This is a genomic window from Candidatus Zixiibacteriota bacterium, from assembly GCA_029860345.1.
Taxonomy (GTDB): domain Bacteria; phylum Zixibacteria; class MSB-5A5; order GN15; family FEB-12; genus JAJRTA01.
Genome location: JAOUBJ010000002.1, coordinates 1 through 57,671, shown reverse-complemented (window position 1 = coordinate 57,671; position 57,671 = coordinate 1). Strand labels below are relative to the sequence as shown.

The 57,671-nt window shown below is 54.8% G+C and carries 30 protein-coding genes (1 of these 30 running past the window's edge); 10 read left to right on the top strand and 20 right to left on the bottom strand.

The window, feature by feature from the left end; all coding sequences use genetic code 11:
* The 7 genes from OEV49_02375 to OEV49_02345 form a co-directional block, all read left to right on the top strand.
* A protein-coding gene (locus tag OEV49_02375; GenBank protein ID MDH3889905.1) for a hypothetical protein crosses the window boundary here: on the top strand, positions 1-489 show its end. The gene continues 1,170 nt to the left of window position 1, outside the view; the window shows 489 of its 1,659 coding nt (coding positions 1,171-1,659); the start codon falls outside the window, past its left edge; it ends in the stop codon at positions 487-489.
* A complete protein-coding gene (locus tag OEV49_02370; protein ID MDH3889904.1) occupies positions 486-1,430 on the top strand; it encodes a type VI secretion system baseplate subunit TssG in 945 nt (314 codons plus the stop codon). The genes OEV49_02375 and OEV49_02370 overlap by 4 nt, the downstream gene beginning before the upstream one ends.
* A gap of 67 nt (positions 1,431-1,497) precedes the next feature.
* On the top strand, positions 1,498-2,946 hold the full coding sequence (locus tag OEV49_02365) for a hypothetical protein (protein MDH3889903.1): 1,449 nt from the start codon (positions 1,498-1,500) through the stop codon (positions 2,944-2,946).
* Positions 2,947-2,956: 10 nt separating this feature from the next.
* Positions 2,957-3,889 (top strand): hypothetical protein, encoded by a 933-nt coding sequence (locus OEV49_02360; protein ID MDH3889902.1) that lies wholly within the window; start codon positions 2,957-2,959, stop codon positions 3,887-3,889.
* Positions 3,890-3,903: 14 nt separating this feature from the next.
* Positions 3,904-6,114 (top strand): hypothetical protein, encoded by a 2,211-nt coding sequence (locus tag OEV49_02355; protein ID MDH3889901.1) that lies wholly within the window; start codon positions 3,904-3,906, stop codon positions 6,112-6,114.
* Positions 6,115-6,151: 37 nt separating this feature from the next.
* Complete coding sequence (locus OEV49_02350) at positions 6,152-6,670, top strand: hypothetical protein (GenBank protein ID MDH3889900.1); 519 nt, start codon at positions 6,152-6,154, stop codon at positions 6,668-6,670.
* Between the two features lie 482 nt (positions 6,671-7,152).
* A complete protein-coding gene (locus OEV49_02345; GenBank protein MDH3889899.1) occupies positions 7,153-11,730 on the top strand; it encodes a right-handed parallel beta-helix repeat-containing protein in 4,578 nt (1,525 codons plus the stop codon).
* A gap of 355 nt (positions 11,731-12,085) precedes the next feature.
* On the opposite strand, the gene OEV49_02340 is transcribed toward OEV49_02345, so the two are convergent.
* The 8 genes from OEV49_02340 to OEV49_02305 all read right to left on the bottom strand — a co-directional run bounded on the left by OEV49_02340 (position 12,086) and on the right by OEV49_02305 (position 25,516).
* The gene (locus OEV49_02340; protein ID MDH3889898.1) at positions 12,086-12,919 is read right to left on the bottom strand and encodes a hypothetical protein; all 834 of its coding nucleotides are present in this window, start codon (positions 12,917-12,919) and stop codon (positions 12,086-12,088) included.
* Positions 12,920-12,930: 11 nt separating this feature from the next.
* Positions 12,931-14,064: a hypothetical protein gene (locus OEV49_02335; GenBank protein ID MDH3889897.1), complete on the bottom strand. Its 1,134-nt coding sequence runs from the start codon at positions 14,062-14,064 to the stop codon at positions 12,931-12,933.
* Positions 14,054-15,349: a tetratricopeptide repeat protein gene (locus tag OEV49_02330; protein ID MDH3889896.1), complete on the bottom strand. Its 1,296-nt coding sequence runs from the start codon at positions 15,347-15,349 to the stop codon at positions 14,054-14,056. Before OEV49_02330 ends, OEV49_02335 begins: the two co-directional genes overlap by 11 nt.
* Before the next feature lie 38 nt (positions 15,350-15,387).
* Positions 15,388-16,440, bottom strand: coding sequence for a hypothetical protein (locus OEV49_02325; protein ID MDH3889895.1), 1,053 nt, complete (start codon positions 16,438-16,440; stop codon positions 15,388-15,390).
* 86 nt (positions 16,441-16,526) lie between these two features.
* Entirely contained in the window at positions 16,527-18,035 is a 1,509-nt protein-coding gene (locus OEV49_02320) for a serine/threonine protein kinase (GenBank protein ID MDH3889894.1), read from the bottom strand.
* A 151-nt stretch (positions 18,036-18,186) separates the two neighbouring features.
* A complete protein-coding gene (locus tag OEV49_02315) occupies positions 18,187-21,162 on the bottom strand; it encodes a T9SS type A sorting domain-containing protein (GenBank protein ID MDH3889893.1) in 2,976 nt (991 codons plus the stop codon).
* Between the two features lie 105 nt (positions 21,163-21,267).
* The gene (locus OEV49_02310) at positions 21,268-21,411 is read right to left on the bottom strand and encodes a hypothetical protein (GenBank protein MDH3889892.1); all 144 of its coding nucleotides are present in this window, start codon (positions 21,409-21,411) and stop codon (positions 21,268-21,270) included.
* A 322-nt stretch (positions 21,412-21,733) separates the two neighbouring features.
* A complete protein-coding gene (locus OEV49_02305) occupies positions 21,734-25,516 on the bottom strand; it encodes a T9SS type A sorting domain-containing protein (protein MDH3889891.1) in 3,783 nt (1,260 codons plus the stop codon).
* 358 nt (positions 25,517-25,874) lie between these two features.
* Between OEV49_02305 and OEV49_02300 the strand changes: the two genes are divergently transcribed.
* The gene (locus tag OEV49_02300) at positions 25,875-26,432 is read left to right on the top strand and encodes a sigma-70 family RNA polymerase sigma factor (protein ID MDH3889890.1); all 558 of its coding nucleotides are present in this window, start codon (positions 25,875-25,877) and stop codon (positions 26,430-26,432) included.
* An 80-nt stretch (positions 26,433-26,512) separates the two neighbouring features.
* A complete protein-coding gene (locus OEV49_02295; GenBank protein ID MDH3889889.1) occupies positions 26,513-27,370 on the top strand; it encodes a zf-HC2 domain-containing protein in 858 nt (285 codons plus the stop codon).
* 1 nt (position 27,371) lies between these two features.
* Here OEV49_02295 and OEV49_02290 read toward each other — a convergent pair whose 3' ends face one another.
* The 6 genes from OEV49_02290 to OEV49_02265 form a co-directional block, all read right to left on the bottom strand.
* Positions 27,372-30,155: a CHAT domain-containing protein gene (locus OEV49_02290; GenBank protein ID MDH3889888.1), complete on the bottom strand. Its 2,784-nt coding sequence runs from the start codon at positions 30,153-30,155 to the stop codon at positions 27,372-27,374.
* Positions 30,156-30,262: 107 nt separating this feature from the next.
* Positions 30,263-33,106 (bottom strand): CHAT domain-containing protein, encoded by a 2,844-nt coding sequence (locus OEV49_02285; protein ID MDH3889887.1) that lies wholly within the window; start codon positions 33,104-33,106, stop codon positions 30,263-30,265.
* A gap of 316 nt (positions 33,107-33,422) precedes the next feature.
* Positions 33,423-34,196 carry an acyl-ACP--UDP-N-acetylglucosamine O-acyltransferase gene (lpxA, locus tag OEV49_02280; GenBank protein ID MDH3889886.1) on the bottom strand — a complete coding sequence of 258 codons (774 nt, stop codon included), beginning with the start codon at positions 34,194-34,196 and terminating at the stop codon, positions 33,423-33,425.
* The gene (locus OEV49_02275) at positions 34,193-35,581 is read right to left on the bottom strand and encodes a bifunctional UDP-3-O-[3-hydroxymyristoyl] N-acetylglucosamine deacetylase/3-hydroxyacyl-ACP dehydratase (protein ID MDH3889885.1); all 1,389 of its coding nucleotides are present in this window, start codon (positions 35,579-35,581) and stop codon (positions 34,193-34,195) included. Before OEV49_02275 ends, lpxA begins: the two co-directional genes overlap by 4 nt.
* A gap of 107 nt (positions 35,582-35,688) precedes the next feature.
* Positions 35,689-35,946 (bottom strand): hypothetical protein, encoded by a 258-nt coding sequence (locus OEV49_02270; protein ID MDH3889884.1) that lies wholly within the window; start codon positions 35,944-35,946, stop codon positions 35,689-35,691.
* 98 nt (positions 35,947-36,044) lie between these two features.
* Positions 36,045-36,554 (bottom strand): hypothetical protein, encoded by a 510-nt coding sequence (locus tag OEV49_02265; GenBank protein MDH3889883.1) that lies wholly within the window; start codon positions 36,552-36,554, stop codon positions 36,045-36,047.
* Positions 36,555-36,766: 212 nt separating this feature from the next.
* Here OEV49_02265 and OEV49_02260 point away from each other — a divergent pair, with 212 nt between their 5' ends.
* Complete coding sequence (locus tag OEV49_02260) at positions 36,767-37,570, top strand: CPBP family intramembrane metalloprotease (GenBank protein MDH3889882.1); 804 nt, start codon at positions 36,767-36,769, stop codon at positions 37,568-37,570.
* Between the two features lie 15 nt (positions 37,571-37,585).
* Here OEV49_02260 and OEV49_02255 read toward each other — a convergent pair whose 3' ends face one another.
* From OEV49_02255 to OEV49_02230, 6 genes are all read right to left on the bottom strand, one after another.
* Positions 37,586-39,319: a hypothetical protein gene (locus tag OEV49_02255; protein ID MDH3889881.1), complete on the bottom strand. Its 1,734-nt coding sequence runs from the start codon at positions 39,317-39,319 to the stop codon at positions 37,586-37,588.
* Positions 39,320-39,392: 73 nt separating this feature from the next.
* Entirely contained in the window at positions 39,393-42,776 is a 3,384-nt protein-coding gene (locus OEV49_02250; GenBank protein ID MDH3889880.1) for a hypothetical protein, read from the bottom strand.
* An 85-nt stretch (positions 42,777-42,861) separates the two neighbouring features.
* Positions 42,862-46,248, bottom strand: a complete 3,387-nt coding sequence (locus tag OEV49_02245) for a hypothetical protein (protein MDH3889879.1) — start codon at positions 46,246-46,248, stop codon at positions 42,862-42,864.
* A 56-nt stretch (positions 46,249-46,304) separates the two neighbouring features.
* A complete protein-coding gene (locus tag OEV49_02240; protein ID MDH3889878.1) occupies positions 46,305-49,685 on the bottom strand; it encodes a hypothetical protein in 3,381 nt (1,126 codons plus the stop codon).
* Positions 49,686-49,781: 96 nt separating this feature from the next.
* Positions 49,782-53,054: a hypothetical protein gene (locus OEV49_02235; GenBank protein MDH3889877.1), complete on the bottom strand. Its 3,273-nt coding sequence runs from the start codon at positions 53,052-53,054 to the stop codon at positions 49,782-49,784.
* Positions 53,055-53,162: 108 nt separating this feature from the next.
* Positions 53,163-57,194 carry a hypothetical protein gene (locus tag OEV49_02230; GenBank protein ID MDH3889876.1) on the bottom strand — a complete coding sequence of 1,344 codons (4,032 nt, stop codon included), beginning with the start codon at positions 57,192-57,194 and terminating at the stop codon, positions 53,163-53,165.
* Positions 57,195-57,671: the final 477 nt, after the last annotated feature.

The following is a 57,671-nucleotide window of genomic DNA, read 5'->3' as shown; positions in this document are numbered from 1 at the left end:
TGGTTCGATTTCACGACACAGATCGATAACCCGCCGGACGCTATCAAAGTAGCTTACACCATCACGGCCGGCGTGGAGGCCAATGGGATTTCGGCCGGAAGTATTACCGAATTGTATGAGAACCATCCCGGCATCGATGAGGCCCTAAACATAATCTCGGTCAGTGGGGCCATTCCGGCCAAGACGGAAGAACAAGTGATCTCCGAGGCATCTTCACGTCTGCGCAGCAGGGACCGTGCCTTGACTTTCGACGAGATTGCCAAGTGGACAAAATCGTTCGATCCACGTATTCAGAATGTGACGTGCCATAATGGTGTGCAACGATTCGAGCGTGGTGTCCGAAGGTGCATCGTGGTCACCGTTGCCGCCAACAAAGATGACTTTCATTCGGATGAAGAGACCGGCCTGTTAGAACATCGCCTGGCGAGCTTTCTTAAAGCGCGTACTCCGGTCAACACCCAGTTTGCCGTCGAGATCGATCTAAGATGAACTCAGATCGTGCCAGCATGCCCCAATTGACCGACCGGCACCACCCCTTCCACTATGCCACAGCCTTGACCCTGTTGATGAAACTCGGTGTTGATATCCACAACGTATCCATCCGGGCGGTGGGTGAACACCGCAACTATCTGGGAGAGATTCTCAGTCAACAGCCGGCCGCCGGACAGCCGCTCGATACCGACACGCCGGTTGTCCTTGATGTCGGTATGGTGTCGGCCGTTGACTTTCTACCATATCAATTCTTTTACGGGTGGCATTCCGGTCAGGCGCGCGGCGATGGTTGGGAGAATGATGCTCGTCATTTGATGGCACCGTTCGACGGTTCGGTGGCACGCTACAACGCCGTCGCCACCCACGAGAAACTGGAGTATTCACTGGCTTTGGTAAACCTGGATTACCTGCTTAGGTTTCTGAAGCTGTTCGAGTTCGTGTTGCCTGAAGCGCCCGACAGTGTGCGCGAACCTCTTCTGTGGTCGGCTATCATGCCGGGGTTCCACATGTGGGCGGGCAGTCCTCAATTCGTAGCCGGAGTGCTGCGCTACTTGTTCGGTTACACATTTGATTTCGAAGAGAACGTTGCCGCCCGGTACGACATCCCGGAAGGTATTCGTTGTCGCCTGGGAGAGGACTCCAGCCGTCTTGGGGAAGATCTGATAATCGGCCGCTCGTTCAGTGAATGTGACTCCAGCTACCAACTGACAATCAGCGGCGTTCCTGCCGACGAGGCGAGCGAACTGCTGCCGGGTAAACCGCAGCGTCGGAAACTGGAGTGGATCCTGAGTATCTGCATGCCGACCAATCTGGATTGTATTGTCCGCATTAAGGTAGCCGGAGGCGACTTGGAACTCGGTTCATCAAAAGCCGGAAGCCTGCTTGGTTACTCGGCCTTTGTAACAAAAGACCGCCATCCCACCCAGTTGCGAGCATGACGGGAATATAACCTTGACACACGATGATCTCAGACATAGATTTCCCCGATAAGCCAAAGGCAAAACAATGACTGACTTGAACTTATATTCGGTAAACTGGCAGGATGGGATGCTGATAACGCAACAGCATCTCAAAGATCAGGAAAAGTACTTTGAAGAACTGGCCCGCTGGTATGCCCTTGACGTGGGTGATCGTTATGGCCTGGTGCGCAAGTCTTTCTCCGGCCAGCCGGCTTTGAGCTTGAACCTTTCCGTATCGGGAAACCGTTTGCGAGTCGAGGTTGTCAGATGCCAAGCCATCACCCCCGACGGCGGCGTTATCGAGATTAACGAAGCTACCAGGGAACAAGTTCGGGCCGAAAGTGATGTTGGATCGAACGAAGTGCCGGTTTACATCGGAATCGATACCAGCGTCCGGCAACCGGTCGGCGAGCCGGACCCGCAGGATGACCTGCCCCGTCTGCCCTACCTGGCCGGTAACTACAAACTGGCTTTGGGCTCACCGCCCGACCTGCCGACCGGACAGTACTTCCAAATCGCATCGCTCACGGTAGGCTCATCCGATGTCGCCCCGGCGGAGTATTACTATCCACCCTGCATTTCTTTGTATGCCGACGAACAACTGACGGCCAAGGCGCTGGATTATCGTAACCGTCTGGAAAACCTCTTATCGTTGTCCTCGCGCGCCTACATGGCAGTCTGCTCGGGGGGTGCGTTGTCCGGCGAGAAGACGGATTTGCAGCAGGCGTTCAAGGATACCATATATCAGTTTGCCTACCATCTCAGCTCCACTCTGGACGATTACATTGTGGGGAAAAATGCCGGCCATCCGATCCAACTGGTCATGTTTTTCAAGAAACTGTTCAGGTCGTTCACGACTCTCTTGAACCTGCAACCGGGTCTGAAAGACCTGCTCAACGAGCGGTTCTTTGTCAAGGAGATGAACTCCGATGTCGGTCGGTTCATGTCGCATGTAGATGCCTTCCTTCTGGCCGATTACAACCACAACGACCTCGGTGGCCATATTCGGGCTATCGACGATATCCTCACCCAGGTACGCGGCGTGTTCGGCTATCTGGCTCAAGTCAAGAAAGAGCAACTGGGCGAACAGGCGGTAGCCACCGATACCCTGACCTACCATGGCCAGACTTACCGCGTGGTCGACTACGGCAGTTGTCACACCGAGCAAGTGGGGGAACTCACTTACCTGACAATCGACATCGCCAACCCGGCCGCCGTGACAGATACCGTGGTGCTCTTGAACAAGGACCTTGTCGACACCGCCCGATGGACCAGCATGCAGGTGCGCCTGGGGCTTAACGAAGCTCGCGGTCTGGGTGAGACCGACCCGGTGGAGATTGATGTCGTGACCTATGGTAATAAAGTGGCACTGCATCCGCAGGATATGTTGAGGTCGCCCTCGGTCAGCCAGATCACTCTGGTTTTCCGTGGGGCGGGCGATGTTGACCGGTTTGCGGCTCTTGGAAAAATGGACTTGATCGTTTACGCCATATAGGATGGTAGTGATGGATAACCGACTCGCTGTCAAATCTTATGTCGAGGACCTCTTCAGATACCTGGAGAACTTCGAAACCAACCCGCAGCAATTTGCAACGGAAGCGTTTCTGCAAACCTACTCAGGCATCGGCGCCGTTTTTCAGGCGTTGCGTCAGCAACGTGATAAGGCGGTGGAACTGGATCAGTTCCTGCTTGAGAAAATCAAACAGGCACCCCTGACAAGTTCCGATCTCCGCCAGACTACGGTACAGGTGTTGGTTGCATTTTTCGAAGCCGAGGCCGATATCGACGGCCAGTCCAACCGCGCCTACACATACGTTCGCGGCCTGCGCGCCGTAAAACAGGATGTACCGTTCATTGAAAAACATCTGACACCGCTGTTGTTTCGCGATGGGTCGATGAACAACAACTATCCGCTATGTATGTTTTTCCTTGGTGAGATGGCGCGGTATATGAATACCTTTGGTAAGCCGCTGCAAACGTCGATCAGCCCGGAGGCCTTTAACGCCCTGGCCGATCCTTTGAAGTTCCTGGAACTGGCTCGCAGAAGACTCCAGATGGGTAAAGAACTGATGCAGGATCGGTCCAGCCTTGAGTTTCATGTTCACCGGATAGAAGGTTTTGCCAAACTGGCCGACCGCAGTCCGCTCTTTGATTATCATCTCAAGCAGTGGCGATACGTGGTCAAGTCCGGCGGTTTCTGGACTCGGGTGGGGGCCTTCCTGGGTGGACTGGGCGGGAAACTCACGGGTGTGTTCTCAAGCTCGCGCTATTTCAGGATGTCGCTGTCGCAACGTAATCCTGCCTATGGGTTCTATGGAGTTGTCATCATACTGTTTCTGTTGCTGGCTTTGTACGTGCCGCTCAAGTGGAGTCAATACCGGCAGGACAAACTTGAAAAAATGCGCACCCACCTTACCGAACTCAAGGGCGGCGGATGAGGAACGGTTGAACTGTGTTTAAGAAGATACTAAAGCTGGGCAAGAAGGGCGCCAAACACGTTCCCAAAGGAGGCGCCCCGGCAGCTTCGTCCGGTATTGAGTGGCCGCCCGGAATGCGGATCGGTGTTTTCGGTCACGCCAATTCCGGCAAGACAGTTTACTTCACGGTTCTCAACGAAGAATGCAAAGTATCCAAGGACCTCGGTCTTTCGGTTACCGACAACCCCACGGCCGGCGAGTTCCTGTCCAACTATCGCGCCATCTGGGGATTGGGCACATCGGACACGGCCGGTACTATGGTCGACCTCAGAGAAGACAAGAAGTTTCCCCCGGCCACACCCGGCGAGAAGATTCTGCAATTCAATACTATTCTGGATCGTGCGAAGAATATTCCGGTGGTGGCCTTCGACTACAATGGCAAAGCAGTCTCCATTCAGGAGCACCACGAGCTGGCCGAAAAGGTCAAAGACTTTATGCAGGGCTGTCAGGGGATTTTGTTCTTCTTCGATCCCAAGATGCTCGGCGCCGAGTTGCAGTGTCAGGCGCACGTAGCCTCGTTTGTTAATATGTGCGAAGCCTTAGCGCCGGGCGGTGGTCGGCTGCCCATACCGGTCGCCCTGGTGGTCACCAAAGCCGACGTGCTGCCCGGATTCTCCGGGGAGGGTCAGACTGTTCTGGTCTCAGCCGATCAGGAGCACTTTCTGGCCGAAGACTACGAAATTTTCCTGGAGAAAATTCTCTCTTCCAACCGAATCGCCTCCAATTCTGCCTGGGCCGGTTCGGTGCGCGATGTGCTGGTCAAGCTGAAGGATTTTCTGAAACTGATCGTTGGACGGACGCTCGATTTTCAGGTGTTCTTCTCGTCAAACACCGGCGTGGCGCCGGTCAAGATAGGCACCGATGTCGGCCGGTCACTTTACAAACCACCCGACAAGATGCAACCGGTGGGTGTGCGTGAACCGTTCTATTGGCTTCTTAAGTCGATCATACGCAACCGACGACTGAAAGCATTCCGCAAACTGTCGCGGTGGGTGGTCACTCTGAGCATCCTGTTTGCCGTCGTCTGGTCGGTACCGCATCTGTACAACTTCCACCTGAAGCTCAATCGCATCTCGGCGCTTGAGGACCGCCATTGGGAGGGGAGAATCACTGTAGCCGAGATACCAAAGAAAGCACGCAATGACCTTCGCGATCAATACAATTCGTTTGCGCGATCAAAGTTTGCCACCTGGGTATTTCCCGACCACGCCGTACAGGCCGGATACCTGCACGACTTCTACAAGAACATTTCAGAAGCAGCCGATCTTTCCCGGCTGGCCAAGTCAATCGGTGATCTGACAAATATCGTGCGCGACTCCACCCGTTGGCCCAAACCTGCCGCAACCGGTGACACTGTGGTGTCGACTGAGCAGGTGGTCTCGATTGAGACAGCCATCGCGCACTACGCGCAATCACCCGAAGGCTCATCGCTGCTCTCCCCCAGTAGCCGCGCCATCGAACTTTGGGGTCTGTTCAAAGCTGCACTGGTGCAGAACCAGTCGGCTGATGCCTGGAATGCGATTGTCCGGCAGGTCGATGTCTATCCGACAATGACGCCCAAACCATCGGCCGAGATCAAGCAGCTTGGGCAGGCCATGCTGGATATCGTCAACTCGCGTGAACTTGAGCAGAAGCGCGAGGTCGTTCATCAGAAGACGACCGGCGAGTTCGATAGTTTCTCGGCCCAACTGTCAGAACGAACCGACGCCGAGTACCTTCTGGGCACAGCGGTCAAGAAACTCCGAAGCTACCGTGGTCAATTGGCTTCCGACCCCGATCGCCAGGAGGACGTGGCAAGGATCGATCAATATCTGAAAGATGCCAAGGCGTTTGACAAAGACCGGGAGTATCGTTTTACGCTGTCCAACTGTCCCCCCGGTCATCACGTTCATATCAAAATCGAAGGCGCAGGCAAAGCGGGTGAATGGCCGCGTCCGCAACAGATCAGGATCAACCGCCCGGCCAGTATTATCTGGAAAAAGGGTGACCGCATTTTCATCGCTCTCCACGAAAAAGACCACGGCGGCAGCGATGAAAGCTGGGGCGAATCATACAAAGCGCTGGCCGAGTTGACCAGTGATTTCGCCATAGTCGAGATGACAGAGATCATTACCATGGCCGCGTCCGGTCAGCAAATCAGTTTTAGCTTCGAAGAAGACCCAAAAAAACGTCTGCCGAAATGGTAAGTTCGGGGTCTCGATGAAGTCTAATAAGGAGTGACCTATGCAAGGAATTCGCAGCATACTAAGCAGTCTCTTGATGGCCCTGGCCCTAATTGTAGCTGTCACTGGAAATGTCTCCGCCGACATCGAACTTCCCGCCGGCCATGCCGTCGAAATTGTATTCAGCCAGGACGTCTCGTCCAAGTACGTTGCTCCCGGCGATCTGGTTCCTATCCGTCTCAGCTCGCCGATTACTTTTGGCGGCTTCACGGTGGTTAAGGAAGGTACCTCCGGATCGGCGCGGGTTAAGTCGGTAACGCCGGCCGGACGAGGTGGCAAGCCGGGTAGTATTGAACTCGAACTGTTGGAGTTGGAACCGGGCTCAAGCTACGAGGCTGAAGGGGACAAAAAAATCATGCTTAAAGCCGTTGACGAGATTTCGGCGGCTGGAAAGAGCAAAAAGCTGGTCTCCTGGCTGTTGATTTTCGGCCTGTTTATCAAGGGTGGACAGGGTGAAATACCGGCCGACCAGCCGTTCAAGGCTGAAATCGCTGAGGACATTGTCATCCTGATGGACTAAAAAAGTGATTAGCTGATTGACTGGCTGAGGCCAGCCCATAAATGGGTCTTTTGCGCTTCGCGCGTTTTCATAACCAGGTCAGTTCTGCCGGGTTAGCCAGTTTCGTAGGTGGTGTTGGGCGACCCCGCCTGACACGGCCAAGCGACAAGTAGGGCGGGTCCGTCTTCGCCTGCGCGCCGCGGCGTGAACCCGCCGACAATGTCAGGTGCACAGGGCTCCTGACCTACGAAGACAACGCGCATCAGCCAAGGGTGTCGAAACCTCGCTTTGCGGCCATGAATGGCTTTCGTACCCCCGCCGCATCTCGGTTTCCGGGGCATCAGATTACTGCCAGGTAGCCTCAGTTTGTTCAAACAATGATCTTGACTGATCCGTCAAACCTGTTAGCTTATAATGAATTGATAAGGAGTCTTCCTCACCCTATAACCGGGTCTTAAATAATGGATTTACAACGCTTTATGCGATCTCACCGAATGTCTCAGATGGGCTTTCTTGCGCTCGGATTGGTTCTGACACTGGCTTCAGCCAGCCTTGTGCAAGCAGCCGGTCCGCGTCCTGAATTTGAAGGTGCGGCCATATACGCTCCAACCAGCGATCAACTGCTTGATGTCGAAATGCTCGGTCCGGATTCCGACCTGGCCATCGAAAGCAAGACTGAACTCAGGCACCTGTCGGCGGCCAAATACAGCCTCTGGATTACGGTCGGTGATAACGACGGTTACGGCTATGGGTTCAATTACCCCGACGGAGCGACCCTGCCGTTTTCTAACGACCCCGATTTTAACTGGTTGTTCGACAATCGAACGACGGCTGAGAGAAACGACACGTATGCCAGACACACCGACTACCAGTCGTTTTCTCAAAGCGATTTCACGCTACGATTTAGCTTCGATCCACAAATGTTTACCAATGTCGACACAGCCTGGATCAGTATCGATGTATCGGGACTTCAGCAAAACGCCTGGTCCAACTTCGGCCTCGGTCCTACCCGGTTGTACCTGGACGGAGTTGAAGCTACGGGCTTTGCCGCCATTCCGAATCAGGGTGCTTGGGGATCAGGCGTTTTTACTTATGGCGTCAGTCCAGCTCTGATCGCTGATGGTATTCTTGATGCTCGATTTGACATGCAATTTATCGACGTCTCACCATTCTTCGATCCCTTCTCGCTTGACTATGTCCGGGTGATTGTCCAAGGTGATCTCGTCCCGCCGGCCGTGCCGGTTCTAATATCTCCCGGCGACGGATCAAGCACCGAAGCCCACTACCCTGCCTTCAATTGGCAACCCAGTGCCGGTGCCGTGGCCTATGATTTACAGGTCGACGATGACCCGAGTTTTGCCAGCCCCAATGTCTGGCAGGGATGGTACGAAGGTACCAGCTACGATTCAGCTTACATGCCAAACGGCACCTACTATTGGCGGGTAGCGGCCTGGGGTCCGACAGAAGATTGGAGCGGCTGGTCTCAGGCCAATAAGTTCGCGGTCGATGGACCTTACCGGGTTCCCTCGGAGTTTCCAACCATCCAGTCGGCTATATCGGCCATACCTATCTTCCGCGGCGGTGAAGTACTGGTTGCCCCCGGCACCTACACCGGGACCGGTAACCGCAATCTGAGCGGGTTCGGTGACAAGTCAATACAGGTTCGGTCCGAGAGCGGGCCCGCCTCGACAGTCATCGATTGCCAGAATGCCGGCCGCGCCTTCTACTTTGACTTGTACACCGGCGCGGGAACGGTTGTGAATGGCTTCACCATCCGTAACGGCACCAACGGAACCTTCAGCAGCGGTGCAATCCTGTGCGAAAGCGCATGGCCGACGATCGAGAATTGTGTAATCGAACAGTGTACGCAAGGTGGCATCTACGCCACCAACGGCGCCCGTCCGACTGTTACCAATTGCAACATTCGCAACAATCAATGGTGGGGAGTACGTGCCGACAACGGCGGCAACGTCGTGATAGATGAATGTAATTTTTTCCAAAACCAGGCTTACGCCCTGAGCCTTAGTGGCACCAATGGCACCACTCAGGTCACTAATTCCACCTTCTCTAACAGCATCGGCTATGAAGGTGAAGGGACAGGAGTTGAAATCTACAACTCCTCGACACCCAGTTTTGCACACTGCACTTTCCAGAACAACGAGGGCCACGGTCTTTACACCTGGAACAGCTCGGTCATTCTGAACGTCTGCACTTTCTCAAGCAATGGTAGCCAGTGGGACTATGGCGGCGGGATGTACATCAGCGGCAACTCCGGCAGCAATCTCATAACGGTGGACGACTGTACTCTTGAAAGCAATCAGGGCTACTATGGCGGCGGCATCTATGCCTCGGGTGTTGATGTCGACATTCTCGGCGGCCTGTTCGACGGCAACACGGCCCAGTACAGAGGCGGCGCTGTGTACCTGAGTTGGTCTTCGACTGCATCGGCCGTTGGCTGTACATTCGTGAACAATGCCGCCGATACGGGGAGTGCTTTCTATATCGAATCTGATGCCAGCATATCAAAAGATCGCACGGGGCAGACACAAGCACTGGCTGGAGCAGGTATCTCTCGGTGTTTATTGGCCTTCGCGACCGAAGGCCAGGCAATCTACCTGGAGTCTTTTGCCTGGATCGAAATCGGCTGCACCGATATCTACGGCAATGCCGGCGGTGACTGGACCGGGAGCCTGGCGTCTCAACTCGGGCTGAACGGAAACATTTCGGCTGATCCTCTCTTCTGCAATGCCGCTAACGACGACTACCAGGTAACCGCAAACTCGCCGGTGGCCGATGTCAATAATCCATGTGCAACAATCGGCGCCTATGACATCGGTTGTGGCGCTATGGAGCTGAGCCTCTCCCCCACACCCCTTACCTTCGCTGCGGCGGCTGATGGTCCCAACCCGGCTGCACAGAACCTGCAGATCAGCAATCTCGGCGGCAGCATTCTCTACTGGACACTTACAAAAAAGAGCGGCTGGCTGAATGTCAACCTCCTTGCCGGGGTTGCTCCGTCGTCCGTACTGGTAAGCGTCGACAAGGGCGGCCTGCCCGGTGGCATCTATTACGACACCCTGGTCGTAGTCGGCGACGATGCAATCAACTCGCCGCAAATCGTTCCGGTGACTCTGACTCTGACGGCCGGTGAGATATCGGTCGCACCTTCGCTGTTGAACTTCGAGTCACAATACGGTGCAAATTCATCACCGGACCCACAAGTGTTAACGATCTCCAACTCCGGTAGCGGTATGCTCTCTTGTCAACTTAGTCATGGGCAGAGTTGGCTGCAACTCTCTGAATCTCAGTTCTCGGTGAATCCGCCGCGTGATGTTTCGGTCAGCGTCGACCCAATCGGCCTGCTGCCGGGAATCTATGAAGACACTATTGTGATCATGAGCGACGATGCGCTCAACTCACCGCAGTATGTCGGCGTGACTCTGACTATCACCGATGTCGATCCGCCTACCCTCCTGGTGGGAAGCTCATCGCATCCGATCACTGGAAGTGATCCCTTGATGATAGCGGTCAATGTTGGAGACAACCTGAGCATAACATTCACGGCGACAACACCACTGCCGGGGGTGGTCCCACTTCTGGGAATATTCGACCCGCCGTCCGGGTCGGTCTTCCTGCCGGTCAGTGACGGTGTTTCACGATTTGAGTGGTCGCCGGTGCCTGAGCTTGGCGGCACACACTATATAACGGTCACAGCCGACGATGATTATCAGACAACCGATCTTGTAGTCGGCATAACGATCAACAGCATACCGCAGTTCACCTCCGACTTCAGCGATGAGAACCTCATTGAAGCAGAACCGCTGACATTTGTGGTAACGGCAACTGACAATGACGCCATTCAGCCGACGATTGACTGGAACGGAGTACCGTCAACAGCTACATTCGACAACGGTACGCCGGGCACGGGCACATTGCGCTTTACGCCGGACCACAACGACGTCGATGCCACTTACCAAGCTGAATTCACAGCATCCGACGGCATCGCATCGGTCACCGAATCGCTGGTGATAACGGTATCCAATCGCCAACTGACCGTGCAGGCCATGCAACCCTCCCCCGGAGCGGCCGACGATATCCTGGTCTCTGATTCGATCCAGATTCAGTTTAACGAAGGCATTGATCAGACCACGCTCTCGGCAAATCTCGTCTTCAGCAGTGCCAAGGGCACGACGCTCGGTTACCGCTACATAGCCGACCAGAGACACCTGTTGATTGGCGCTGCATCAGGCTACCTGGAATCTGAAGACACTATCGGCATTACTTTGAATCCCGGCCTGCACGATCTGGCTGGTTATTCGTTGGATCAGCTTTACGTTGAAACGTTTGCCACCGGCACAGCGGTTTATCCGGGTGACGCCAACGATGACGGCATCGTCGATGAACGCGATGTCTTACCGTTGGGACTTTTCTGGGGCAACACGGGACCGGCTCGCAATGAAATCCCCGACCTGAATTGGGCCATGGCACCGGGGCACATCGCCTTCGGCGGTGAACGCTGGAGCCCGGCCGGTGGAGCTTACGCCGACGGCGACGGTTCCGGTGTTGTCGATGCCGATGACATTTGCGGCATAACAGAAAACTGGTCGTCTTCCCATACCGTGTCAGACAATGACAAAGCGCCCCCCGACAACCTGGCAGCATCGTTGGCTACTCAGGATCAGACAGTATTAACGGCTCTGTATGAGGCCGTGGTTACATGCCCGGAAGGTGCGGGCAAGACAGCCATGCGTGAGATGCTACAGGCGCTGCTGAATTCACCGGCTACTGAAGCGGCTCTGCCGACCGATGTGGAACTCTATCAAAACTACCCCAACCCGTTCAACCCCTTCACGACAATTCGCTTCTACCTGCCGTCATCCGGTCAGGTAACCCTGTCGATCTATAACATGCTGGGACAGCGAGTCGCAACTTTGATCAGTGCTACGGTGAAGGCTGGTTACTCAGAAGCCGACTGGGACGGAGCCGACCAGGGGGGTAGTCCGGTAGCCAGTGGCATCTACTTATACCGGCTGGAAACATCCAACTTCAGCGAGACCAAGCGGATGTTGTTGCTGAAGTAGGACTGACTGCAAAACAGTACATCCAAACGAGTGCAGGGCACGTCTTTCCGAGACGTGCCTTTATTTCGTAGCAGAGGGTGCACTGAAATGTAGCGGGCAGCTACTTCAGACCTCACCCTGAGCGGAGTCGCAGGGTGAATCTTACCATGCCTTCATGGTTCGACTCCGCTCACCATGAGGTAGCAAAGCCGACGTGGTTTGCTGACTCGCCTGACAGCCTTTGGGTCGCACGGCGGGTGTCGGGTGGGGTCGCACCGACACCACGGGACCCTACATTGTTGCTTACAGAAAAAGTCAGGACTTTCGCGGTCCTGACTTTTCTATGCCAGCTTATATCACCGATCCAAAACTACAACTACGGCGTTCCCACCACCACCGTACTGCCGTCGATAGAGACGTCTCCAATCGGTATCTCGCCACCGAGGGCGTCGGTCAACCCGGTCACCTCTACCGTCAACGATGCTGTATCGGCGGCTACATCCGGTGTGAAACCGGTGAAGTACACGCGAGCAATATCGGCATGACCGGTAGCATCGACAATCGGCACACCTTGGGCAGTCTGGGTGACGCTGATGGCGTAGTATCCCAGATTGGGTTCAATACGATCCACGAAAATCGGATCTACACCCAGCGGCAACAATGAAGCGGCGCTGTCGGGATAGACAATCGTGCCCTGCCAGTGAAGACGAAAGGCAATGCCGTACAAATCCGGTATATTGAAAACTCTTACATCGACACCGAATTGCGAGTTCGGCAGGACCTCCAGATAACGCGGCGATACTCGTGTCAACGATACCTGGGGGAACAGACTGATCATTAGTTCAACTTCCGAATCGGGATCGATATTGACCGTGGTGTCACCGCGATACAGAACGACGCCGACTACGTTCTCGGCTTCGACCGTAAAAGTACGGGCAGGACCCGGCGGCACCTCCACGCTACCCTCAAGGTATCGACCCGTCATAGTCAAGGGGCTCTCAATCGGCGGGTCGATGTCATCGGCGGTAACGATCACCCGAAAGGCACTAACCTCGTCGATAAGACCGGGCGATGTGATCTTGAGACTCATCCCAACCGAAGTGTTACTGTCATGGTTATTCAATCCCTTTTCAGAACAGCCTGAGGCAGAGAGCACCAGCGCCACAAGGGCGATCAACCGAACAGCTTTAAGAACAGGTGGTTTCAACATATCGCCCTCCTTTACCTCGTTATCCTGATCCCGGTGGATATCTGCAATCCACTGAGGTCGATGTCACCGCCGTCGGCTGAGCCGGTGAAGTATTTCAGACCGAGTTCCACTGAGCCTCGGTCACCCAGCTTGCGTCCGATGGTACCGCCGAATCCGATGATCGTGGAGCTTTCGAAATCCTGCTCGTTGGCTGCGATCATCCGCAGCATTGCAGACGGTCCATACGACCATCCGTTGGGTGAGAGCCACATCACATTGCCGGCCATGGCCAGTTCGTTGCCGTAGATTTTCACCTCCGTCTCAGCCGATGCGGACGACGTGTCCTTCGTGAACAGCGTGTTCCGTCCGCGCAGAATATAGTTCAACGACCCGTTTGCCCGGAAGCGCTCAAGCGAGTGATTCACGCCCGCGCCAAAGCTGAGTTGCGAACTTTCCTTGAACACTTCGTTGTCGTTCCATTTGTCCTTGCCATAGAAACTGACGACGATATTGCCGGAGACGGTCGTGGGACCGTTCTCCCAGTCGGCACCGGCGTTGAAGTTTATCAGATCGCCGGGGTTGTATCCTTCGACTCCTTCATACGGGTCATACTCGCCGATAAAGCGATAGGTCAGACCAGCGCCGCAACGAAGACCACTAATCATCCTGGCTCCACCCAGCAGAATACTGAATCCAAACCCTTCACCAAAACGGCGTTGTGAGAAATTCAAAAAATCCCGCGCCAGCATCTGTAGCACCGGTGTTTCATCTGCGCGATTCAGCTTTGTTTTACCGGTCGGAAGATTGGCGCCTACGCTGAGCAGCAGCTGGTCTTCGCTGAACGAACGACTGACCTGCAACCTTAGGTCGCCCAGCCCGGATAAGCTGTGATCGCTTCCGGCAATGTCCATGCTGTTCGATGAGGCCACCACATACACCGTGGCTTCCATGTTGTCCTGAAGCGGAATAAACCCGCGCAACGGAAACCCGGACTGTGTAATGTCGGTCTTGGCCGAGTTTTGTTCGAGGCTGAAACTCGTGTAGACAAAACCAGCGGTGCCGGATGCCGGGCGTCCATAGACAATCTGCCCCTGAACGGATTCTGCTTTGAACAATCCCGTGATTGCCAGCAGGGTTAGGATCATAACAAGCTTTTTATTCGGCATCGAGGTCCCCCCTGATGATCACCGTAGCGTTGTCGGCCTGGGCCGGCGTCTGGTCCGAGTTCGGGTTGGTAGTTGTACCGCCGTTTGCCAGTACACCGGTGAGTCGAGAATCCAGCCCCGGGTCACCCTGGGTTGATCCACCGGATTGACCGATGACGCCTTCGAGTGTTTCAAAAGACTGCTCGTAGTTACCGCCTGATGTGAAACCGGCGTCGGTGTTCAACTCGGTGTTGGCCGCATCAAACCCGGCATCCATCTCGACAGCTGAGTTAAACTCGGAACGAGCGGCCGACTCCATGCCGCGGTTGCGATAATCGAGCCCCCGGCAGTAGGCCAGGAAGGCCAGGTAGGATTCGGTGGGGACTTCGGCGATGGCATCCCGCTCGTCGGCGGTCAACGTTATGCCCAGACTGTCAATGATGTTAAACACGAATCTCTTCTGCAATTCAAAGATGTCTTTCAGTTCACCCTCGACACCCTGAGGAACGCGAGTGGAGCTGTCGGAGGTATAAACGACGGTGCCGTCAAGCTTGAGCCCTTCCTCACCGAGTGCAAGAACAGTGGCCGTGACGATGCGATTGCTTTTCATGATGCGCCCCACCCGGGGTGCGCTGGAGAGGTCTACCGCACCGGAGGCACTCAGTTTGAGTTCGTCCAGAAGCATGTTCAGTTTGGCTCGCTCGACAACCGTGAGAGCCCGCACTTTGGCCAGATCGGCCGCCGTAAACTCGGCCAGTCCGAGGGCGATCGGCGCTAATTCGGGCGGTAGATGGGTCCCGTCGAAACTGGGCACAGCGATGGTATTGTCAGGGATGGAGCCGACGTCAATCTCCGCCTCATTCTCCAGAGCGTTGGCGATCTCCACCTGCTGACTCTTATGCACAAGCCGCTTGAGATGATCGCGCGTCACATCCGCCGTCCTGCCGCTGGACCCAAGGCTCAAAGACGCGGTGTAGGCGATAATGGCTCGATCAAACGACTCCTGTTTTTCGTAGACCAAGCCCAGATAGAGTTGGGTGCGTGCATCCGGCTTGATGTTGCTGGCCTGCTTGAGGGCTTCTTCAGACTTGATGAGGTCACCCTTTTGATAGTAGGCCACGCCCAACTCCCGCCAGGCAGCAGAGTTTTTCGGGTTGACGCTGATTTCTTTGTAGAAAGCATCAATCGCCGGATCAAAGCGCTCAGCCTGAAGATGCCGCCGCCCCTGCATGTACAGGCTCTGCGAACATCCCACCACAGCCACGGCGATGAGCACCATAAAAGTAATCGTCTTGATTTGCATCATGACCTCTCGCTAGCGTGTTCAAACACCTTCTGCATGAATCAAGTCGCCAAAGGCTGCAAAAGATCCATCTTCTGCTTGGCCTCGGTAAAACTTGAGTCAAGCTCGTATGCTTTCTTGAAATACTCGTAGGCTTGCCGATAATCGTAGCGATCCGAGTACTCAAGACCTTTGGAATAGAAGGTAGTGGCATCCATCGATTCTGTGCCGCCTTCTTCGATGAGTTTCTTGACGTCGTCGCCGAGCATGATATCGAGTTGTCCGGCCAATTCCACCACCAACTCCTGCTCCATTTTGGAGTAATCCGGCTTGCCGCGCTTGTCGACCGATGCCACGATCTCGGATGTTTCCACACTGACAACTCTGACCACCATGCCGGTGTTTTTGCTGTCCATCTGGGTGATCGATCCGAAGACCATGAACTGCGCACCTAACAGTTTACCGGCTTTCACGGCCGTAGCCCGGTCTACCGCACCGGACTCCTGCAGCTTGAGTTCGTCAAGAACGAAATTGATCTTGTCACGCTCGATCACCGTAAGGGAACTGATTTTGCCAAAGTCGTGTTCGAACCAATCGGCCAGACCCTTGCCTATCGGCCCCAACTCCTCTTTGTATTTTGTAACCGAGAAGTTATCGAATTCCATAATGGCAATTGTTTTCACGCCCGGTTTGGATTCGCTCGAACAAACGAAGGCATCGGTACCGTTGACAATCTCGTACCACTTGTCGCGCAGTTCCTGCGGCCACGGATGTCTGGGCAGCGGGACGGCGCAGGGGCCTATCTGGGACATTTTGTTAAGGTATTCGATTGACTTCTGGCGATAAGACTCACCATTGGCATAGCTTAGGATGCTTAACGTCTCATAAATGGCAATACTGTCCCGAGCCAAGAGACCGTCATAAGTCAAAAGCTCCTGTGCAAGCTCTATGCCTTCCTCGAATTCTGCCTCCCAATAGTGATCAGCGCACTTGGCCAATTTGGCGATTAACGAATCGGCATCCTGCCCAAACGCAATCGACGGCACAGCCAATGATCCAGCGATGATTATCAGGAACACAGGGAACAACCCACGGCAATCGCTGAGTTTCGTCATAATGAACTCCTTGAGAATTGTTTTCCTCTGATTATCAGATTAATATAGACCATGTCCCGGCGCGAGTAAAGTACTTACAACTCACCCTATTTGGGGAAAGTGATACGTGTGTCAGAATCGATTTGGACTGTAGTGTCCAGGTCTTGTGGCCTTCCGGTTTCATCATCAAACTTAATGCGAATGTTATGTTCGCCTTCCACAATGGTATACGTCCATGGAGCACTATCTGCTTGCGCCACATTATCAATAAGGACCTCGGCCTTTTTCCGCCATTGTGAACCGATTTTGACCTTATATACTTTCACTTCCGGTGGTGGTGGTGGAGGTTCCGGAATCGAAAAAGCATAGTTGAGACGTTGAGTCGAGTCGGGCAAGATCGCAAATGTATCTGCAAAGACCTTTGTAGTGGCCTTATTGTTTTCCACACGCACGATGTGCTGTCCGGAGTCGACATCGACCATCCAGGCATCCGCGCCTGCTTTCAGAAGTGAGCCATCAAGGTAGATATCGCCTTCAGGCTTGACGCTGATTTCCAAAATCCCCTGCGGCGGTTCGAAAGGCGGGTCCGTTTGGTCGATAACGAGGGTAGTATCGCCTGAGCCGTCAGGGTCAGACTGATCCGAAGCCGATTTATCTTTGATTACATAGTGGTAGATTGGAGCTGTGAGAGCCAGCGCGGCAGCGACGGTTACGACCACCAGCCACCGCCTTTTTGATTCGCCCGGTTTGGGTGGCGGTATCTGTATTGTCATCCCGCCGGACGGCGTTCGGCGCTTCGTAGGGCCGCCGGACAGGAAGGGGCTTAGGCCATCCTGCATCTGCTCGGCGGTTTGGTAGCGCCGGTCGGCATCGCGAGCCAGAGATTTCAGGATTACTTCTTCCAGCGGTTTGGGGATACTCGAATTCAGTGCGCTCGGGGCGGGCGGATCGTTAAACAACTTCGCATCGCGAATGGCGAACGGATTCTCATCGGTGAACGGCACCTGACCGCAGAGCATCATGTATAGCGTGGTGCCGACGGCATAGATATCCCACAGGGCATAGTTGGCCTGCTCGGTCGGGTTGAATTGTTCCGGGGCCATATAGGCCGGGGTGCCGCAGGCGGTACCGGCAATGGTCAGATTGGGATCGGTCTTCCCTTTGGCGATTCCAAAATCGATCACCTTGGTCTGACCGACATTGTCGATCATGATATTGCCGGGCTTTATGTCACGATGGTAGATATCTTTCTGATGAGCAAAGGCGAGAATGTCCAGAACATCGTTGGCTACCTGGACAGCCTCCCCCACTTCAAAGCGATTCATCGACTTGATTTTGTCTTCAAGGGTGGCGCCGTCTATGTACTCCATGGCGATAACGATATTGTCACCGTGGCTGAAAAAGTGTTTGATCCGACAGATGCTCGGATGTCCATCCAACAGGGCCAGCTTATCGGCCTCTTGTTTGAACCGCTCGCCGAGCCGTGGATCGGAGAGGACCTTCAGTATGACTTTCAGGTTTGGCACGTCCTGGTGCACGGCCAGATATACCTGGGCCATGCCCCCCTCACCCTTCTTCTCAAGGATTTTGTAGCTGCCTATAAATTCCTGATTCATGGCTTTCATTATACAACAAGGTCCTATATCGAAACAACAAAATCTTGAAAGGGTGCCCAACAACAAAAACCCGACGACGCTGAACACCAACGTCGCCGGGTTACATGCTTCCCGCCGAAGGGGTTGACGGGAAACTCTCACCACCCCTGATTTACTTGAGCAGAATCATCTTCTTACTCTTGGTATACCGTGGCGTCTCCAGGCGGTAGAAATAGACACCCGAAGAAATCGCCTGGCCCGATTCGTTGCGGCTGTCCCATTGGACGGTGTGGTTACCGGCCTCCAGCCGCTGATTTATCAATGATACCACCCGCTGCCCCAGAAGATTGTACACTTCCAACCGAACCTCGGCCGCTTCGGGAAGCGCAAAGCCGATTGAAGTGCTGGGGTTGAACGGGTTTGGATAGTTCTGGCCAAGCGCGTAGTCCGCAGGCAACCCTTCGTGCTTGGCTATCGGCCCAATTCTCGGCCTGATCGAGCGAGCCTGCTCATCGGCAACGGTTACCGATTCCAGCGTGTACTCACCATCCAGCCGGATGATTTGCCTCACATCGGATTTGACCACTTGGCCGCCGTCAAGATCGAGCAAACCGACTCTCACTACCCAACCGTCCCGACCATGAACCATGTCGACATGATCGCCGACCAGATTCTCAGGCGCCGGGCCGACACCTTTGAGTTCAAGCTGGATACCTCGCAGATCGATCGCTGAGTTCATGAGGACTGTTGATGCCTCACCGTTGTATTCGATACCGAACGAGATATCCGGCACCTCACCGACCAGTTTATTGATCGGTGCTGACTGACCGCACGGCACCGGAGTCGGACCGCCGTTGAACATGAACTCTACGAAGTAGACCAGATCGGCTATATCGACTCCATCGTCATCGTTGAGGTCGGCTTCTTCATCGCACAACGGCCCGGGTCCGCCGGTAAACATGAAGTCGACCAGACTCACCAAGTCGGAGATGTCGACGTTCCCGTTATGGGTGAAGTCGCCGCGGACTACACAGCAGGACGCAGTTTCAATGTCAATAATGCTGAAAGAGGCCAGCTCGGGATCAGCGACAAGACCTCGCCCTACGATTCCGATACGCGAGATCAGCTCGGAGCGCTGGGCAGACTTGGGGCGGGAGCGGATTTCATCACCAATGTACACGTCGCCTCCGACCACAAAGTCCATCGTGGATGAGTAGGATAGACCAATCATGTCGCCGAAGATCATCGCGGTCGGCATAGCATTGTCGGTGGTAATCGTGGTGCCGCTGTCACAGACGACAGTATCAACCAGAACTGTGTTATTGTAGACATAGAGAGTGTATCCGAGCGGATCGTCACATCCATCGGGCACTATGGTCGCGCTTTCATTGTTCGGCCCGCCGAAGATGGATAGGCCGGCACCGCTTGCGACGGATCTGTCAGCAACGCGGTTTTCGACTGCGATTAACGGCGCGCAATAGAGGTGCGGATTGTTGGCTCCCGGTGCACAAGTGTGGTCTGGCAGTGGACTGAATCCATTGGGGCACGGATACTGGTCAATACACGGCGTGGCACCACCGCCCGAGTAGTTGTCATAGGCACAGCAGTACTCCGGAAACGGAACAAGTTTGAGTCCCTTGACGGCAGTACCCATTGGGATTGGACCCTGTTCACCGAAACGAACGGTGACACCGGCTGTTTCCTCAAAACCGATGGTGACTCCATCGTTACCACCCGCGCCAACATTGGCAACACTGACCGAATCACCATCAAGAGCAATTTGGGCAGTTCCGTAGGTGGCATATTCGCCGTCGTGCGCGTACAGTGTATCCCACGTGTATTCGACAATCTCAAAGCAATGTGGGCCGTCCCATACCGGCGTCATCTCGACTGAGGGCATCTGCCATTGCCAGGTGAAGTCCGGCGGATGAAAACTGGAATCAATGCAGATGGTTCTACCCACTTCCGAGGCACCGACCACCGTAGAAAGCCAAATCGCCTCCTGACCGGTGTAGCCGGCTGGTAGCCCCGAAGCGCCGGTAGCCTGGGCGGACACGGTGACGATATCTTCACCAACGCCGTCGTTGCTGAACTCACCCATGGCAGAGACGTCAAAGAACGACTCTACCGGGAACGACCAATGAAAACCATAGGCCAACGGCTCCCAAATCGCGCCATCGGGTGAATAAACTCTGAAGGCGCTTGAGATGTCGGTAACACTCGATTCGGAGTGATTCCCGATACCGATGTTTAAGACAAATGGGATGCCGGCCACGATTTCACCCGGTCCTCGATTGCCGCCGCCTTCAACACTGTGCAGGTACACAGCCACCGGGGCAAGGACCGGATTGCACGGACAGGCGACCGGATAACCGCCGTAAGGTGCAAAAACGGAAAGTCCATAGATGAAGTAGTCTTTGTACACCTGCAGATCGCCGGCGTCGATGACGCCGTCCCCGTTGAGATCGACTTTGTACGGGACCGGCGGGGCTGGACCATTGCCGCTTAAGTAGGCAATCAGATAGCTCAGGTCGCTCACCGAGAGGCCGAGACCATCGTTGTTCGCGTCACCATTGGCATAGCAGCTTGGGTCACCGACGGCATAGCAGTAAGGCCCGCCCCAGCCGGGTGTCACACTCTGGGTCGGGGTGTCCCATTGCCAGACGCCCGAAGGCGGGTATTCGACCGAATCGATACAGAGCGTATCTCCACCACCACTGGTAGGGACCCGTATGTAGATTCGCATGAGTTCCAGTCCCTCATAGCCGTCTGGGACGCCAGGTGTTCCAAAGGCCCAACCTTGGATACCAATTGTATCATCGCCTGAGCCGTCCAGGTCGAATCCCTCAGGTTCTTGCATGAAGTCGAAGTATACATCAAGGCTGTCGCCGGCCGCGAAGGTGGGCGTTTGCCATGTTGCACCTTGTGGTGAGTAGATGCGAACGGCGTTAGAGATATAGGTGACGTTTTCGCCGACGTCGTTGTCCATCTTGACCTTGATCGTAACCGACGTGTCGAACGGGATATAGTCGTAATCTAAATCAGTGATGCTGTCGACCAGTTCGACATAAACCCCGGCCTGAGCTGCGGGTGTCGCCGACAGCATGGCTGCGGCAACAATCAGTAAACTGAAAATGTATCTATACATAACATGACTCCATTCTTGTTTTGGTTGCCCCCGTGTAGCCCTTATCGAATAGTCTGTTCTCAACACTTGTAGCCTCTGCTTTCTTTTGTCTTGATTGGTTATCGCCTATAGGTCAGGCGTAGTGATCGAGCCGTTGCCCAGCTCGGGGATGCCGTTGAGATAGTTGTCCATCCATCTCCCTCCTTTCGGAATAGTTGCGTTCTCATGTTCTCTATTCCTCGCATCGTTGTAGTCGTTCTTATTCATCACAACTGATTAGTCCACGATCGGCTCAGAAGGTTCGCAGAAAAGTGGACAAATTTATTATTGATTGGATCAGAAACTGGCGCTGAATCGTCTGGCAATGATTCGAGCAGTTTGCATATTAATGTGGGCGTAGAATTAATCGCAGATCAGTTGCTGCGTCGTGCCCGAGTCGATTAAGGGAAAAACGTTCAGGACCGCGCGTTGAAACAACAGAACCTCGAACAAGAACCGTATCAAACAAAACCCGGCGACGCTGAGCACTAACGTCGCCGGGTTACATGCTTCCCGCCGCAGAGGTTGGCGGGAAACTCTCACCATCCCCTGTTTATTTAAGCAGGACCATCTTCCTACTTTCCATGTAGTTCGGCGTCTCCATACGGTAGAAGTAAACGCCTGAAGACACAGTTTGACCAGACTCGTTACGGCTATCCCATACTGCCGCATGGTGTCCGGCCTCCAGCCGCCGGTTTATCAGTGTCTTGACCCGCTGGCCCAAGAGATTGTACACCTCCAACATGACCTCGGTGGCTTCAGGCAAGGCAAAGGCGATAGAAGTATTCGGGTTGAACGGGTTTGGATAGTTTTGACCCAGCGCGTAGTCCGTCGGCAATTCGTTGCGCTTGGCGGACTGCCCAATAGTCGGTGTGATCGAACGAGCTTGCTCATCGGCCACAATGACCGATTCCAGCGTGTACTCACCCTCAAATCGGATGATTCGAGTCACGTCGGACGTGACAACTTCACTGCCGTCAAGATCGAGCAAGCCAACCTTGACCACCCAACCGTCACGGCCGTGGACCATGTCGACATGTTCACCGACCAGATTCTCGGGCACTGGACCGGCGCCTTTGAGTTCCAACTGGATACCACGCAGGTCGATCGGCGAGTTCATGATTACGGTAGAGATTCCATCGGCATACTCAATATCGAAGGAGATGTTCGACACCTTACCTACCACTCTGGAAACCGGCGCTGGCTGATCGCACGGCACCGGCGCCGGACCGCCGGTGAACATGAAGTCGACCATGTAGACCAGGTCGGCGATGTCAATGCCACCGTCACCGTTCAGGTCGGCTTCTTCATCGCACAACGGCGCGGGACCACCGGTGAACATGTAATCTACGAGGTCCACCAGGTCGGATATGTCGACCTGGCCGTTATGGGTGAAATCGCCGCGGAGTTCGCAGCAGGAGATCGTCTCCACGCCGTCGATGACGAACTCCGAGAGCCCGGCACCCAGGACAATCACCCGTGACACAACTTCATCCGTTCGTGTCGCGCTGTGTGGCCTGGAGCGTAGTTCATCTCCGTGGAGCACTCCACCACCTTCGATGGCGAAGTCCATGCTTGAGGTCCAGGTCAGGGCGGACATTTCCCCAACCGACATTGCTGTCGGCATAGCCCTGCCCGTGATGATGTCCGTACCACTCTCGCAGTCAACGGAATCAACCAGACCGCCGCCTTCGTACACGTACAGTGTGAAACCGGCCGCGTCATGGTAGCCGTCCATGCGGACTGTGGCGCTGTCGCTACCCGGTGGCACGAAGATCAGGCAGCGTAGGTCTTCCGGTCCGCGCATGGGGTCGGTCATGACTTCGAAGGCGGGCTCGCAAACCCCCCAGTATTTGGGTTTACCGTAGACGACACACTGGTGAAGGTCGTAGCAGTCAGTTCCAGGGTAGAGGCAGTTTTTGTGGGGATCGGCCGGATTCCAGCAGCACATGTATTCAAGACCCAGGGGACAAAAGACTGCGATGGCACCCTTCGCTGGAATGAGGTCTGGGCCACCGAACCCGATTGTAGCCGTCAGCGCCTCGCCGAATCCCAGCCTAACACCATCTGTACCACCGTCACCAAGATTGGAGACTGAGACGGAACTGTCCGGGTTTACGCCAAGCTCGGCTGTTCCCACAGACGTCATAAGCGCACCATACGCAAGAACGGTATCATAGGCGTACCCAAGGATGTCGAAGCAGTAGGGACCGCCCCACACTGGCTCGACGGTGGAAAGGGACGTCTCCCACTGCCATGCACCATCCGGAGGGAAAAAGGTCGAATCGATGCAAATGGTCTTCCCTATCTGCTCATGATTCACGACAGAGGCCACGCCAAATACGGCATCATCATATCCCTGGGGGAGGCCCGACAAGCTGGTAGCTTGAGCCGAAAACGCTACGGTGTCAACGCCGGAGCCGGTACACTCGAAGTCGCCGGTCCAAGTAACATCGAAGAACGATTCCGCCGGGAATGACTCCAGGTAACCGACCATCGGCGGCTCCCAGATCGCTCCATCGGGCGAGTAGATTTTCAGGCCATGTGAGATGGAAGTTGCATTCGTCTCGGCGTAATTCCGAAGGCCAATGTTCATGATGAAGGGGAGTCCCGCTATCACTTCGCCGGGCCCCCGACCACCCCCGCCATCCACACTGTGAAGATAAACAGCCGCCGGCGCCAGAACCGGGTCGCACGGGCAGGGAACCGGGAATCTGGGGAAGACGCCTATGCCGTAGATGAAATAGTTCTTGTACAACTGAACATCGCCGCCGTCAATGACGCCGTCACCGGTGAGGTCCGCCTTGTACGGTATTGGCGGAGCAGGACCGGCTCCGTTCAAATAAGCAATAAGATAAACCAGGTCCGCCACCGACAGGAAGATGCCGTCGCCGTTGGCATCACCGTCGGCATAGCAGGTATCTTTGCACTTGCCGAAACTGTCTGCTTCCCAAATGGAATAAATCTCCAAAGGATCGAGGACACGGTTGAAAAGCTCAATCTCGTCAAGTGTACCGGTAAACACATGACCGGGAGTCACCAGGTTTCTCGCCATTACTAATGGGGCGGTGTTGGTCAGACTCCCTTGATAAGCCGTTGGATTGGCTGGGGGCCCGACGGCACTACCATCCACATAATAGAGCCAACCCGACGGATTGTCTCTGTCCACAGTGACCGCGACATGATGCCAGTTTCCATCAGCGACGAACCCTGTCGAGGTCCAGCTCATATACCCACTCCCGTCACCAATTTGCGAACCCAGGTAACCGTTGTACAGGAAGAGTACGTAGCCAGTTATATTAGGAACAGAGCCCGTTCGTTTGTCCAGGATTGTGCTCGGCGTTGTGGAAACATCTGTGGACTTGATCCACAAATCGACGGAATAATCGCTTGTGCCGAAGTTCAATTCGGGATCGTTGGGCACATCAACAGAGTTTGACCCGTTGAAGCTTAATGCGCCATCGACCTTTCCAGTCACTGGAATCGGGCTGTTCATCCAGGTACCCGCATTATTGGCGGCACCTGCTATGTCATCTGAAGTCTGTCCCGACGTTTCATCCAGCGGCCACCAGGCGACCATACCGGCTGGCGGCGGGACACATTCGATAATGGAGCAGCACATTTCCGCCTCGATCCAGAATACATAGTCGGTGCCCGTTGCCGAGTAGATCGTCGACCAGACACCATAGCCCTGGTAGGTCGACCGCTGCTCGCCGGAGTGAACACCGTCTCCGACATCACTCACCGGGAACAACGTATCTCCCACCTGGGGGATCACACTCACACCTATGTGATAGTTCTCTCCCGTTCCGAAAACCAGATTGTAGGAAGAGAAATCCGCCTCCGCCCACCCGTAGTTCCCAGTCGGCAAGGAATCATACGGAACAGTCTCGGACGCGAGAAGGCTACCCGGGAGGCCGAAGCCGTCATCATCAAAGACACCGATTTGCAGGTCGGGCGCACCTGCCATATACCCACGGTTGAGCGTGACCCTGGCCACCTTAAGCGTGCACTCGCTGGCACCATCGTTGTCGAAACGGACGGCCAGCCAGTCGACGCTGTCCTGCGGCAGGGGCCAGATGAAGACATTCGAAGAGCTATCGTTGTAGTAGTAAACGCTGCTACAATCGTCACGCTCATCCTGAAAACCAGCGTCCTGAGACGAAACCTCGGGTAACTCTGCCTGCTGGTATCGCCAGCCGGGCTTCGCAGAGCGACCTTCATCCACGGTTTTCGCCGAACTGTTCTTGTCTTGGAAAGTCCCGGCCTGCGCGGCGGGTGTCGCCGCCAGCATGGCTGCGGCAACGAATAGTAAACTGAGAGTATACTTGCACATAACATGACTCCAGTCGTGATATGATCGCCCCCGAATACCCCTCGTTAAATAGTCCATTTTCAACATCTGATGCCTCCGCATTCTACTTTCATGTTTTCTAAACGCCTGAGCACCTGGCGTCTAGTTTGAGCCCTCTCCCGACTCTGTTTTCGCATAGAGTTAATCCACCATCCATATCTCTCCTCTCCGCACCTACCAAGTAGCTGACGTCCCGCTCCACTATATCTTTGCTGTTGTCTCCAGGTTGCCCAACTAGTTTGTCCACGATCCGGACAAATGGTTCGCAGAAAAGTGGACAGATCTATTATTGATCGGATCAGAAACTAGCACCAAATCGGTTGGCATTGATTGGAGCAATTTGTATACTGATGTTGTGGTAGAACTAATTGCAGATCAGTTGTTGCGTCGCATCCGTGAGAACGACCGGCAGTTCATCGCGGAATTGAGGCAGATCATAGATATGATCGTGCATAAGTGGAACTGGACCGATGTGCAATCGGCCGATGACATTGCTCAGGACTGCTTCATTAAGGTAATTGAAAGTTTGACCAAGAAGAAATTCGAGGGGCGCTCCTCTTTCAAGACCTATGTTTACACAATAGCCCGCCGAACCTGCATTGACTACTACAAATCGGCGCGAGCAGTAGAATTGGCTGACATCGATAAGGTTACGGTGGTTGATGCCGCCTGTTCACAGGAAGATCAGATAATGGCTCAAGAGCAGCGCAAGACCGCTTACCGGGTACTGATGTCGCTTCCAAAAGAGTGCCGGAGTCTCTGGCGGGCGGTCTTTTTTGGCAAGCGCAACTACAAGCAAGTCGCAGAACAACTTGGACTTAGCGAGGGTAGCGTGAAGCGCAAGATGTGGCACTGCCGCCAGATGGCCAAAGAGAAGGTGGAGCTTTTCGAAAAATGAGAACCTTTTGCCCCAGTAACGGACTAATCAGGTGTAGATGAGAGAATTCTGAAACGACAGAGTTTACCGAGGTTGGGAAGATGAGTGATCATAATAAATGCCGCCAAATCAGCGAACTTTTGCCCCCTTTCTTCAAAAGTGAGCTAACAAAGGAGGAGGCTGAGGCTGTAGAATCGCACTTACTCCAATGCCAGGCTTGCCGAACTGAATATGCAAGGGAAAAAGTCCTTTTTGCCCTGGCCACCAGCGATTTACCCAGCTGCGGACTGGATTCTCATGCTGACAGCGCACTGTTGGATCAGTTTGTGAATGACCGTGATTCGCTGGAAACGGCCCAAAGGTCGGAATTCGAAGCGCACCTGGCTGAGTGTCAACTCTGCCGGGAAGCGGTCGAGAAGCTGGCAGCTTTGCCTTCAGACTTATCGGGGCTGACATCGACCGACCAGCTTCCACTTATCTCCGAGTCGGATGGGCTATCCCTTAAAACTCCGAGCCGTTCCAACATAACCGATCTTACAAAGCGGGTTTGGCGACCGTTTGCTGCTGTCGCCGCCGCGGCCGTGATCGTTGTAGTCAGCATGACTTTGATGACCAACGATGGGACAGAACCGATGGCCAGGGTCGAGGGGACGTTTCCGGCCGTCACTCGCAACGTATCGACACCAACGGTCTTTGAGTGCAATACTGAGAGTTTCACTTTCGCCGGGCGCGTTTATGTCGATCCTGAAGAGAATCATGATTACAGTATTCTGATCCGGGACGTGGCCCTTGACTCACTCATTTTCCACGTAGCCAACCTGATTACTTTTGACAGTCTGGGTTTTGCCACTGTTGAGCTAATCATGTCGCCGGGATTGTATGAACTCGTTCTCTACGATATCGTGGAGTCAGACAGCATAACGATACCCCGACCTTTTGAAATCCGCCGGAAGAGTTGAACTATCTACCCACGCGCCGATCACCAACGGCCACAAAGGCAGCCCAGGCAAAGGGATGATCAGGCAAGCCGCGGCTGCGAGTTTTCTCAATTTCATTTTTGGCCATTTGATGCATGACCCGGGCCAGATCGTCGTCGCCCGAGGAATATAGCTGCTCCATGATCGACACAGTTTGCTTGTCCGGTATGGACCATAGCGAACTTATCACTGTTCGCGCCCCGGCCATTTGAAAAGCCCGCCTGAGTCCCCAGACGCCTTCGCCCGCTTTGACTTCACCGAGTCCCGACTCGCAGGCCGATAACACCACCCACTCTGTGCCCTGAAGATTCATCGCCGACACTTCGAAAGCGGTGAGGATACCGTCGTCCAGCCTGTCGCTATCCCCTGTCTGACCACGCCGATTGGCCCCTGCCAGGAACAGACCGGACCTCAACAGCGGGTTTCTCACCTCGATACCCACTTCCTGCCCGATTTCGCCGCCGGAGTGCCCAGAGGCGGCGGTGTCCTGAAGAAAGTAGCCGTGGGTAGCCAGATGTATCACTCGTTTGCCGGGCGCTTCGGCTTTTAATCTCTCTTCGCTGGCATCCGAGCCGCAAAGCACATGGGCCGGTTCCTGCCACGCAGCCGCCCATGCCTGAGCAATTCGATTCACTTCTCGGCGCGTCCAGGGCAGGGGGCTGACCTTCAGCATTCTGAATTCACCCCGACCCATGCGAGTAATCGCCGGTACGCTGTATTGATAGTTTGTGACAGTGTCCCCAAGAGATGCCAGACTCGACAGCCGGTCGGCAATCGAGGCATCGTAGTCGGGGTCCCCCAGCGCAAACAGACCTACTGCAGGTGTCGCAACGTCCTTTGGCCTGACCAGATCACGTCCGACCGACAGATAGTGTATCGGGTGCCTTTCTATCAGGTAGGTTCCGGCATCATCAAGCAAGGCCGCAAACGAAACCAGGTTCAACCCACCGTCAGGGGCGATCAGAACCAACTCCCTGTTTGAAGTGTGGTCTTCGACAGGTTTCCAAATCCTCCGGTACAGTTCTGTAGCGAGGCCACGATACTCATCCACATCATCATTCGACGGTAACCCGGCCAGCGGCACTCTAAGCATGTGCTGCCGGTATAGGTCAATAAGGCGATCGATCGGTTCCGCCGGCCCTATATTCAGAATCACCGGCTCGGCACTTGCGGTCAATACGATGGCCAGGTAATGAGGTATGGCGCTGTCCGGTTGGAGCCGGAGATAGTCGTACTTCAGGTATTCTATCAGACATGAGTTTTCCGGAAGCGATGCACGGATGCTGTCTGCGTTAAAGTCTCTAAGAATCCGTTTTTTCCTAAAACTGGCGCTGCGGCGAGAAAGATCTGTCTCCAGATCGTTCAACAGGATAGTGAGCGTATCCAGACTATTTCGATAATTGTCTGAATCTTCGCCGAGACCTTCAACATATCGTTGCGACAATCGTACTTTGGCCACCCTTAGTTCTTCCGCCACGGCCATGGTAGTTGAATCTGTCTCTTGCACCAAAGACCTCTGACGATCAAACAATCCATCGGATACTCGTCCCTTGGTGGCGAGGATGATATCTGCGGCTGTTTTCATCACTGGAATGTCACCGGAGCCAAGCTCCGTGTAGCAGCTTATTAAGTTGTCCACCGAGTTGTGCAGTAGTTGTGAGAAGGCAAGGGCGTGTTTTTCCGGCAGCACCATGGCATTGTCGACGAAGTTCCGGTGCATTGTTTTACAGGCTCGCGCGGCCATCTCCATCGCCTTGACGGTATCGCCTCGCAAACGGAATAGCTTTGAGTAGGTTTCTTCAATGGTCGCCACACCGTAGCTCTCATTTCCCAGCACACCCCTCATGAGAACCAGCGCACGCTCCAGCAGAGGCTCAGCTTCTTTAAGCTTACCTTGGTCACAGTACACATTGGCCAGGTCATGCAGGTACCTCGCCACAAGGGGATGATCAGGCCCCTGACCTCTCTCGGCCATGGCCAGAGCGCGACGACCGATGTTCTCGGCCTCGGATACTCTGCCCTGAACCCGATAGAGATTTGCCAAGCCGTTCAGCGTGGAAGCCACCCACGAATTGTCCGGGCCATGAGTCTTCTCTCGTATGGCCAATACCTTCACAAGTAACGACTCCGCCTCATCGTATCTACCCTGCTCCTGACGCAACTTGGCCAGGGTGCCGAGACCTTCGGTCATCATGGAATGATCCCCACCGTTGTGGTTCTCCCAAATGGCTATTGCTCGCTGACAATGGATTTCCGCCTCGGCGAATCTGCCCTGACACTCATACAAAGAGACCAGGTTGTGGTGAATCCACGCTACAAACTCGTGGTCTGCTCCGTATACCGCCTGCCAAATATCTAAAGCCCGCTCATGTAGCGGTTCGGCTTCGGCGTACCGGCCCAGTCGTCGGTAGAGAACGCCCAGACTTGTTGAGCTTTTCCCCACTAACGCATGTCTGGGACCGAGAGCCTTTTCATGAATAGCCAGGGCCCGTATATTGAGCGGCTCCGCTTCCATGTACTCCTGTTTGCAGAAATGATAGTAACCAATCCTGAGAAGGGTGCGAGCCACGGCCGTATCCTCGGAACCGAACTCTGCCTCAGCCGTCGACAAGGCCAATCTACCCAGCGCGATGGCCGTATCCTGTCGCAATTCTTCTGAACGCGCGTCCGCCTGATCAAGCAGTTCCCGCCATGACAACTCCGCATTGGCCTGCAGAAGGCCTGCAACGAAGAACAGTAGAACCAAAGTAACTCGACGCAACATCATATCTTGTTTTCACAAAGATTCATGTGCAATTGCTGATTACTGGATTGGTCTGGCATTTTTCCACAGGTTTGACTTTTTGACCTATACTCGAAATTCACAAGGGAGCATCAGCGCGCCCGCCAATCTCCCACCGCCACGAACGCCGCCCAACTAAAAGGGTGCGTCGAAAGGCCGCGCGACCTGAGATCCGTGATCTCCTTCAGGGCCATCCGCTGCATGGCGTGGGCGAGGTTGGTCTCACCGCTTGAGTACAATTGCTCCATCATCGATTGCGACTGTTTGTCTGGCACGGCCCAAAGAGCGCTGATCACGGTGCGCGCTCCAGCCATAATAAAGCCACGTCTGAGCCCATAGACACCCTCGCCTCGCTGTACTTCACCCAGGCCTGAACCACAGGCGGATAACACCACCCATTCGACACCCCTCAGGTCTATGTTGCCCACCTCCAGAGCGGTGAGGAAACCGTCATCGTCGTCGCCGACCTGGTCGGCAGCCGCCCTTTCAATGACACCGGCGAAAAACAATCCCGACTTCACCAAGGGGTTGTCATGACCGCTGCCTGAGTTCTTGGCGGAACCTTCGCCCAAAGCGTCGCTGAGTTGCTGTCCACCGAAAAACCCGTGAGTGGCACAGTGGATTACTCGGTTGCCGGGAGCATGCTGTTTGAATCGTTCCTCGCTGGCCTCGCCACCGGTGACCACGAAGGTCGCCTCGTTTCGTGTTTGCTCCCATATCCTGGCCACCCGGGACACTTCACGTCGGGTGTACGGCAGCGGGTCAAGTCCGTCTCTGATCGTCGGGCCGGCATAGAGAGTTATCTCAGTCTCTCCTGACTCGGTCGAACGTAGCGCTGACTCATCCTCGGCGTCCGCTTGCTCGCTGGTCACCGATCCGGACTCGAAATCGATGCCGCCGAAAGCCAGCAACCCACTGCCGCTTTGCGGGCCGTGCTGAAGCCTGACCAGGTCGCGACCGGTCGCCAGATAGTGCAGCGCGTACTTCTCGATCATGTAGTCGCCCGATGAATCCTGAAGGCCACCGAAGGACACCAGGTTCAGCGCACCGTCCGGCGCAATTAACACCAACTCCATGTCGTGCAAATACTCTTTGACGGGCGCGATCAGGTGTGAGTGAAGCTTTTCATGGATCGCTCGGCTTTGCTCAACCAGTTCGGGATCGGTTTCCGGCCACGAGTGCGAAACGGCCTCGTAGTTTTGACGGTATTCGACCACGACAGACTCGATCTGCTCAGCCGAGCCGAGGTCAACCACGACCGGATCGGCACTCGGACTCAACACCAGGGCAAAGTAACTACGGGAGGCAATGCTGTCGCCAATCTTCGGTTGTTCAAACTCCACGTACTCGATCAGCACCGAGTTTGAAGGCAACAGTTGTCGAACTTGTTCGAAACGTACATCCTGAAGGTCCCTATTGGTTCGGAAATCGACACTTGCCGCGGCAAGCTCCGACTCCAAGGCCTTCGACACACGACCGAGAGAGTCCATCTTCTCTCGAAATGCTACCGGATCGGCTTTGCCGGGACCTCGGAAATAGAGGCCGGAAAGAGCCTTGGCCGTTGAACGATAACGTTCCGTCAAACTTGTCAAAGCTGAATCGTCGACCTGCCCCAGGGATTCTCGCCGGTCGAACATGCAATCGGTAACCTGCCCTTTTGTGGCCAGGATTATGTTGGCAGCAGTACTTACATACTTGTCATCCCACTCTGCCCGATCAGCAAACGAGGCAAAGAACGAGTTGGCTGATCCACGCATGACTTGAGAATATTTGATGGCATTCCCTTCGGCCAGAGCCCAGGAGTTGTTGACAAAGTTGGCTCGACGAAATTCAAACGACTCGGCCGCCAATTGCAGAGCGTGTTCGGTGTTGCCCTTCTCCCGCTCTAACTGACTGTACATAATCAGAGTGTTGGCAATGCTGCGGTCGGATGTCCCGGACCGCTCTTTCTTGATCTTCAACGCCCTCTCGTATGCTTCACCAGCCTGGACGAGCTTGCCCTGCAACATCAACACATTTCCCAAACTGGTCAAGGCCATCGCAACCGGATAGCTATCGGGACCATTCATCGAACTTTCTAGTTGGATGGTCTTGTTAAAATAGGCTTCGGACTTATCAAACTGCTCCAAGTCACTGTACAATACTGCGAGATTATGAAGAGCGGACGACAGATAAGAGACATTGACACTGTCTGCGTTCTCCAGAACCTCGACTAACGAAAGCAGAATTTGCTCGGCTTCATCGAATCGCTTCTGATATAGGTGTAGATATGCATAGTTGTTCATTAACCCCCGCAGGACTGTGACATTTGGCGCGGACTCAGCCATGATAAGAGTATGCGCGCGCTCGTAAGCTGCCTGGGCATCGTCAATCCGGCCTTGGTTCATACAGATTACGCCGATGCGTGTAAACAGTTTAGCTGCGTAGGAGGTGTCTGGTTCCACGGACCGCTCCCAACCGGCGAGACCTCTATTAAGCGTCACTTCGGCCGGCGCGTACTGTCCGGCGTAGATGAGGGCGTAGGAGTGATAACTGAACAGAGTCAACATCAGCGGATTATTGTCTTTGAACGCCGTCTCCCAGAGCTTGATGGCGCGACCGAATAGAGACGCGGCCTGGCCGTACTTTTGCAGACTGTTGCTTATCCGGCCCACCGTCAACAACCACGCCCCGGTCGTCGAATCATCCAACTGCGAATTCTCAGCCAGGCGAATGCATTCCAGCCCGACCACTATCGCCGAATCGGCGTTACCGGACTTGGCCAATGAGTCGACCCTGCTCCACATCTTATGCACGTCATCATTTGCGGTCGCTGTCCCCCACGTAAGCAGGCTGAGAGCCGCCGAGAAAAACAGGCCAACGACCGAATTGCTCAGCCGCGCACAGCACGCTCTGCACTTTGGAGTCTCTCCATACGATGACAGGTTACGAGTCATTAGTATTGACCTAAGGTTTGTGACCTCCCCTCGGCGTTCACAAGACAGAGTGATCGGCCACCAAACTTAAGTATACAATGAGAGCCCCGATTTGTACAGTCCAAAGTGGACCGGGTTTTGGGGCTTGTTTATAAGCCCGCAGTTCACGGGTGGTGTTGGGCGACCCCGCCCGACACCTGGCGGTCACTCCATTGGCTGTCAGGCGAGTCGCCTGACAGCACCTATACAGCCAGGCAAGTCACCTGTCGGTTCAAGTGGTCTGTCGACAATTCTGCTGGGGCCGGGGTCGATGACTAAGGCCCGGAAAGCAGGGTGCCTACTTAACCAGACCGCGTGTCGATTGGGCGATGAAATCGAGCATTACTTGAAGCTCAGGCGTGACCTCAAGCTCGGAAGTAATTCGTTCGACCGCCTGAGTAGTATTAAGCCCGCTTGAGAAGAGCAGTTTGAAAGCCGCTTGCAGCCCGGCCAGCGTTTCTTTGGAAAAGCCGCGCCTTTTGAGTCCGACGGCATTGAGACCCATTATCTTCAGAGGGTATCCTCCGGCCAGAGCATAAGGACAGATATCCTGTTGCACCCGGAAGCCGCCGCCGATCATGGAATGCGCTCCGATCTTTACAAACTGATGGACCGGCAGGACGCCACCGAGAATGGCATTGTCACCGATCTCAATATGCCCGGCCAGATTCACCGAGTTGGCCAGGATGACGTTGTTGCCTATAAGGCAATCGTGCGCCACATGCGAGTAGGCCATCAATAGACAGCCTGAGCCAACGGTCGTCTCGCCGCGATCTTTGGTGCCCCGGTTGACCGTTGCATATTCGCGAACGACGGTGCCATCCCCGATAACTGCGGTGGATTCTTCCCCCTCGAATTTCAAATCCTGCGGCACACTGCCGATCACTGCGCCGTGGGCCACCGTGATGTTTTTTCCCAATCGCGCGCCGCTTGCTATCAGCGCCGATGACGCAACTTTGCTCCCGGAGTCTATCTGTACATTGGCTTCGATGATCGTATAAGGGCCAACCGTGACATCGTCGGCCAGTTCTGCTTTTGAGGACACAATCGCAGTGGAATGAATGTCGTTCATCGGTCCATCACCATGGCCATAAAGTCGGCGCTGGCCACAAGATTGTCATCCACGAAGGCTTTGCCGGACATCTTGCAGGTCATGCGACGGAAACTCTTCATCTCAAGTTCAAAGCGCAGTTGATCGCCCGGCATCACCGGTCGGCGAAACTTGGCTTTGTCGATACCCATAAAATAGACGACCTTGGTTTCCGGCTGTTCGATCTCGTGCAACAGCAGCACCCCACCGGCCTGAGCCAGCGCCTCAAGAATCAATACGCCCGGCATTATCGGATGACCCGGAAAGTGCCCCTGAAAAAACGGCTCGTTTATGGTGACGTTTTTCATAGCCACCACGCTCTTGCCCGGGTCGAGATCGAGAATTCGATCGATCAAGAGGAACGGGTATCGATGCGGCATGATTTTCAGGATAGCGTTAATATCAAAAAAGACCTCACCACCGCCTGAATAACGCCCGGCCAGCTTCTTCTTTTTGTACAACTCACGCATCTTGCGGGCTAGTGCGACATTGGCTTTGTGTCCGGACCGGGCCGCCATCACGTGCCCTTTGAACGGCACACCGATTAAGGCCAGATCACCCAATAGGTCCAGCGCTTTGTGACGCACCGGCTCGTTAGGAAACCTGAGCGGGATGTCGTTGATGATTCCGGTCTCGCCGACAAACGCTTCGTCTTTGAGGTCCAGCGCCTTCCTTATGCGGTCAACCTCGATCTGACCGCCATCGGAATCATAGATAACGACAGCGTTATGAAGCCCACCCCCCTTAATCAGTCCGGCGCCTTTAAGCTGTTCGACTTCGGACAGAAAACAAAAAGTACGAGCCGGTGCAAACTCGTCGACAAACTCCTGGGCCAGGTCGACCAATGTCGTATACTGGGTGCCCAGGGCCGGGTTCTTGTAATCGATCATAAAAGTGATGCGCATTTCATCGGAGGGTGTCACAACAACGTCCACCCCTCGTTCCGGTTCACTGTAGGCCATCGGCGTGTCGATCTCAAGGTAGACTTTGTCGGCATCCTGATCTGTTATGCCGGCTTCGAGCAACTTGTCGACATACGGTCGGGCGGAACCATCGGCCACCGGTGGCTCGTTGTTGTCCAGCTCGACCATCAGATTGTCGATTTGCAGACCGGCAATGGCGGCCAATACGTGCTCCACAGTATGGACTCTGGCTTCACCCTCCTGCAGCGTGGTGCCGCGTGAGATATCGACAACATGATCGATGTCGGCCTGCACCCATGGTTTGTCGGGCAGATCGGTGCGCACAAATCGAATCCCGGTATCGGGCGGCGCCGGTTTGAATCGCATCGTACACTCGTTGCCGGTATGCAACCCGGCGCCGGTTATCGACGATGCCTGTTTGGCTGTTCTTTGTTTTACATACATTCTCAATAATTCCAGCGAGAGATCGGCTGGAGTATACGAAGAACGGCCCAAGCCCTCAAGAACTTTTTCAGGGCGCAAAAGTACGGGGCTTCCCGTCCGGCTGAGGTCTAAATCTCTTTAAGAGATTTCACCTTTCGCAATTTTCGAAACAGTGAGATATATTCTTTGACCATTATCTCCTCGGCCGCCGAAAGACCCTCCATCATCGGGATACCGATACGGAGAACGGCCCGCACCATGTCCGAGGTTGTGCGGTCGTACCTCCTGGCCAGATTCTTAAGCTGCTCCTTCAGCTCAAAAGACACAAAAACGTTGAGGCAGTGGTCACCTCGCACGCGCTGAGTTTCGCCGGGCTTTTCAGTCATGGTTTCTCCTTGTTAATCCGTTGTTTTGTGTTCGTTTTGCTTTAAGTTCAGGCGGCCACCCATCGGCCGCTCCCATCGGTGCCTTGTTGTTGCCATTGTTAGTGATACTTTTCATGCCCGACCAAGAGCTGGGGTGAGCTGATGGTCAGATTGTACTTGGTGCGAAACAGATTCAGCACCGGTTTCCAGGTCTGCCTGCGGTCGCGATTACGGATAATCTCATTCAACTGAACGAGGTACTTCGAGTTACACACCGGACATGCCTGCTCCTGTCCGGCCCTAAGACCGAAAACCTCATCGGCCAACGGGGCCAGCAGCCTTCTGAGTTTCTTCAGACTACGCTTGTGCAAGGCTTCCAGTTTGTGCACCGGTCGGCCGGACTTATCCGAAATCTGTCGATAACTCTCTCCCATATAGTGGAAGCGGATTATGAATTCCCGTTCCTCGTCATCCAGTCGGTACAAAGCGACGTCGACCGTCTGACAGATTTGCTCCGCCCGCCTGTCAGATTGGTCAGCATCGATACTATCAGACGCCTGGCATTGAGTTTCCGGATCGCGGCCGAGATCAACTATCCAGTTTTGGTAGACAATTCGATTGCCTGACATTAACACCCCCTTTCACGGGTCTGAGAATACGCCTGTCGTTGCCCTTCCAAAATGCTACCAAAGACGGCGTTGCGCCATACCGCGCAGGTCGTATCACTTCAATGTAACATCACATTTTATGAGTCATGTGATACACGTATTGGCGGTTTCATGGGAAAAAGATTTTTGACTCGCGTTCTCTGGCCGTGTTAGTTATTTTGGGAGGTGAAACGTTGACAACAGAACCTTCCGCCCATGAGGTCGCGCTGGACAGTCCCGACTACCAAAGATATTCCGCCTATGAGGTTGAAAGCCAACCTGGTGGTCCCTATCAGCAGTTTCTGGATTGGTCCGGCAATGTTGAGTTCCGTCGGTCCAAAGCGACCGGGATAGCTCTTTTCTTACTACTGATCGCCTACCCCATCTTTTCCGTCGCCTTTGCCGGTGATCCGGAAGACCTGAAACTGCTAGAGAACGACACCGTGCTGCTATTCACACTGATCGCTACTATTATGATGCAGTGGATGATGTTCCTGCTGCTTTATGTTGCGACATATCGGGAGCAGACATTCCTGCGCGGATTGGGGCTGAAGAAACTGCGCGGGACAGATATCGCCTGGGCGATCAGCTTTTTATTGGTGGCCAATTTGATACTGCTTGCTCTCGCCTGGATACTGGCGCAATTGGGCATGCCGATGCCGGGCGAGATTCAGTTTTTGATTCCGGAGGATACCACCGGACGCATTGTCTGGGTGATGGTGTCGGCGACGGCCGGCTTCTGCGAAGAAATCGCTTTCCGCGGCTACCTTATGACCCGGCTGCGCATTCTGGGGAAGACCAAAACCTGGCTGATGCCGGTGGTGGTGTCGTCGCTAACTTTCGGCATACTGCACGCCTATCAAAGCCTGCCGGGCGTAATCATCCTGTCTGTCTATGGATTGATGTTCGCCCTGCTTTACATTCGGACGCGCAGTTTGTGGCCGTGCATAATCGCCCACTTCTTTCAGGACTTCACGGCGCTGTTTATTCCGCAGTGACGCCGAGTTTTACCACTACTGACAATCCGCACAGTAGGGATCACAATCACAGGGCAGCGGCGGCGGACCGCCAGTGAACATGAAGTCAACGAGGTAGACGAGGTCACTGATATCGATTTCAAAATCCATGTTCATGTCCGCTTCCTTAAAGCAAGGCGGGGACGGGCCAGCGGTGAACATGTAGTCCACCAGATAGATTAGGTCGGAAATGTCCACAGCATCCCCCCAGTCATAGTCAACATTGCCCCGGATCGGCGGAAGGCAGTCGGCGGTTACCGGAAGACAGAGGTATTCTTGGTAAAAAGTGTGGCACTCTTGGGCTGAGGCTATGAATGCGGCCCAACCGAGTCGCGAGGTGATAAGGCAGGTAAACACGACAAGCGGATCACCCGGAACAATGGTGCGACCGGACACAAATGTCATCACCGAGTGCAGGTCGGCGTCAAGGGAATCAGACAGAACGTACCCCTCGCGCGCTGTCATCAGACTATCCAGCTCGTTAGGAACAAACCCACCGGCGGGATAGACCCAAAGAGAATTACTCCCCGTCCAGGCGCCATAAAGGTCGGTCGGAGATCCCGGCTGGAAACCGCAATGGATGATTTCCAAAAGCTCAATCCCACCGTAGCGGTCGTTGTTCTGTTGACACTCTTCCGGGTCTTCATCGTACTCTGAACCGCGCTGGTAGATCAGCCGCTCGGCAGGGCTGAAGCCGGAACGATTGCGGGAAGCAGTGTCGGAAGGGATATCCCAGTCGATTATTTCACCGATGTTCAGGTTGGTGTGCGTTTGGCCGTCAGCCGACGATATCATCAGGACCTGAATGACAAAGTTGGTACCCGGGGAACCGGTCTGATCCGGATGAATCCACCATTTCTCGATCTGGATACCGGTGTCGCGAGTCACGAACCGTGACATGTAGGCATCGTCGACATAGACAGAACAGGTCGGGCATTCGGGGATCACTCCAACCAAGAAACGAACCGATGTCGCATGACCCATCGGAATAAAGCCGTTATCGCTCTGAGGACCCTGACCAAAGATCGACCAGTTACAAATGACAGAGTCACCATCCGGCCAGCAGATTACCGGTGAGGCATCGTACAGATAAACCGTGGCGTCACCGGGGATTGTGTCTTCGGCGCCTTCGAGATCGTCGCAGTCACCATAGTCGAAGAAGTCCAGGTTGACATGTCCGTCCCCCTGGTTGCCGAAATTGCCATTGTTAGATACAACCAACGAGAAACATCCGGTGGTGACCGTATCGAACGTGGGCAGGTAGAGCGTGTCGGCCACCCAGCACTCAATGCCGAGAGTCACCGAGTCCTCCAGAGGGTAATCATGATCCAAGACGAGCCGGCCTTTCAGATAAACGATTGTCCCCGGCGCGTTGACAATGCCGCCCGAGTTCAGACTAATCGTACTCGCCAACCGGTTGCCGCCGGGTGGAAGCACGATTGTCCCCTGCAATTCAGGAGGTAGCGAAAGCCATCCTGAAGGGCCTGTTTCCTCCAGGGGAATTATCGAAAACACGATGTCCGAGTCGCCGCTGTTGCTGAACGAAATGGGTGCGTCCAGTTGCTCACCATGCCGGGTCCAGGTTGGCCAGTCGTACCCACCCATCGGCTCTACCCAGAAGTCGGGACAACGCGAGTCCGTTGTCGTCGGCGCACTAACCGCGAGTGGTTGGCCACAGAGGACAACTATCAGAACTATTGTATTGAACAACCATCGGCAGACTGAGTACATGATGCCTCCATAGCGAGTTTCGTCTCCGCATCGGCTGCGCTGGTGCGCTGGGAACTCAAATAGAGGCCCACCTTTACTGAAATCCAGAACAGGGGGCGATAGCCCCACACGGCTGCGGCGGTGGACCACCGGTGAACATGAAATCAACAAAGTATACCAGGTCGCTAATATCGATTAAACCATCGGCATTCATGTCCCCTTCCTCAAAGCAGGGTGGCGGCGGGCCACCGCTGAACATGTAGTCAACCAGGTAGACAAGATCAGATATGTCTATAGCTCCCCCAGGGTCATAGTTCACATTGCCTGGTCCCATGCAGCAACCGTTGGACGGAGGTATCAGATTCATTCTGTACCATTCGCGACAATCCTGGGCTGAAGCTATAAATGCTGCGTAGCCCAATCGCGAAGTGATCAGGCAACTGTATATCATGATGAGATCGGAAGGAGCCAAGGTGTATCCGGAAAGATACGTCATCACTGAGTGCAGGTCAGAGTCGACCGAATCCGATAAGACATAACCCTCACGGTTGGTCATTAGACTGTCTAACTCTTCCGGGATAAACCCACCGGCGGGATAGACCCACAGTGGGCTACTGCCCGTCCAGGCGCCGTAAGGTTCATGAATCGCGTTCCCGGTCTGACCATCGCACTCGATGATCCGCAGAAGTTCGATACCGCCATAACGGTCTGAGTTTTCCTGGCACTCTTCAGGATCGTCATGGTACTCAGTGCCCCACTGGTAAACCAGTCGGACGGCAGCGCTGAAACCGGAACGGTTGCGCGATGCGCTGTCTGAGGGGATATCCCAGTCGATAGCCTCACCGATGTTCAACCCGGTGTGCGTCTGGCCGTCGGCCGATGTGATCCGCATAGCTTGAATGATGAAGTTGGAACCCTGGGAGGCGCTTTGGTCCGGATGTATCCACCATTTCTCGATCAGTAAACTGGTGTCATGAGTCACAAAACGAGACATGTAAACATCCGGGTAGTAAAGAGGATTGTCGTCTAGGTCCGTACCGTAGAGGAACTGAGTCGAGACAGAATGATCCAACGGGACAAAACCGTCATCGCTCAAGTAAGTAGTTCCCCAAATCGAGAAGTTGCATCGGACCGTATCGGTAGCATCGGTCCAGCAAATCACCGGCGAGGCATCGTACAGATAGACCGTGGCGTTGCCGGGGATAGTATCTTCGGCATCCTCTAAGTCGTCGCAGTCACCATAGTCGAAGAAATCGAGGTTGACGTGGCCGACGCCCTGGTTGCCGAAGTTACCGCTGTTGGATACCACCAACGAGAGACATCCGGTGGTGACCGTGTCGAACGCAGGCAGGTAGATTGTGTCCACAATTAGAAAGTCGATCGGGAATACATACGGTGAACCAATCATGTTACCTTCGAAGGTCATACTGCCTGTCAGACTGATAATCGTACCGGGAAGGTTGATAGTACCACCGGCGTTTATGGTAACAGTTCCGCTAAGAATGTTATTGGCGCCTGGAGGAATAGACCCCGACTGAAGTTCGGGTGATATCGACAACCAATCTGAGTAAGGACCAGGGTCTTCGTTCAACGTCGTCGAGAAATCGGTGGTAATGTTGCCGAGGTTTTCGATAGTCAGCAACTTGTCATACTGAGTTCCGTGCTTGGTGTACTCGGGATAGTCAATGTCCGTCCAGTTGACACGCCAGCCCGAACCCTGCCTTGGCTCAATGCAGGCCAGTCGAAACCAACGAACTTCCGCCTGCTGATAACTTCCTTCACCCAAAACCGCCGCACCGGGGTCGGCATCGTCGATGAACATTACATCGAGAAAGTGGTCGCCAGTGTACTGCCCGCTGGGATCGATTGTCACACTCTGCGACATATCGGAACCGGTCAGATTGGTGCCGAACCGCGCCATCGAAGCCCAATGCTCGGAGCGGCAACGCCCACCCGATCCGGATGCCGAATCACAGTGGGGTGTGTAGGTGTTGGTAAGATTGTAGTTGGAAGACCAGGTCAACCCGCCGTCATCGGAAATGGCCAAATGAAGATCGCCATTGGCCGCACCCGGGGATATTCCCGACCCGCCGAAGGCGCGTTCTGCGCAGTCGTCATACGCCTCGTTATAGGGATCGATGAACTGTGTCCATAGGCAGTAAAGCTTGCCCTCACATTCGGACAGAGACATTTTTGATCCATTCAATTGCCAGGCGCCACCATCGCAGTTGGATTGATCATACTCCAGATGAGCAACAGTACGCACGTTTCCGCCACCCGAATAATAGCCTAAGTTTTCGCCCCAGTGAAACACCCGACTCCTTGTCTGATCCACGTCACCCCCACTGTTGGCGTCAGCCGGCCAGACTCTCCCCCCCCAGGCCACATGAAAGTCATCCTGTGTGTCGATTAGGGCCGAGACGTCGGTGTATGGTCGATAGCCCTCCTGACCATCGACGTTCTGAGTCAGGTTGACCCGTGGTTGCCAACTGGTTGGGGCGCCATGGTTGTGGGATATCTGGAAATACAGATCGTTATCGCTATTTGGGAACGGTCGCCCCTGTTGGCTCGAACAAGTATCGCAGTCGCCCGGATCGGGCAGGTTGGCCAACCAGACCAGCGCTACCTTGGCGCTGGTATTGGAACAGGCCAGGTCATAGGCGATGTTGAACACGGTGTCGACCGACCAGGACGGCCAGTCCCAGTCCCCCGTGTCGTCGGCACCGACCTTGCGCCAGTAGGTCAGCTTTTTCGGAATCTCCGGGACGCCCTCAGACGATACAACCAAAACATGCAACACCGGATCGTGCCCCGGCGAATCTTGATAGCGGAACTTGGGCCACCTCGAAGCTACCAGCGTATCGCCGCCGTGATTGATCCATCCGGTTGAATCCGGGATTCGTCGGTTCATACCGAAGAACGCAAAACCCGGCCCGAAATCCCAGTAGAAATGGCTGGCCTCGTTGTAGCCTGCGTAGTTGTTGTGTCCGCCGAGCACCACGCGGCCATCGGAAGTTACATCGATTCCGACAAAACCGGCGTACTCTCCGTTCGGTTGAATCTTTTCCTGTCCCAGGAAAGTCCCTGCGGAACCGCCTTCCGAGTAGTACGCGTTGTAAGCATAATGACGGTTTTGGTCCGAGCTCGTTTCAAGGCGCATCCAATTGAAATGAACCATGAACCCCAAGCCGCCGAGTGAGTCGTGACCCCAGTCGACCATGCGCCCCATCGAGCCGTAGTGCTGCATATCCCACCAGGTGTCACCGACCAAGGTTCCAACTGCGTCGGTGGATGCATCAACCAGTCCGAGAGGCTGACCAGTTTCTCCATCAACTCTGCCTGCCGGGAAAGAATAGTGCAGCGACCGGTCTACCAAGCGGCTCGACCTGCGGGCTTCGTCGGCATCGCCGGCCGAATGAATGTCCGAGCAGATTCCGACTATCAGAAGGCAGACTACTATTATTGATCTACGTCTCATGTACATCCAGTCCTCGCGGTCGATTCAGCTCACAAATCGTGAACGGTGGATACACAGTGTCGGCTCCTTACTCCATTTGTCAAAGTCAGGGGCAGGCCACCGGCGGCGGCCCTCCGGTGAACATAAAGTCCACCATCCAGACCAGATCGGAGATGTCTATGGCTCCATCACCGGTTAGATCGGATTCCTCGAAACACTCCATCGAGCACGCGAAGAAGAACATGAAATCTACAAAGCAGACCAGGTCGGCAATAGTAACCTGATCATCCGGGTCATAGTCGACGTTACCGCGGATCGGCGGCATACAACAGCCGCAAACCGGTGTCTTAAGGTTGTCGACATACCAATCCTGGCATTCCTGAACCGTGGCCATAAACGCTGCAAAGCCCAGCCTACTGGTGATCAGACACTTGAACACCCACAACTCCCTGGTCGGCGTCAGAGTGTAGCCGGACTTGAAAGTCATCACCGAAAACAGATCGGCATAGATGGAATCGGACAATACATATCCATCGCGGGCCGTCATAAGACTGTCCAGTTCGGAGGGGACAAAGCCTTCGTTTGGATAGACCCACAGGGAGTTACTGCCGGACCAGCCGCCGTAGGGATCGGGACTCTCAGTGACAGTCCCCCCGTCGTCTTCTTTAATGTTCAACAGCGCGACACCACCGTAGCGATCTGAATTCTCCTGGCACTCTTCGTAGTCATCATTGTACTCAGCACCCTGCTGATAGACCATTCGCTCGGACGCACTGAATCCGGAGAGATTACGCACCGCAGAATCAGCCGGTATATCCCAGTCAATCGCTTCCCCGATGTTGAGGCCGGTGTGCGTCTGGCCGTCAGCCGATTTGATCCTCAGTATTTGGATGATCCAGTTGGCACCCTGGGACGCACTCTGATCCGGATGGACCCACCACTGCTCAATCTGGATACTGGTGTCATGAGTCGCGAACCGTGACATATATGTGTCGTCGACAAACAGTGACTCAGGTACCGAATCACACGACATTCCGTAGAAGAAGGGAACCGAGTCCGCATGCCCGAGGGGGATAAAGCCGTGCTCCGACGGAAAGCCGTCGTTGAATATCGACCAGTTGCAATGCACCGTTTCGCTTTGGTCCCGCCAGCATATAACCGGAGAGGCATCGTTCAAGTAGACGGCGGAGTTACCCGGTATTGTGTCCTGGGGTTGTTCGAGATCGTCGCAGTCGCCGTAGTCGAAGAAATCCATATTCACCTTGCCGATACCCTGATTGCCGAAGTTCCCGTGATTGCTGACGGTCAAAGCCAGACATCCGGTCGAAATGGTATCCCAGGCGGGGACATGCATCGTATCCATCACCCAGACATTGATCGGCAGCGTGTCCGGGCTGGTCATCTGGTTTCCCACCGCGATCAGACGACCTCCCAAGTGCACTACCGTGCCGGGATCGTTTACCATGCCGCCGGCGTTTACCGTGACCAATCCGGTGACGGTGTTGTCCATACCGGTACCACACGATACCGTCCCCTGCAACTCAGGCGACAAGGTCAACCATCCCGAGTATGTGCCGGAATCTTCTTCGATGGTAAATACAAAGTCGGTGGTCCAATTGCCTGAGTTAGTGATTACCAACTGAGTGTCCATGGTGGCGCCGTGGTGAATCCAGGCGGGAAAACCCAACTCGGACCACGACGGCTCCAAAGTACTCCAAGGCACCGGCTCGACACAAGCCATCCGGAACCAACGAACGTCGCTTGAAGTCCAGGTACCCTCGTCCTTGGTGATAGCGCCGGGATCGGCGTCGTCAATGTACTGAACATCGAGAAACCAGTCGCCCGAATAGGAGCCACTGGGATCGATTACCACCGGACTGGGTCCAAAGGTGTGATTGGTGCCGAAACGAGCCATGGACGGCCAGTGTTCCGATTGACACCGTCCCACCGCACCACTGGCCGAGTCACAATGGGGCGAGCGCGCATTGGTCAGGTCTCGCGGCAGGTCCCAGGTGTTGCCGCCGTCATCGGAGACGGCCACGTACAGTTCCCCATTGGCCGAGCCGAAAGCATCACCACCGGCGCCGAAGGCACGATTGTGACAGTCGTCATCGATACCATTCGGTATATCGTTGAACTGCGTCCACAAGAAGTACATCTTGCCGTCACACTCGGAAACGGACATTTTGGAACCGTTCAATTGCCAGGCGCCGCCGTTGCAGGTTGTTTGATCCCATTCCAAGTTGGCCGCGGTCGTAATGATAGCATCCCCGTTGGCGTCGAACCCTCCTAGGCCCAAGTTTTCTCCCCAATGAAACATACGACCGCGCAACAGACCGGCCTGACCACCCGAGTTGGCGTCAGCCGGCCAAAAGCGGACACCCCAGCCAATGTGCAGATTGTTGTCGGAATCGATCAGGGCTGACTCGTCGGTGTATGGTCGGTATCCGTCCACGCCATCGACGTTCATGGTGAGATTCACGCGCGGCGTCCATGTTGCGCCATAGTCATAAGAAATCTGATAGTAGACGTCGTTGTCCCACTGGACAAAGTTGTGGCCGCTTTGGCTGGAACAAGTGTCGCAGTCGCCGTCGTCCGGACGGTTGGCAAACCAGGTCAAAGCCACCTTTCCGTCGGTGTTGGAACAAGCAACATCCTGCGCAATGTTGAACACGGTATCTACGACATACGGCGGGTAGTCCCAATCGCCCGTGTCGTCGGCGCCGACCTTGCGAAAGTAGATGACCGCTTGTGGATCACCAGCGCCGGGTTCTGAAACCTGCGTGAAGACATGCGAAACGGGATCATGACCCGCTATCTCCTGATACCGAAATCTCGGCCAGATAGCAGACTTTAGCGAGTCGGTCTCCCAGTCTTGGCCGGTGCCTGCGGCCACCACGGAATCTTCGACCCGCCTGTTCATACCGAAGAAGCCAAAGCCGGGAGCAAAATCCCAGTAAAGATGCGCCTGATGTCCTCCGCCTGAGTTGTTGTGTCCTGCCAGTGCCGCTCTGTTGTCGGCGGAGGCATCGATACCCACGTAGCCCGCATATTCACCCGGGCCTTGCACACTCGTTAGGCCGAGCAACTCGTCACTCTGCGAGAGATATGCGTTGTAGGCATAATGGCGATTGGCTGAAACGTTTGTTTCCAATCTTGTCCACACAAAGTGTACTATCAGTTGGTTCTCGGAATCCCACCCCCAGTCAATCATTCGACCCATCGACCCATTGCGCTGGATGTCGTACCAGGTGTTGCCTACGACCAGGCCGGGTGCTGTCGAATTGCTCGATGCACGACCGAGCGACATATCCTGGTGTCCAGCCGAAGCAGGGTCAAGCGGGTTTTCATCGGCTGTCGGCAACAGGTCGTCAAGGCTCTTTGCCACGCGTGGGTTCACTTTCTGAGTCGTAACCGGCCGACTCGCAGCCATCACATTGGTGGCGGTCACCGTGATGATTGTTACGACTATGGTGAGAAGTCTGGTCGTCATCCTTTCCTCCTAAGATGCTCTATATCGACACTACTTACTATCCATCACTTGCACCGCTAAGGACACGGCGCAGGCGGGGCGCCGAAGCTGAACATGAAATCAACAAACCAAACGAGATCTGATATATCGATCACGCCGTCGCCATTGATATCGGCTTCTTCGAAACAAGGCGGCTCCTGCCCACCTGCGAACATAAAGTCAACCAGGTAAACCAAGTCGGAGATATCGATGGCATCGGCGCCGTCATAGTCGACATTACCGCGGAGCGGCGGGATGCAGCAGGGGCCGATGAGCCCACTTACAAAATACTCATAATACCAGTCATGGCACTCCTGCGCCGAGGCGATAAAGGCTGCATAACCCAGACGACTTGTAATCAGACATTTGTAGACCCACAGTGTCTTGGTCGGGGTCAATGTGTAGCCGCTCTTGAAAGTCATCATTGAGTATAGATCGGCATCAAGCGAGTCCGAAAGGACGTATCCCTCGCGAGCCGTCATCAAGCTATCGAGTTCTTCCGGGTCAAAACCGCCACCAGGATGGACCCACAGACTGTTACTACCGGACCAGGCGCCGTAAGGATAGGAACTCTCGGTGACGGTTCCATCATCGTCTTCTCTGATACCCAGCAATTCAATTCCACCGTAGCGGTCTGAGTTGTCCATACACTCTTCGGGGTCTTCGTCGTACTCAGAACCCTGCTGGTAAACCAACTTGAGGCCGGCATCAAAACCGGACCGGTTGCGCATGGCGGTGTCAGCCGGGATATCCCAGTCGATAGCTTCACCGATATTCAAACCGATATGTGTCTGACCATCGATCACTGTGATCCTCAAAATCTGAATGATCCAGTTGGAACCCTGGTCGGCGCTTTGATCGGGATGGACCCACCACTTCTCGATCAGGATACCGGTATCACGTGTCACGAACTGCGAGAAATAAGTATCCTCAACGAAAAGAGATTCGGTCGGGCTGTCACAGCAGACACCGACGAAGAACGGAACCGATGCGATATGACCCACTGGTATGAAACTGTTCTCAGACGAAGGGCCGTTACCGTAGATCGACCAATTGCAAATCACGGAATCACCGTCCGGCCAGCAGATGACCGGGGAGGCGTCGTTGACGTAGACGGTCGCATCGCCGGGGATAGTATCCTGCTCACCTTCGGAATTGTCGCAGTCGCCGTAGTCGAAAAAGTCGAGATTGACATGACCGGCGCCCTGGTTGCCCCAGTTACCCAGGTTGGACACGACCAATGAAAAGCAACCGGTCGAAATGGTATCGAACATCGGCGGCACCACGGTGTCAACGATGAAGAAGTTGATCGGAAAGACATACGGCGAACCAACCAGGTTACCGGTTGCAGTCATGTTACCTCTCAGGTTCACAAGCGTACCGGGAAGATTGATGGTGCCACCTGCGTTGATGGTAACAGTGCCACTGACGGTATTATCCTCACCAAAACCGATGGTTCCAGCCGACAGTGAAGCTGATACCGACAGCCAACCTGAGTGGGGACCGGCATCTTCGTTTAGGGTCATGGTAAAGTTGGTGGTCGTATTGCCGTCATTCTCGATAGTCAGCGACTTGTCATACTGAGTACCATGTTTGGTGTACTCAGGATAGTCGATTTCCTGCCAGGAAGGAGCCCAGCCCGGAGTCGGAACCGGCTCGACACAGGGCATACGAAACCATCGGACAGAGCTTTGCTGCCAGGTCCCCTCGTCATATACAATGGCACCGGGGTCGGGATCGTCGATGTATTGCACATCAAGGAAGTAATCGCCGGTGTAGCCGCCACTGGGATCGACAATAACGACATTCGAGCCGACTGCGTGGTTGGTTCCGAACCGAGCCATCGACGACCACATTTCCGATTGACAGCGACCGACCGGGCCGTCGATGGAATCACAGTGCGGCGTGCGAGTGTTGGTGAGGTTACGCGGATAGTCCCAGTTCATGCCGCCGTTATCGGAAACGGCAACATACAGTTCGCCGTTGGCCGACCCGGAATAATCAGAATTACTTCCGAATGCGCGATCGTGACAATCGTCTTCCACACCGTTGGGGATGTCATTGAACTGTGTCCAAAGGAAGTACAGCTTACCATCGCACTCCGAGACCGACATTTTGGCGCCGTTCAGGTTCCAAATGCCACCATTGCAAACGGTCTGATCCCATGCGAGATCGACCGCAGTTCTGATGATAGCATCTCCATTGCCATCGAATCCTCCTAAGCCCAGATTCTCTCCCCAATGAAACATTCGACCACGCAACAAACCGACCTGACCACCCATGTTTGCATCGGCCGGCCAATAGCGCCCACCCCATCCTATGTGCAGATTATTGTCGGAATCGATCAGCGCCGATGCATCGCTGAACGGTCTGTAGCCTTCTTCTCCATCGACGTTCATGGTCAGGTTGACGCGCGGATCGAACGTAGCGCCGTAATCGTGCGATATCTGATAATAAATATCGTTGTCCATGTCGTAAAAAGGGCGTCCGTCCTGGCTGGAACAGGTGTCGCAATCACCCGGGTCGGGCAGATTGGCGATCCAGACCATGGCGAATTTGCCGTCAATGTTGGAACAGGCAACGTCGTGGCCGTACCCGTACACGGTGTCGACAATGTAAGGCGGGTAGTCCCAGTCGCCCGTGGCATCCAGTCCCACCTTGCGGAAATAATACAACGGTTTTCCCACCGTGTATGGTTCACTCTGGCGCGCCAGGATGTGCAGAACGTGGTCCTGCCCGGGCACATCCTGGTAACGGAATTTCGGCCAGATGACCGACATCACCGAATCGGTCTGCCAGTCCAGACCGCTGCCCCAGGCCGACACCGAATCGGGAACGCGACGATTTTGAGGGTTCCAGCAGTCAATAAAACCCGGAGAATGCCAGTAGAAGTGGCATTGATAGCCGGAGCCCCGGTTGTTGTGTCCGCCAACACAGGCGCGGCCTTGAGCCGTTACGTCTATCCCGACGTACCCGGCGTACTCTCCATCAGGTTGCACCTTGTCCATACCCACTAAAGAATCCGACTGAGCTCGGTAATAGTTGTGGGCGTAATGGCGGTTCTCCGTTACATAAGTGGCAAGGCGCATCCAACTGAAGTGCACCTGGAAGTCTTCATCTTCGTTCACACCCCAGTCGACCATGCGACCCATGCTGCCGTTATGTTGCATATCGTAATAGGTGTTGCCGACCACAACACCCGGAGCAATCGATGTACTGCCAGCGCGTCCCAACGATTGGCGGTCACCACCCCGCCAGAACGTAGCGGGTTGCTCGTCGTGCAGCGGTAGCGCTGGTTGGGTTGTTCTCGCCGCCGGTCTCAGGGCTTGCTTCATTGTCACCGGTCGACGCGCACCGATAGCAGCGGTGGCCAGCGATGCAACCAACAGGCTGGATATTACAATATGTCGTACTCTCATACCCTCCTCCTCAGGCGTGACCCGCTCACGGGTCCATTGTCATATTTCGACACACCGGGCAACTTCCTGCAACCCGGACAGATTATTACTCGGCCATTACGGGTCCTCGGGCGGTGGACATTCGGCCATGCAACCAAAGCCAAGTCCCAGGAACATGCCATCCACAATACAGATCAGATCTTCGATGTTAATAACACCGTCGCCGTTGACATCCGCTTCCTCAAAGCACATCGGCTCCGGTCCGCCGGTGAACATGAAGTCGACCAGACAGACCAGATCGGAGATGTCCATGCCTGCATCCGGCATAGAGCAGACATTACCGCGCTGTCCGCGGCAGCAACTATAACGTGGGAGTATATGGTCCCGGCTCCACTGATGTCCGGCTTGCACGGCAGCCATGAAGTCTGCATAACCGCCCATCGAGGTTGCCAGCACACTCACGATGTCGAGCGTATCATCCGGCAGCAGCGTATGGCCGACCCGATAGGTCATCGTCGAGTGCAGATCGGCGTTCACGGAATCCGAAAGGACAAATCCTTCGCGAGCCGTCATCAAACTGTCCAACTGTTCCGGATCGAAGCCGCCATTCGGATAGACCCAGAGAGCGTTGCTGCCACTATAAGCACCGTAGAAAGACTGGCTCGGATACTCCCCCTCTCCCATAATCTGGACGAGCGAGATACCTCCCAAGCGGTCATCGTTGTCCATGCACTCTTCAGGGTCCTCATCATATTCAGAGCCGACCTGATAGATCATTCGGGTACCGTGGTCAAAACCTGAAAGATTCCGGCTGGCGGAATCGGACGGGATATCCCAGTCGATCACTTCGCCGATTGACAGGTCAGTATGCGTTTGGCCGTCGTTGGAGAAGATTCGCAATCGATGGACCAGGAACTGGCAGGTGTCCGGCTGGTCTTTGGGTGCATACCAGCTTTGCCGCACTCCGACTCCGGAGTCCTGAGTTTGGAACTCGGATTCATAGTACACGAAATCGCCTGAATCGACCGGCGGTTCATACGACACGGGCAAGAATCCGTGTGACAACCATGGCGAGCTTCCGAAGATCGACCAGTTGCACAAAACCGAATCACCATCCGGCCAACAAATCACGGGAGAAGCGTCATACAAGTATACCTGGGAGTAACCGGGGATGGTATCGTCGGGGAATTCAAGGTCATCGCAGTCGCCGTAGTTGAAGAAATCCATATTGACTTTACCGGCTCCCTGGCTGCCGTAGTTGCCGTTGCCTCGCACGATCAGTGACAGACAACCTGTCTCAAGCGTATCAGGCCACAGCTCGTAAGCCTCCGGGATTACATGGCAAACTGCGTCAAAACTGAGCGGACTGTTCTCGAAGGGGCCTTCAAACAAAAGCGTTGCCCTGAGTGTTACCCAAGTACCGGGCTCATTGACGATGCCGCCGGCATTCATGATAAGTCCGACGTCGTATATCGCACCTGCCTGGATCACTCCCGTTTCCGGAAGACCGAACTCCAGCCACCCCGGTGGACCGGTATGGTCAGTGATGGTTAACGTATAATTGGCATCCAGATTACAGTCATTGAAGAAGCTGACCCACTGATAAGAGGGTTGGCCGTGACCGGTGGAGGTCGTATTCGCACCGCTCGTTCCTATACAGGCGAGAAACTCCGGCTCCACACATGGCAAACGGAACCAGCGTACCTCGTTCAACATCCAACTCCCTTCGTCCTGAACTATCACGCCCGGGCTGGGATCGTCGATGTATTGGACATCGAGGAAATAATCGCCGGTGTATCCGGAGCCGGGATCGATAACCACATAGTCCGATCCGGGGAGAGTCTGGTTGGTGCCGAACCGCGACATTGATGGAAAGTGTTCCGACTGGCACCGTCCGCCGGGACCGCCTTCGATGTCACAGTGTGGTGTATAGGTGTTGGTCAGGTTACGCGGCAGGTCCCAGCTAAAACCACCGTCATCAGATACGATCAGGTATATCTCTCCGTTGGCAGAACCGAAAGCATCACCACCGGCGCCGAAAGCCCGTTCGGCACAGTCGTCTTCGATCCCGTTGGCCACATCGTTGAACTGTGTCCAGAGGTAGTACAGGTTGCCATCGCACTCGGACAATGTCATTTTGGAGCCGTTTAGTTGCCAACTGCCACCGTTGCATGTCGTCTGATCCCAGTCCAGTTTGGCCGCGGTGCGAATGATCGCATTGCCGCTGGTATCGAAGCCACCGAAACCGAGATTCTCACCCCAGTAGAACATGCGACACCGCAACAGGCCGGCGTTTCCTCCGCTGTTGGCGTCGGCCGGCCAAAAACGACCGTTCCAGGCGATTCGCAGATTGTTGTCACTCCCAATCAGCGGTGACAGATCAGTGTATGGACGATATCCATCGACTCCGTCGACGTTCATGGTCATGTTCACGCGCGGTTGGAAAGTAGCGCCGTAGTCATTCGATATTTGGTAGTAAACGTCGTTATCCCACTGCGCGAAATTCTGACCGTTTTGGCTGGAACAAGTGTCGCAATCGCCCGGGTCGGGCCGGTTGGCTATCCAGACCAGAGCCATCTTGCCGTCGACATTTGAGCAGGCCACGTCCTGGGCGATATCGAACACTGTATCGACCACATACGCAGGGTAGTCCCAATCGCCGGCACTTCCCACGCCCACTTTCCTACTGTAATAGATGGCCTGCGGATCACCGGCGTCGGGTTCCAAAACCTGGGAGAAAACATGAGTCACCGGAGTCTGGCCGGCGATGTCCTGATAACGCATCTTGGGCCATATTCCGAACCCCACCGAATCCGGGACACACGAATGGTCACCGAAAAAACCGAAGCCCGGGCTGACATCCCAATACACACAGGGTTGCCCGCTGGAGTGGGCTGCAATGACCGCTCGGTTGTCGACAGCAGCATCAATACTGGGGAAGCCGCCATAAGTCGCCGGGTCCTGCACCATTGTCAGTCCCAGCATGCTGTCCGTCACCGAATAGTAGCAGTTGTAAGCCGCGCTTCGATCCGACCCAGGGTAAACCGGCCAGCGCGTCCAGGTGAAGTGCACCAGCACTTGATTGCTGTCATCCCATCCCCAGTCGACCATGCGACCCATCGAACCGTTCTGTTGCAGATCGTACCAGGTGTCGCCGATCAGTTTTCCTGGCGACGTCGATGCGGTCTCTGCCCTGCCCAGCGGTTGTCCCGGCTGGTGAACGTCGGTGCTCAACGGACCGTGACCATGCGCTGTGACATTTGTCGCCGATTTTGCCACCGGCGAGATCGGGCGAGACACCTGTTTGGCCTGTTGAGCGGCCAGCACGGTCGTTGAAACAAAAAAGCACGCTACCAGCATGCCCACCAACGTTCGATACCTCCCTGTCATTGTGTGCTCCTTGTTGTAATCAGTCTCTATGTTGTCTCCAGGCGATAATTTCAGTGTCCAGGTTCGAAACCGGGTTACAGATTCCGGACCATATCATTTTTCGTGCTCTCATTGCGGCGGCTCCGATAGCGGACAGGCCGCCGGTTCGCACTCAGACGGATTGCTGAACATATACTCAACCATACATACGAGATCAGCGATGTCGATTGTGCCGTCGCCATTGATGTCGGTTTCGTCGAAGCAACATAGCGGTCCGCCGGTGAACATGTAATCAACCATCCATACCAGATCGGCGATATCGATCTCATTATTGCCACCGCAATCGACATTGCCGCGCATAGGTCCCACACAACATGGTCCCGATGTTTTGATCGTCGGCCGCCAGTTGGACCCATCAGACATAATGACGAAGGGATGGTGTTCTTCCCTCGTCTCCAGCGAATCCCATGCAATTACGATTTCTCTTTCCGAGCTTGATGGCGTCGGCATGACCAACTCCAACTGAGCCGCGTGGTACCTTCCTGCCCCGATACCCAACAGGCACGACGGATTGAACATATCCACTTGCACTATTCCGTTGGCGGAGTCTCGTGCGTTCTGCCGAAAGGCATCATCCACAGGGTTCAGGTTGGCCGCGGGAATCTCGCCATCGACGCGGACATTGAACGGCATCACGGCGAACCGCAATCCGGGATCGGTGTCCACCCAGACATCCAGCATGATCGTGGTTGTGTTTGCCGGGAAACTGTAGTTGGACAAATAAAGCAAAACGTCTGAAGTGAGTGCCTGGCCCAAAGGCGGTCCGACGCTGTCCGCACAATAAACATCGGGCCAATAGTAGCAAAAGAGTCCCCAGAACAGCAGGTACTTGTCATACAGGGTCCAGCGGTCGTATCCGTCGGTGTCGAATCCTCCTACCGGCCCGGGTCCGCCCGTGTAGATGTAATCAACGATGTATGTCATATCAGACAGGTCATAAGCACCGTCTCCGTTCATATCACCACAGATGGCGTCCGGCGTGCCACCGCAGGTGTCGGGGCTGACGCGCTCACAATGCCAGTCCTGGCCTTCCTGAACGGATGTTATAAAGTCGGCAAAGCCGAACCGGGTGGTTGTCAACATCGTGAAGATATCGATGGTGTCGGTCGGGGCCAGCGTGTAATTGTACTTGTAGGTCATGACCGAATGCAGATCGGCATCGGTCGATGGAGACATGACGTATCCCTCGTTGACACCGATGTAGTGCCAGATGGAATCCGGAACGAGACCACCGGTCGGATACACCTGGGTCGCGTTGTCGGCCGTGTAGGCGCCGTAGGGATCAGTGGTAGTGACTGTGTTGCCGCCGCTGATCTCTCTGATTTCCAGCAGCGAGATGCCGCCATACCGATCGGAGTTTTCCTGGCATTCGATGCCGTCATCGTCATTGTACTCCGACCCTTGTTGATAAATCAGACGCTCAGCCTGCCTAAAACCTGAATTGTTGCGGATACCACTATCGGCCGGAATGTCCCAGTCGACGAATTCACCGATGGCCAGTCCGGGATGTGTTTGGCCGTCGTTGGAAAACACTTGCAGCCGATGGATCAGGTACTGACAGCGGGTGGGTTGGTCCTTGGGTGCGTACCAACTGTGGATCAAACCGAGTCCTGAGTCGCGGGTGATGAACTCCGAACGGTAGAAGTATATATCGCCTGAGTCGACCGGTGGCTCATAAGCCGTCTGTATAAACCCGTTGGGACCGGTGATGCCTTGGCCATAGATCGAGTAATTGCAGCGGATGGTGTCGCCGTCCTGCCAGCAGATCACCGGCGAACCGTCGTATAAATAGATGTCGGTCCCGCCCGGGATGGAGTCGACCGTATCGCAGTCACCCGAGTTGAAGAAATCCATGTTGACCCGACCCATCCCCTGGTTGCCGAAGTTGCCGTTGTTGCTTACTACCAGCGACAGGCAAGCGGTCGAGATCGTATCCGGGAACATATCGACGAACCCGTCGGTGACCCAGCACTCGATGGGCAGTGTGTCGGGGCTACCCACGAAGTTGCCATCGAGAATAAGCGCTCCACTGAGATAGACGTCAGTGGGCGGTTGGTTCACAATTCCGCCACTGTTCAAACTGATCGTGCCTTCAAGAGGCGCTCCACCGGACGGAACGACGCCGCTTTCGAGTCCGCTGGTGGTGAGCCACCCTGGCGGTCCGGTATACTCCCGAACAGTCAATGTGAAGTTGGCATCTTCCGGACAGGGGTTCTCAAGTACCAGCGGTGTATCCAAAGGTACGCCGTGATTCGTGTGAGTGGGCCAGCCGATGCGATACAACGATGAGGCCAGGCACGGAGTCGCATTCGGTTCGATGCACGGTAAACGGAACCACATAACATCGGCTTGCTGCCAACTGCCTTCAAGATACACGATGGAACCGGGGTCTTTGTCTCCGATGTACTGGACGTCGAGGAAATAGTCTCCGGTATAGCCACCGCTCGGATCAAGCACGTAGGCGCCCGACATGTCACCGGACAGGTTGGTACCGAATCGGGCCATCGAAGCCCAATGCTCGGAACGACAAGCACTGTCGACTCCCGCGCCGGGATCGCAGTGCGGCGTATATGTGTTGGTTAGATTGTGAGCTTGATCCCAGGTCAAACCGCCATCAGCGGAGACGGAAAAGTACAGTTCACCGTTGGCCGAGCCGTAGATTTCAGGATTCTCACCGTAGGCGCGCTCGGCGCAATCGTCTTCAACTCCGGCCGGGACATCGTTGAACTGAGTCCACAGGTAATACAGTTTACCGTCACATTCACTAATTGTCATCTTGGCGCCGTTCAGTTGCCAGACGCCGCCGTTGCAGTCGGTTTGATCCCACTCAAGGCTGGAGACGGTACGTATTATCGGATCACCGCCTAAATCATATCCACCCGTACCAAGATTTTCCCCCCAATACTGCATGCGACAGCGCAACAACCCGGCTTCACCCCCTTGATTGGCGTCAGCCGGCCAGAAGCGTCCGTTCCAGGCAATGCGCAGATTGTTGTCGGAACCCATTAGGGCTGAGAGATCGGTGTATGGTCGATAGCCCTCTTCACCGTCGACGTTCATTGTCAAGTTCACGCTGGGTGAAAAAGTCGCGCCGTAGTCATGCGATATCTGATAGTAAATGTCGTTGTCCCATTGCACGAACGGTCGACCGTTTTGGCTGGAGCAAGTGTCGCAGTCTCCCGGATCGGGCAGATTAGCAATCCAGACCAGCGCCACTTTGCCGTCGACGTTAGAGCAAGCCACATCCTGGGCGATGTCGAATACGGTGTCGACCACGAACGGCGGGTAGTCCCATTCACCAGTGTCATCGGACCCGACCTTGCGGAAATAGATGAGCGCTTGCGGGTCACCCTGGTTCTCTTGCCGGACCTGCGTGAACACATGCAACACATCGTCGGCAGGACCTTCCTGGTAGCGAATGGACGGCCAAATGGCCGACTTGAGTGAGTCGGTTGGAGCACAGTTGAGACCGGCGGCTAACACCGAGTCCGGCACGTGACGATTCATTCCGTAGAAGGCGAAGCCGGGGCCGAAATCCCAATAGGTGTGTGCCTGATCGCCGCTGCCTTGATTGTTGTGGCCGCCGAGCACGGCGCGGCCATCGTTGGTAACATCCAAAGAAACATACCCGGCATACTCCCCATCCGGTTGGATCTTCACTTGACCCAGCGTTGTGCCGGCCTGACCGCCTCCTGCGTAGTATACATTATAGGTGTAGTGACGGTTCTCATTGACTTCGGTAGCCAACCTCATCCATTCAAAGTGAATCATGAAGCCAGCACCGCCGGCCACGTCGTTGCCCCAGTCGACCATGCGAGCCATACGACCAAAGTGCTGCTGATCGAAATAAGTATCACCGATTTTCGTGCCTACAAAGGGGCTGGTGAGTGAGGGCGAGCCGAGTGAAAGTCGCTCACTTGGTCGCTGGTCTGCCCAACCGCGCACGGTCTTATCGTGATCCGTATAACCGTAAGTTCCCGACATGATACCGGGCGCCAACGATTGCTCTTTCGTAGGCGGAGATTCTGCTCCAAAGGCGGACGTAATGAGGAGGGCCGCTGCAACCAGCAGGCTATTCACTGGGAGTCTTTTGATAAACATAACACACCTCCGTGCTAACTGCGGTCCGCAGAAACTGTGGGGCCCCTCCCAACGAATCTTGCAGCACATGTTGTGATCGGCCGGAGCACAAGTCGGTCGATCTTCTGCCAGGACGGCAGTGAATGGGATCGGAAGTGGGTTGTCTCGAAGCTGTCTTGAGGAAGAACATCCAGATACAAACCCCGTCTGCCCTGTCTTCCCCTCAGCCGCCGCACTATCACCTCCGGGTTGTGAGGGAACCGGCGATGCCATCGGACTCAGCCAATGCCGTGCATGTACTTACGGCTTCACAATAAAAATAGTCTTTTGAGTCATTGTTGTCAAGCGCTAATCCTGCGTCGGCGGCCAATCATACTGTCAAGGGTTTTGTGTAAATTCTGTATTTGGCATATCCGTTGGGTTGTTTAGTACGTAAGCTATTAGTCCATATATGATTCTCTCGGCACTGCTTTTGTTATTGAATGATCGCATCGGAAT

Excerpts from the sequence above, each read along its gene's own strand:
- OEV49_02245 (MDH3889879.1), bottom strand. The coding sequence starts at position 46,248 with ATGACGACCAGACTTCTCACCATAGTCGTAACAATCATCACGGTGACC.
- OEV49_02360 (MDH3889902.1), top strand. The coding sequence starts at position 2,957 with ATGGATAACCGACTCGCTGTCAAATCTTATGTCGAGGACCTCTTCAGA.
- OEV49_02285 (MDH3889887.1), bottom strand. The coding sequence starts at position 33,106 with ATGACTCGTAACCTGTCATCGTATGGAGAGACTCCAAAGTGCAGAGCG.
- OEV49_02335 (MDH3889897.1), bottom strand. The coding sequence starts at position 14,064 with ATGCCGAATAAAAAGCTTGTTATGATCCTAACCCTGCTGGCAATCACG.
- OEV49_02230 (MDH3889876.1), bottom strand. The coding sequence starts at position 57,194 with ATGTTTATCAAAAGACTCCCAGTGAATAGCCTGCTGGTTGCAGCGGCC.
- OEV49_02320 (MDH3889894.1), bottom strand. The coding sequence starts at position 18,035 with ATGAATCAGGAATTTATAGGCAGCTACAAAATCCTTGAGAAGAAGGGT.
- OEV49_02240 (MDH3889878.1), bottom strand. The coding sequence starts at position 49,685 with ATGAGAGTACGACATATTGTAATATCCAGCCTGTTGGTTGCATCGCTG.
- OEV49_02270 (MDH3889884.1), bottom strand. The coding sequence starts at position 35,946 with ATGACTGAAAAGCCCGGCGAAACTCAGCGCGTGCGAGGTGACCACTGC.
- OEV49_02290 (MDH3889888.1), bottom strand. The coding sequence starts at position 30,155 with ATGATGTTGCGTCGAGTTACTTTGGTTCTACTGTTCTTCGTTGCAGGC.
- OEV49_02235 (MDH3889877.1), bottom strand. The coding sequence starts at position 53,054 with ATGACAGGGAGGTATCGAACGTTGGTGGGCATGCTGGTAGCGTGCTTT.
- OEV49_02340 (MDH3889898.1), bottom strand. The coding sequence starts at position 12,919 with ATGTTGAAACCACCTGTTCTTAAAGCTGTTCGGTTGATCGCCCTTGTG.
- OEV49_02305 (MDH3889891.1), bottom strand. The coding sequence starts at position 25,516 with ATGTGCAAGTATACTCTCAGTTTACTATTCGTTGCCGCAGCCATGCTG.
- OEV49_02370 (MDH3889904.1), top strand. The coding sequence starts at position 486 with ATGAACTCAGATCGTGCCAGCATGCCCCAATTGACCGACCGGCACCAC.
- OEV49_02250 (MDH3889880.1), bottom strand. The coding sequence starts at position 42,776 with ATGAGACGTAGATCAATAATAGTAGTCTGCCTTCTGATAGTCGGAATC.
- OEV49_02275 (MDH3889885.1), bottom strand. The coding sequence starts at position 35,581 with ATGTATGTAAAACAAAGAACAGCCAAACAGGCATCGTCGATAACCGGC.
- OEV49_02315 (MDH3889893.1), bottom strand. The coding sequence starts at position 21,162 with ATGTATAGATACATTTTCAGTTTACTGATTGTTGCCGCAGCCATGCTG.
- OEV49_02295 (MDH3889889.1), top strand. The coding sequence starts at position 26,513 with ATGAGTGATCATAATAAATGCCGCCAAATCAGCGAACTTTTGCCCCCT.
- OEV49_02325 (MDH3889895.1), bottom strand. The coding sequence starts at position 16,440 with ATGACGAAACTCAGCGATTGCCGTGGGTTGTTCCCTGTGTTCCTGATA.
- OEV49_02350 (MDH3889900.1), top strand. The coding sequence starts at position 6,152 with ATGCAAGGAATTCGCAGCATACTAAGCAGTCTCTTGATGGCCCTGGCC.
- OEV49_02330 (MDH3889896.1), bottom strand. The coding sequence starts at position 15,349 with ATGATGCAAATCAAGACGATTACTTTTATGGTGCTCATCGCCGTGGCT.
- lpxA (MDH3889886.1), bottom strand. The coding sequence starts at position 34,196 with ATGAACGACATTCATTCCACTGCGATTGTGTCCTCAAAAGCAGAACTG.
- OEV49_02265 (MDH3889883.1), bottom strand. The coding sequence starts at position 36,554 with ATGTCAGGCAATCGAATTGTCTACCAAAACTGGATAGTTGATCTCGGC.
- OEV49_02365 (MDH3889903.1), top strand. The coding sequence starts at position 1,498 with ATGACTGACTTGAACTTATATTCGGTAAACTGGCAGGATGGGATGCTG.
- OEV49_02345 (MDH3889899.1), top strand. The coding sequence starts at position 7,153 with ATGGGCTTTCTTGCGCTCGGATTGGTTCTGACACTGGCTTCAGCCAGC.
- OEV49_02255 (MDH3889881.1), bottom strand. The coding sequence starts at position 39,319 with ATGTACTCAGTCTGCCGATGGTTGTTCAATACAATAGTTCTGATAGTT.